Genomic DNA, 57,671 nt, shown 5'->3' with positions numbered 1-57,671 from the left:
AACACCTGACCGACGACCCCATCAGCCCCACCATTGACTACGACGATTTTGCCAAAATCGACTTACGCATTGCTAAAATCGTTAAAGCGGAACACGTCAAAGGCGCGGATAAGCTGGTACAATTGACCCTTGATCTGGGCGGTGAAACCCGCAACGTGTTTGCCGGGATAAAATCCGCTTACGACCCGGCCGATCTGGAAGGTCGTTACACCGTGATGGTCGCCAACCTTGCCCCCCGTAAAATGCGCTTTGGCGTATCCGAAGGCATGGTGTTGGCAGCAGGCCCCGGCGGTAAAGATTTATTCATCCTGACACCTGACAAGGGTGCAGAACCCGGAATGCGCGTAAAGTAACGCCAACAATAAGACGAAGAATAGTATGTTAGGGAAGTTCTTTAAACCAAAATGGCAACACGCTGATGCCAGTGTCCGCGTAAAATCACTGGCGAGCCTTGCCGGTGACAGCATGGAATTGATCAAGATTGCTCAAAGCGATCCTGACAGTGATGTACGCATGGAAGCCATTACCCGTTTGCACCACATTCCGACCTTGGTGCAAATGGGTCACACGGCGGGTTCGATTGGTGAACGCGCCCGTCAACGTGTTATTGGTTTGGCGGCGACTGATCACCGCCACGACCATTTACTGACGGAAGTCTTTGCTTGGCTACAGAATCCCGCGCTCCTCCGCAGCATTGCGCGTGATTCGATGCGGGGCGTTAAATTGCGTCATCAAGCCATCGCCAAGCTGGACGACCAAGAATTATTGTTCTCTATTGCCAGTAACGACACCTCCAAAGAGATTCAATACAGCGCTGCTGCTCAGATTCATGACTTGGCGCAACTTCAAGCCTTGGAAAAGCTGCACGGCAAAAATAATAAACGCCTGCGCCAATTGCTCAAAGAACGCGAAGACATTGTGCAACATCAGCACAAACAACAAGCCGACATCGACGCACTCTGTGCCGAAGCCGAAACCCTCGGCAACACCCAACGCTGGGCGCAAGAAAAAACCCGCGTCAAAGTACTGGAACAACGCTGGCAAAAAATCAGCAAAACCGCTAATGAAGCCCAACAACAACGCTTCCAAGAAGCGTTGACCGATTTTCAACAACGCCTGCAAACCTGGGAAACCGAACACACCCAGCAACAACAATTGCAAGCCCAACAAGCCGCTGAACAAGCGCGTTTAGCTGCCGAAGCCCAACAGCAAGCCGAAGCCGCCGCACAAGCCCAACAAGAGCGTCTCGAACAAGAACAGCAACGCGAAGCCGCCGCCCGCAAGAACCGCCAGCAACAACAAGCTCAACAAGAGCAAACCCTAGCCGACTTACACCACAGCTTGAAAACGCTGGAAGCTTATTTAGAAGCCGAACAATACGGCGAAGCCGTTGAAGTGCATAAAACCCTCAGAGAAAATCTCAAACAGGCCACGCACATCCCCGGCAAAGACCAAGCCTTTTTCCAACGCCGTCTGCAAGCACTCGCCCCCTTTCTGCGGGAAATTCAAGACTGGCGGCGTTGGGGTACGGATCAAGTACGTAAACAATTGATCGAAACAGCAGAACACCTGCGCACCGATGCAGAACTTGACCCCCAAGAACGTGCCAAGAAAATCCATTCCTTACGGGAAGAATGGCGCAAACTGTCCCAGCTCGAACCGGGGCAACAACACACGCTGTGGAAAGCCTTTGACAGCAACGCCACCGCCGCTTACGAACCCAGCAAACAATATTTTGCCGAACAAGCGCAACAACGTGCCACGCACCTCGAACAACGCAACACCATTTGCGCCCAACTCGAAGCCTTACATGCAGAGACCAACTGGGAAAATCCCGATTGGCGGGCGCTACAAATCGCCCTCAACGATTCCCGCAAACATTGGAAAGCCGCTGGAACTGTCAGCCACAAAGACTGGAAAAACGTCAATGACCGCTTCAATGCGGCGATGGATGCGCTAGAAACCCACTTTAAAGCCGAACGCGCCCGCAACTGGCAGGAACGCAGCCAACTGGTCGAACAAGCCAAAGCCCTGCTGGGTTCCCCCAACACCGCACAAGCCATTGAGCAAGCCAAAATGCTGCAAACCCAATGGCAAATTAGCCTCAGTTCGCGCCCTTCCGACGAACAACGTTTGTGGAAACAATTCCGTGAACCGATCGACACCCTGTTTGCGCGTGCGCGTGAAGAACGCCAGCAACAACAGCAAGAACGCGATGCGCAATTAGCAGAAACCACCCGTCAGTCTGAAGAACAGCGTCAACGCGAACTGGCACGTCAGCAGCAGCAACGTGCCGACTTGGAAGCCCTTGCTGCCCAATCCGCGCAACACAAACAAGCGGACACCAGTGCTGATGCGCAAATTGAAAACCGCAACACAGGTGAATTATTGTGCTTGCAACTGGAAATTCTGTTAGCGCTGGAAAGCCCTGCCGAATTTCAAGCCACGCGCCTCAAATATCAAGTCGCGCAACTCTCAGAAACCATGCGTAGCCGCAAAGAAACCGCGCAACCCAGTGCTCATGCGTTACCTGTTTTAAAACAGTGGTATGCTTTGGGGGGAATGCCCGCGACTTCCCTTGCCAGCCAGACAGCGCGGATCGAAAAAATTAAGCAGGCTCTGGTTCAGGTTCTGCCGTAAAACATTGCATTAAATCGGCTAACATCAGCGTCACTTCACCCGTCATCAGGGTGAATTCGATGTCCAGCTTTTCAGCACGTGATTGCGGGTCGGCATCCTTAAGGTTGTCGGCCAGCACATCCAAGAAGCGCACCTGACGCACCCCTAAATCTTCGGTCAAGACGAAACTGATCTTGTCTGCCCAGATTAAAGCGAGTTTAGACACCGTTTTACCCGCTGCCAAATTCGCTTGCACTTCTTCTGCCATCAGTTCGTGGCGCTTAAACGTTGCCACACTTTTAGCCTCGCCCTGCCCTTTTAATTCGCACGCTTCGCCCAAGGTAAATGGTGCGGGCAAGGTGTGATCATCCGCCAACCATTGCGTCATAAGTACCGCTGGACTCATATCGGTTTTCGGGGGAGCAACGGGCAAGCTGCCCAAGGTATTGCGCAACAAATGGGTTAAGCGTTCCGCTGGTGTGTTGGACGAGCTGTTAATAATCATCCAGCTATTGGGTAAATCCAGCCAAGCATCCATTTTTTTGGTGCGGGTGAAGGCTTTGGGCAGCAATTCAAATTCGATCTCATCGCGCAAATCTTGTTTTTCGCGCTTACCGATTTTGCGGGCTTCTTTTTCTTCGATGTCGGCAACCAAGGTATCGAGTTCTTCACGCACCACCGAAGCCGGGAGCAACTTTTCTTGATGCGCCAAGGTCAGTAACATACAACCGTTAGTCGCCAATACCAATTGCTCATTGTTGCGCCCAAACGGTGATACCCAACCGCTGGCTTCGCGCAATTCATTGCCGCAGCCCAGAAAGGGTTTGCTTTCAAGGGCTTCGTGTAGCGCTTCGGGCGTGAGATCGAAATCACTGCTCAAACGCAGCAGGTACAGATTCTTGAACCACATGGCAATGCCTTTCTATGCTAATGAGAAAGGCGCGATTATGCCGGAAAGCGCTTCAGACTTAAACAAACGGCAGCGTACCAAACTTAGCCCAAGGGCTGGCTTGCCCCAACCAACGTTGGGATACCGTGCCATAGACAGCGCGGAAATCGACCGTATGTTGCACATTGCCATCACCATCCAAACGGCTAAGATCGGGTGCGTCGCCGTAAATGCCGCCGCGCACCTTGCCGCCCATGACCAATTGCACCGACGCCGTGCCGTGGTCAGTGCCTTTGCCGTGGTTTTCTTGCACACGCCGCCCGAATTCGGAATACGTCATCAGCATGACATCGTTCCAGCGCCCGCCACGTTGCATGGCTTGCGCAAACGAATCCAGCGCCCCGGCAAGTTGATGCAGTAAATTACTCTGTACCGCCATTTGGTTGCTGTGGGTATCAAAACCGTCCAGCGTGACCATGTATACGGCTGCATCGACGCCGGTCAAAATCATCTTGGCAACCGCTTCCAATTCCCGCCCTAATTTGCCGGTAGAAAAATTGACGCCTAAGGCCATCGGGCGTTGCAATTTAGTGCTTAACTGTTCACCCGCTGCATACAGTTGGTGATGCACATTGGTGATATGTGCCAGTACCGAATTGGTACGCACCGGCTGAATGTCTTCCAGCAGGTTGATTTGACTCAGGAAAGACTGCGGGCTTTGCATCGCAATGGTATTGCAGTTTTTTCCGTTCATCGGCCCGCTGCTGTCACCGATCGCAATGCCGTGCAAACCGGGCTTACAACCGGGTAATAATGAACCTAACCAACCCGTTTCAGCGTATTGACTGGCATCCACCGCTGTTTCCCAAATATCGCTGGAACGAAAATGCGATAAGGTGCTGTGTGGATAACCTACCCCTTGTACCCACGCCATATTGCCTTTATCCCACCAGGGTTTGAGTGCTTTCAGGTAAGGGTTCAAGCTCTGTGCTTCACCAATGTCGATAAGTTGATGCTTAGGTACTGCAATCGTGGGGCGATGTTGATAATACAGCGGGTCATTGTGAGGAATCAGGGTATTCAACCCATCATTGCCCCCAGCCAGTTTGACTAACACCACAACCCGTTGTTGTGGGCGGGCAGGCACTGCCAATACTTCCGCAGGCAAAGCAGTCAACCAAGGCAGCAAGGCAGCCATTCCCATAAATTCGCGACGGTTCATGTAATCAACATCCGCATAAAGAGTATCAGGACACTTGAAACGCTGGATCAAGCAGCAACGCACGCACTAAGCGCAGCGCTCCCGGCGCTTGCGGTAGCGGTTTCAAGGGTTTAACGGGTAATAACCATTCGACCAATTGCTCGGCGGGTACATCGGGGAGTTTTACCCCATTGGCGACTTTTTCGTTTAAATTACCGCGTGACAATTTGGAAAGGTAAGCGTTGCGTACCAGTAAGGTTTGGGTACTGATCCAATGTTCCCCCCCCGCCCAGCCTTTAACGTTGGGCGGGTCGAATAATTCCTGACCCAACAGGCGGCACAGATTCAGCATTTCTTGAGTGGATTCGCGCGGGTAAGGCAACATACGTACCGTGCCAAGCACCAATTCCACGGGGGATTTCACCAAAGTGCCACGGTTTGCGCTTGCCCAAAATGCTTCACTGTTCAATACCGTGCGCATTAAGCCTTTAATGTCGTAATTCGATTGCTGTAATTGTTGCGCCCAAACACGAATCAATGCTGGGTCGGGGCGATTGCTGACAAACGCCAACCAGAATTTTTCCGTCAAGCGTTCCGCTGTGCGGGGGTGTGCCAGCAGTAGCTTAACAATGTCATCGCCTTTGAAATGCCCGGTTTTGCCCAAAAAGGTCACTTGCCCTTCGGTATGTTCATCAGTGCGAATCACAAACTTGCCGGTTTGATGATCAACACGCCAGCCCGTAAACGCTTGCGTTGCCGCTTTCACATCGGTTTCACGGTAATGCCCGCGCCCGATGGTAAATAATTCTAACAATTCGCGGGCAAAATTTTCATTGGGCTGATTTTTGTTATTTTGATGCCCATCCAAATACATCAGCATGGCAGGATCACGCGCAATCGCTTGCAACAATTCCGCAAAACTCCCCAATGCATAACGGCGAAACAATAAATTTTGTTGGTGCAACAGACTGGGCTGCAAGGTTTTTTGAATGGAAGAGGTGAAATGATTGTGCCAAAACAAGGTCATGCGTTCGAGAAATGGCGTTTTTGTGGTTAACATCTGCTCTACCCACCACGCCTGCAAGTTTTTGCCTTCGCGTTGTGAGATAGCCCACGCGGAATTACGACTTTTCATGTCGGTCAAACGCATGGGTTCTAACTTCAGCCATGGCGTCATCGCTGGAGCAGGTTTCAATGCCTCAGGTTTGGGGTGCAATACCCATTCGACTGCATCTTGTGTGGAACGCCCTTCCAAGTGTTTGATAGCATCCCATTCTGCGCCTAAGCCAGTGCGTGATACCAGATGTGCTGCATCTTTAAAAGCAAGTAATCCCATAACCTTACTGCGCTAGAAATAATATTAATAGTAACGTAACTGAGTGCTAAGTTTAGACCAAATTTTAATCTTAACGGCAGATTAATAAGATTATTTTGCAAGCTTTATGCCGCTAAGCGAAACGAAAAAAGCGATAAGCGATACTAGTGATGCAAAAGCACTGATGAATAGTTCAGCCGTTTTACGCAGCACTCGCACTGTACCCAACGCACTTTTCCCCAGAAACTTCATGATACCCTTGGTGTTTGTGCCGTATTTTAGGCTTATTTTTTCCAAACGGATTAAATCTTCACCATTTTCCACGTATTTCAATACATGCACGACATCAGCGGTAGAACTGGCCTTGCGAATCGTATTCACCTGTTCTGCCGTTTGTTGAAGCGCCCGCGTTGCTTGCGGGTTATAAGCTTTTAATGCAGCTTTACTGATGCCATCCATATTTTTTTCGGCACGCGCCGCCAATAGAAACCCTTTATAGTCGAACACGTCTGAACCCTGCCTGAGCAGAAAACGCTGAAAACCCGGTGTCAGCTTGCCTGCGCGTGCCGCCAATTTTGTGGTAGAAATACCACCTTTAGCGGGCGAAGCCGCCCCCGCACTCGCCACCGTCGCAGCGGTCAAGCCAACCCCGACCCCTGCCAAGGTGACAATCAATTCGTTGACTGGTTCGCCCTTGGCATACAATTGATATTGCGCCCATAAATCGCGGGCATCACCCACCACGGTAAAATCGGCAGTGATTGCGCCCGCCACACCAGCACCGCTGCTGGCTTCACCCTCGACAAAACCACTGGCAAAATCATTAACGGTACGGCGGGCGGTATTGAGTGGTGATTCCAAACGCTGCAATTCTGCCTCAAACTCAGCGGGATCAACCGCGTAACCAAAAGTGTGGGCAAGGCTTAAATACATTCGCGCATCGGCGGGATTATTATTGGCAATGGCTTCCTGCACTTGTTGACGCACGTCTTCCGCGCTGACTTGGTGCAACATCAATTGCGCCACGTCTGCCGCCATTTCGTCGTATTGCCAATAATCCAGCAATGCCTTCAAACTGCCGACCAATAGCACTAATGACACCAATAAAACGGTAAAATTCCAAATTTTCATTATCTTAGTCTAGTGCATTTCCAGCGTTTGACGTAAACCTAAGGGGTCATTGGGGTCGACACCTTCCATAAATGGCTTACGGCGGTCGTTATTGGTGATTTGGTAAACCTTGCCGATCCAATTGCTGTAAAACACTTTGGCGGTATCTCGCCAAGTATTGTGCAACATCGGCAGCAACAAGGTTTCGGGGAAATCCGGCAAGGGTTTGCCTTGGCGCTTGGCTATTTCCTGCGCTAAGCGGTATTCGGTTAGAATCGCTTTGGCTTTGGGGCGCAAATAATTTTCGGGGAATGGCGGGTAATCGTCCCGCGCCCCGTCAAACCAACGCAGGGTTTCGCGGCGGTATTCTTTCAGCAAACTCACCTGATCGTATTCGGGGTGCGCTTGCAGAAAAATCATGCGGAACAGATCAGGGCTGACCGCCATGTGTACGCCCGCCTCCTGACTTTCCACCAATATTTGTACGCCCACAGCTTCCAGTTCCGCCCGATCAATCTGATTGAAACGCGAGTGCGGCACGTCAAAGCGCGTATTCAAATCATTCACCAGCGGGTGTTCCGGCATGGTCACGGCATGGCTGTACACGCCCCAACGTTTGAATCCCAGCGGGCGGCGGCGGATTCCCCACAAATGTTGCACCAGCGCATGGCTTGCCAAACACGAACACAAGGTAGAGGTGACATTTTCCTGCGCCCAAGCCACTACCTCGCACAAACCATCCCAAAACGGTTCATCTTCCAGATGTTGCGCGGCAGGGTTTGCGCCGGTAATGATCAGCGCATCCAAGCCTTGTTCACGCAAATCGGCAAACTTTTCGTAGTATTGGTCGAGGTAAGCTTGCGCTTTGGCACTGCGCGGCAAACTTTCCAGCGTGAACGGGTGAATGTGAAATTGCGCAATCAGATTGGATTCGCCCACCAGCCGGAAAAACTGGCGTTCGGTTGCTGCCAACGCCGCATCCGGCATCATGTTCAGAAAACCGATATGCAGCTCGCGAATATCCTGATTGAAAGCGTAATCTTCGCTCAAAACCGTTTGGCCTTCTTGACGCAGGCGTTCAAACGTTGGCAATGCAGTGTGTGCAACTAATGGCATAGGAATCCCTCCCCGTACCTAACAACCTCAAGCATGACGCGCAATCGCCATTTCAATCAAGGCATTGAAATCGGCTTCATCACGCACTTGCGCGGCTTCTTCAGACGTAACCGTGTAGCCGTAGTCGTGTGCAATCGCCTCGTAACGCGGCAAACGCGAATGGAACAAGCGCGGGAATACCCAGCGCGTGAAATCATCCGGGATCATTTCGGCAGCGTATTGCAGCCCTTGTTCTTGCAAGTACACCGCCAAATGTTCACGCAGGAAATTCGGGCGGTAATACAACGGTTTTGGGTCACTACGTGCGCGGTCGATGAGCTTTTGCTCTTCATCTTTCGTGGTGACTTTGATGTACAAAATCAGGGTATTTTCTGCCAACAAATCAAACACCGCAGGTTCTTCCAACTCGCACAAACTGCCGCCAGCGTCATTGACGAAATGCGAATAGCCGTAAATCGTTTGGGCTTTGCGAATGAATTCCGGCACATCACGCATGGCGGCAATTTCGGCTTCGCGGTATTGCGCCTGACGTTGAATGAACGCATCCAGTGGTACGCCACCGAGTTCGGGATTGCCTAATTTGCCAACGAATGACAGCACCGGCCCCAAATCATTCACACGGATATTATTGCGGATGTAGATCCAATCATTGCGCAATAATTCGCGCAGGAACGGCACTTTCATCGCCTGCTCTTTGATCAAATCGAGAATGTCTTCATCCAGATAGCACGTACCAATGCGGTAGTCACCGGAATAATGAAACCAGTCATGCTCACGTAACATACTGGAAATATGGGTTTTACCAACACCAGACATGCCCAACAGCGTGACTTTTTTGTGTTCCCATTGGCGGTATTGTTCTACGGTTAAACGCACACTAAATCTCCGTACAAGTGGTTTCTTATAGGGCGGATACTTTACCACAACATCACTGTCCTGCACGCTAGAGGCTTGCAAGTTTTTAGCCTTCACGGTACTTTGCTGTTTTAAGCCTGTCGTTCTGTGCCAAATGAACAAACAAACCCTTATAGAACAACGCATTTACCGGCTACATCAGCGGGTCATCGAAAAACTGCAAGCCAACCCTGAACAGGTGGTCGGTATTGCCCGCGCCAACTTGCGGCGTTACCGTGCCAACAACGGTAATTGGCAGGCTTACACCGATTGGGAACAAAAGCTCTCCTTGCCCATAACAGACATTATCAACATTCTGGATTCCCACGACGAAAGCGCAGTGCTGGCACGCTCGAATTCTCCATTTGCCGGATGTCTTTCCGCCCATGAACGCTGGGAAATCCTACGCGAATTTAAGAACACTCATGAAACGTTATGAAATCGAACACTTGATCAGAGCTGCGGGGGCGATCACACAATGCAATGAAATCATTGTCATTGGTAGCCAGTCGATCCTTGGCAGCTACCCTGAAGCCCCGGCTGCTCTTTTGCAATCACGCGAAGCAGATTTAATCCCTGTCCAGTACCCTGAACGCGCCGACCTGATTGACGGTGTATTGGGTGAATTATCCCCGTTTGATGAAACGTTTGGGTACTACGCTGATGGTGTGGATAAAACGACAGCGATACTTCCCGAAGGCTGGGAAAGCCGCCTAATCAGGATTGCAAACACGAATACCAATAATGTTGTTGGCTTGTTTTTAGAGCCACATGATCTGATGACCAGCAAATTGTATGCTGGACGGGAAAAAGACATGGACTTTGTGGCAACAGCTATTCGTAGCGGCATTGTGGATGCCAATCTGATCAGGGAACGGATAAACAAAGTATCTGGTCAAGATACTATGCGCGATACTGTGCTGATAAGACTTGAACGGCTTCTTTGACAAGTCTAAACACGATGAAAATTGGCTCTTACACACTTGATAACAACCTGATTGTTGCGCCGATGGCTGGCGTGACGGATCGTCCGTTCCGTACCTTATGCAAACATTTTGGCGCAGGTCATGCCGTCAGCGAAATGATGTCGGTGGATGCGACCTTGTACGCGCAGAAAAAATCCTTGTACCGCGCTGATTTCGAAGGGGAACTTGCACCGATTTCAGCACAAATTGCGGGGTCTGAACCGGAGATGTTGGCGGAAGCGGCGCGTTATCAAGTCGCGAATGGGGCGCAGATTGTGGACATTAACATGGGTTGCCCTGCCCGCAAGGTTTGCCGCAAGCTGGCGGGTTCGGCGCTGTTACAAGATGAGGATTTGGTTAAGCGAATTTTGGATGCGGTGGTGTCTGCGGTGGATGTGCCGGTGACGCTGAAAACCCGTCTGGGATACGTCAATGGTGAGGAAAATATTCTGCGGGTTGCGGATATGGCGCAACAGGCAGGCATTGCGGCATTGGCGATTCATGGGCGCACGCGCGAACAAATGTACACAGGTGAGGCGCGTTATGAGCTGATTCGCGAAGTGAAACGCCACGTCAGAATTCCGATTATTGCTAATGGCGACATTGATAGCCCGCAAAAAGCCAAGGCGGTGCTGGAGGCGACTGGGGCAGATGCCATTATGATCGGGCGAGCGGCGCAGGGGCGACCGTGGATTTTTCGGGAAATCGCGCATTATTTGCAAACGGGCGAGGAATTGCCGCCGCCGAACGTTTCCGAAGTCCACGCGGTATTGCTGGGGCATTTAGATGATCTGTATCAGTTTTACGGGGAATATTCGGGGTGTCGCATCGCCCGTAAACATATTGCTTGGTATACCAATGGGTTGCATGACAGCAATACGTTCCGGCAGGCGATGTATGCGCAGGATAATACAGCGGGGCAGGCGCAGGCTGTGGATGCGTATTTTCAGGCGTTGTTGGTGCGGGATGAACGGCTGAATTATGAATCGAGTTCAGGCCAGAAATCATCAGCCATAAACTGCTCGTAATCCCACGGACACGTTTCGGGGAATATTTCCGGCGCAAGCCCAGTTTCACGTACTGCACCAGACACCGCATAACGGTAAGCAGATTCAATTAAAGCAGACAGCTTGCTTTTTAAACCGGGATTCTCTTTGAGATGCCCGACAATCCGTTGACGCTGTTCAATGATCGTAAATTTCCAGCTTCGCCCCTGATACGCTGGCTGATATTGCCATTTCAACAGGTGCATGAGTAAGGCTTCTAAAAAAGACTGCAAGGCACGTTTTTCCGACTTACTCATGTCCTCAACTTCCTCGATGATGTGTTCCCAGTCCACTTGGTCAAACTTGCGTTCGCGCAGCAGTGCAGCCTGTTGCAAAGACCATGTGTAGAGGTCTTGATCGTAAGCGACATTCGCCATGTTGACGCTTCCTCAATAATTGCTGATAGGCGAAGAATAACATAAATGGGCGAAGAAACCCCATCGGTAAGCGTTCGGCTCTGCCTACTAGCATACCGTGGGGTATTGGCTTTTCGCCGCGATGCAAAACACCACGGACAGGATAACGGTCTGGTCAAGTGTCGCTACTGCTGACATTTGAGCTAGGAGAGGACGAGGCGGAAACCTATGTTGTTGTTCCGATTATCCGGCGTGTTGTTGTTACGGTTAGCGGAACGCACGTTCTGTGCATTGTTGTTCCACGCGCCACCGCGCAACACGCGGTTAGTGCCTTGACCATTACCCAATAGTCATATAGCGGGTGAAGGATATAACTGCAAGTTTTGTTTACGCCATGCCTGACTGTCGGCGTGTAAGGTGATGGCATGAACCGACTGGTAAGCCTGCTGTAACACCAATTCAGTGATTTGCCCATCCAGCCATGCCTGTTCCCATTGGCGGCGTAATTGCTGGTAACGCTGGCGTTTACGGCGACTGAGCAAGATAGCCCCCGGCAAAATACGGTAGCCGCAATAGCTGACACCTGCACTGCTGCGGTTGATTTGGCTGTTGGGTTTGATGTGGAGTTGGCGCTCAACGTGCAGATATTCACGCAGGGCTGCCAGTTTTTCGTTGGCTTCTGCGCGGCTATTGCACCAAAACAGGGTGTCATCCATGTAGCGTACTTGCGCCTGAACCTTGAGGTGTTCGAGCAAGAAACGGTCTGTACCATCCAAATAGTAGTTAGCGAAATGCTGTGAGGTCAAAGAGCCAATCGGCAAACCTTTATCGGGTTTGGCGTGGTATGAATCAATGATACGCCAAAGTAGGAACAGAAAATCAGCGCCTTTAAAACGCCGTTGCAGTAAATCATGCAGAATTCGATGATCAATGCTGGGGAAATAGCCGGAAATATCGGTTTTGACATACCAAGGATAGCGCCGCAGGTTAGCTTGCACTTGGGCAACGGCGCGGTGTACACCTTTGTCCGGGCGGCAAGCGTAGGTGGTTGGGACTAGCGCCCGTTCAAACACAGGTTCAGCGAGATTCATGATGGCATGGTGCAACACGCGGTCTTCAAAACAAGCGGCGTGGATCAGGCGTTCTTTAGGGTCGTGGATGTAAAACTCGCGGTAACGGGCATACGGCACTTTGGCTTGCACTATGTCTTGCGCCAGTTGCTGGAGGTGTTGGTCGAGTTGGGTGGTGAAGCGGATAACATCGGGGCGGTGGCGTTTGCTGCGGGCGGCTTTCCAGACTGCCAGCGTCAAATTGTCGATGGCGGCTATGTCAGCCAGCCGGATGCAGTGGCGTTTCATCGGCTTGGGTTGTAGTGGTGACCGCTTCATCGGTTAGGGTGTTTTGCAGCAATTTGGTGAAATGTTTGCCGTATTTGTCCAGTTTGGCGCTGCCTATGCCGTTTATTTCCCCTAATGCGGTTAGCGAGGTGGCACGGTTTGTTACCATGTCGGCCAGTTGGGCATTGGTGAAAACGGCATAAATCGGCACACCGTCGCTATCGGCTAACGCCTTGCGTAACTCACGCAATTTGGAATATGCGGCAAAATCCTGCTCATTCAGGGTTTCACGGTAATCGACTTGGGCGCGTTTGTTGAGGGCTGCGGTGGGTTTGGCGGGGGATGCTGAAACTTCAAGGTAAACCACGCACACCGACCAGAAACAAAACTCACCATTTTCGACGAAACGTTTATCCACCGACACCAGCCGATGGCTGTTACAAAAACTATCAAGGTTGTCTTGATCGGCTTCTGGGTCTAGCGCATTCACGCTGAAAAACTTTAGCTTCATAACCTCTCCCTTCCTTGGGAAAAATAATTTGATCATCGTCCAAAAAATCCGCAACGCAGGGGGTAAACCCCCTGCACCCCCAAAGAGTGGCGCGTGCTGCTCCACCAAACGCGGGGCTACTCCGGTAACGCCCCCGCATTTGGCTACGCTGCCCACGCCACAAGAGCCGCCCCGGCGGCACTTGGCTCAACTTGACCTAGGAGAGGACGAGGCGGAAACCCATGTTGAGGCTCCGATCATCCGGCGTGTCGTAGTCACGGTTAGCGGAACGCACGTTCCGTGCATCGTTGATCCACGCGCCACCGCGCAACACGCGGTAAGTGCCAGATTCCCAAGCACTACCATCAACAGGCGCACCTTTGTAATCACTATGCCAAGTATCTAGCACCCATTCATACACATTGCCATTCATGTCCTGAAGTCCATAGCCATTCGCGGCAAAACTCCCGACAGGCGCGGTATAAACCCATTGATCCTTACCGCTCGCCAATCCATCACAACATTCATCCTTGCCATAATTGGCAAACTCATGGCTGGCTTTGTTACCCCAAGGATAAGCGCTATCCGTACCACCTCGCGCTGCATATTCCCATTCTGCTTCAGTCGGCAGACGGTAAGGTTTACCCGTCTCCTTGCTTAGCCACTGGGCATAAGTATTGGCGTCATTCCAGCTCACACCGACTATCGGATAATTGAAATCGGACAAGCCCGTACCTAGTTTTTTATAATAATCAGGTGCATTCGGCTCCAGCCATTCAGGAGCAGGGCAAACACCAACATCGACACAAGCCATGTATTGACCTACTGTCGTTTCAGTTTTTGCCATTTGAAAAGCACTAATCGTAACTTCGTGAGCTGGTGTTTCATCACCACCACATGCCGCTACGCCCTCTACGTTGTCGCGCCCATCCACACAACCCATTGTAAAAGTGCCAGCGGGGATCGGGAGCATATGCGGCATATCTTGGCTGTTCCCAGCAACAGGACGCGAAGCAGGCGGCTCAACCACAGCAACAGGTTCTGGGGCAGGGGCAGGGATAGGCTTCGGAGCAGGTGGCTTCGGCTGCGGCATCACACATTTGCCTTTTTTCCAATCACCGCCTTTCTTTTCACACTTTTGCTGTAATTCAGCAACGCGAGCAGCTTCGGCTTTTGCAGCAGCGGCTTTGGCTTTGTCAGCAGCTTCTTTCGCTTCACGCTTTACCCTTTCATCATACTGGCGTTTTTCTTCAGCAGCTTTTTCCTGCTTTATTTTCTCAACATCCTCAACAGCAAGCTTATCGAGGTCTGTTTCAGCACACACAACGCCAACACTCAAAATCAAAGTAGCAAATAAGTAAGCGCCCCAACCATGCAGGCGGGAAGATGATTTAAGGGCATATTTTGGGGTCATCAACTGCCTCCTTTAATTGCTTGTATAGATCGTTAGCTTTAACGTTATCTCGTTCAGCCGAGTCTTTATAAAATTTACAACTGGCTTTTATGTCTTTATCTGCGCCTCGCCCCTTCTGATAAACAATCCCCAACAGATACATCGCCTCACCTTCCCCTTTCTTTGCCAGATCAATCAGACGCTCAACAGCCGAAGGCCATGCACTTTCATCATCTGCTTCCAGCGTGGCCTTGGCTTGGGCCAATTCGTTAGCTTGGGCTTCTTTTGCCTTGCGTTCAGCTTCGGCTTGCACTTGGGCAGGGTCAATGGTAACGGGTGGAGCAGCAACCACTGTAGAAGCCTGCCTTGCAGGCGATTCTTCCTTCACAGGGTCAATTTGCGTGGACTGCCAATAAATACCACTACCGCCCAGCACCGCAGCAGAGATCAAGAGTGTCGGCAACCAAAGGAATTTTTTAGGCGGCTCTGGCTGCTGAGACGGTGGCACAGCCTTACCTGTTTGCACAAACTTGATGCCACGCAGTAAGCGCTGGAAATTCGCGTCATCCGCACTGCCCCGCCACTGACGCAAATCGGCGATCTGAATCGCATTAAACGGGGTCGGTATCTCGGTATCCTTACCCAGCACACTGATGAGATTGCGCTTGTTAAATGCCCACAAACATTCAGCCCGCACATAATCGGATGCCACCGAATTAGGTGTCCACACTGCCACCGTGCAGGTTGCCCCGTGTAACGCCTTTTGAATCACATCCTGATAATGTTGCCCCGGCAGAATTTCGGGATCCCACCACACTTCATAGCCGTGCGCTTCCAACCCTTTGGCAAGCCGTGCAACCCATTCACGATCTTTGGAACTGTAACTGATAAAAATGTCGGTCATTTGCTTAACTGATAGCCCGTTGCTGATAAACGGATAGTAAACGATATTGGAGAAGATTTCTTACTTATCAGTAACGCTCATGCGCTTTGCAGTTCCCCACGCGGCGGGGCAATCCGATAGCCACGCCGCTTCAACAGCACTGCGGCATAACTGCGGCGGAACGTGAGCACATCGGCCTCGCGTTTTAATGCTTGTAACGCTTGTTCGCCATCAGCACGAAGTTGCCCTGTTTTCTTTTGTTCCAATAAAGATTCGTAGTTTTGCCAGTGCTCCGGCGGAAAAATCCGACGGGACTCCTGAAGCAGTTCTTGATCATTCATTGCCAACAACGGAAAAACATCATTTTGATACCCAGCAGGAATGTCCTCAAAAATTGGCGGGAGAGTATGGCGCAGGCTATCAATAATAATAGCTTCCGTCGGCTGCTGGAACAAAGAAGCCGCCTGATACAACTGCTGGTAGAGTGCATCCGATACATTGATGGTAATAGCGTGCGTCATATTTCACCTTTTAGCATTGACAGCCGGTAATTCATCACAAAATACACCATACAATTTATCCGTGACCATGAGAAGAGACTGGCTCATTTAATCCCCATTCAACCCCAACGCTTCGCGCACCAACGCCTGCTGCTGCCGCTGGTGCATATACAATGACCCCACCGCAGGCGCGGCCATCGCCGGGCGGCTCACGCACACCACTTCGGTATAATCATACGCCTCGAAACGGTGTTTAATGCCGTTCCACGCGCCTTGATTGACCGGTTCTTCCTGACACCAAATCACGGTTTTAACGTTCGGGTAATACTCCATCACATCCACCAATTCTTGCGCGGGAAACGGGTAAAGCTGTTCCAAGCGAATGATGGCAGTATCCACCATGGCATGTTTACGGCGCTCTTCCAGCAAGTCGTAAAACACCTTGCCGCTGCACAAAATCACCCGCTTCACGTGCTCTTTCGCCTCCACATCGGTGATGTCTACATCATCCAACACCACTTCAAACTGCCCCAAGGTGAAATCTTCCAACGGGCTAACCGCCAGCGGGTGGCGCAATAAACTTTTCGGGGTAAACACAATCAACGGCTTGCGGTATTTACGCATCATTTGCCGCCGCAGCATGTGGAATACCTGCGCGGGGTTGGACGGAATGCAAATGTGCATGTTTTCCTGTGCCGCCAACTGCACAAAGCGTTCCAGACGCGCCGAGGAATGTTCCGGCCCCTGCCCTTCCAAGCCGTGTGGCAAGAACATCACCAGCCCACACAAACGCTGCCATTTCTGCTCACCGGAACTGATGAATTGGTCAATTACTACCTGCGCCCCGTTCACGAAGTCGCCGAATTGCGCCTCCCAAATCACCAGCGTATCCGGTTCCGCCGTGGCATAACCGTATTCAAATGCCAACACTGCCTCTTCGGAGAGCACCGAGTCGATCACCGTAAATTTGGCTTGGAAATCCGTGGTGTGTTGCACCGGAATCCACTGTTCGCGGCGCTGCTGGTGGTGCAATACCGCGTGCCGGTGTGAAAACGTGCCGCGCCCGCAATCCTGCCCCGACAAACGCACGTCAAAGCCCTCTTCCACCAAGGTCGCATACGCTAAATTTTCGCCAAAACCCCAGTCGGCCAGTTGTTCACCACGCCCCATTGCCGCCCGCGCTTCCAGCACTTTGAACACACGCGGATGCACCACAAAATCAGCCGGAATATTGCTGATCCAGCCCGCACTAATGCTGTGAATGCGTTCTGCGGAACACGTCGTATCAATGTGCTGCCGCCAAGGTTGCCCAACGAAGGCTTTCCAATGCGTTTGCAATTCCGCTGGCAAACCCGTGCGTGTTTGGCTATTGCAGCACGTAACGCCACCATTCGACAGTTTGGTGCGGTAAGCGTCGATCAAGCCTTTCGCCCCGCTTTCACTCACGACTCCGGCTTCTGCAAGGCGCATCGCGTATTTGGCACGGGTCGTCGGTAAGCTGCGAATCGTGCTGTACATCACCGGCTGGGTCATGTTCGGTTCATCCGCTTCGTTATGCCCCAAGCGGCGGTAACACACCAAGTCGATTACCACGTCTTTCTGGAACAACTGGCGGTATTCGAGCGCCACTTGCGTGACATAGACCACGGCTTCGGGGTCATCGCCATTGACGTGGAAAATCGGCGCATTGATCATTTTCGCCACGTCGGTCGGGTAATACGTCGAACGGCTATCCGACACCGTGCTGGTGGTGAAACCAATCTGGTTATTGATCACAATGTGAATCGTGCCGCGAGTACGGTAGCCACGGGTTTGCGCCATGTTAAAGGTTTCCATCACCACGCCCTGCCCTGCGAACGCGGCATCACCGTGGATCGAAATGCCCAATACCTGGTCGCCGTCTTTGTCTTCACGCCGGTCTTGGCGAGCGCGTACCGAACCTTCCATTACCGGGCTGACGATTTCCAGATGCGAAGGGTTGAACGCTAACACCAAGTGCATCGGGCCACCTTCGGTGCTGACATTGCCAGAAAAACCTTTGTGGTATTTGACGTCGCCGGTGTATGTTTCCTCAACCTTGCCCTCAAATTCGCCAAACAAATCGCCCGCAGGCTTGCACAGCACATTAGTGAGCACGTTTAAACGCCCCCGGTGCGCCATGCCGATGACGATTTCCTGCAAACCTTGCTTGCCACCTTCGTGGATCAGGGTTTGCAAGAGTGGAATCAAGCTTTCGCCGCCTTCCAGACCGAAGCGCTTTTGCCCAACGTAACGGCGGTGCAAATATTGTTCAAAACCTTCCGCTGCGGTGAGTTGTTCGAGGATTTTGCGGCGTTCGGGGTGGGTCAGTTTGCCACGCCCCATGTTCGGTTCAATGCGTTGTTGCAGCCAGCGTTTTTCTTGCACATCCAAAATATGCATGTATTCAAAACCGATGGTGCGCAAATACGTTTCGCGTAGTGCGTGCACGATATTGCCGAGCGTCGGTTTGGCGGTGAGATTAAAAGTGCCGGGGTCGAATACCGTATCAGGGTCAACATTTTCCAGCCCGTGGTGTTCCAGCATCAATTGCGGTACGCCCACTTTGTAAGCGTAATCACCCAAGGGGTTGGTGTTGGCTTCCAGATGCCCCAAGTAACGGTAGGCATTAATCATGCGCGATACGTGCAATTGTTCGCTGCGTTGTGCCAAGGCTTTGCCGTTGCCATGGTTCGCATTAGGCGCAAAGCTGCTGGTAACAGGCTCGGCATCCAAGCGCTGAAAATAGGCTTGCCATTGCGGGTCTATGCTGTGGGGGTCTTGCTGATAGCGCTCATACAATTGTTCGAGAAAAAGCGCGTGTTCGCCGTCGAGGAAAGATTCATCCATCATACCCGTACCCTGATTATCGGTTTATTTTAACGGGTGCATTATAGACCAATGCAGGGTAGTTATGTGTAGAATACGCATTTTCGCCCCGAAGGATGCCCACTATGGTTTGGAAACCCCGCGTCACCGTTGCCAGTGTCATTGAACACGATAACCGCTTTCTGATGGTGGAAGAAATGCACTATGGGCAACTGACCATCAACCAACCGGCAGGACACATGGAACACGGCGAAAGCTTGCTGGATGCAGTACGCCGCGAAACGTTGGAAGAAACCGGCTGGCATTTTGAACCAACCGCTCTGCTGGGCATTTTTCACCTGCAACGCGATGACCCTGACCGCGTGTATTTGCGCTTCACCTTCACCGGCACGCTGCTTGAACCTGTCCCCGGCTACCAAATCGACGCGGATATTACCGCCGTGCATTGGTTGACTCGCGAACAAATCCGCAACCAGCAACCGCGTATCTGGCGCAGCGATTTGGTCGGACGCTCGCTCGAACTGTACGAATCCGGGGTACGTCATTCACTGGATAGCCTGCACTATTTCACCGCCAATGACTAACGCCACGCAAAAAGTCATCGTCGGCATGTCCGGCGGGGTCGACTCTTCCGTTGCAGCACTCCTACTGCTCGAACAAGGCTACCAAGTGGAAGGCTTGTTCATGAAAAACTGGGAAGAGGACGACACCGAAGACTATTGCTCCGCTGCGGTTGACCTTGCGGATGCACAAGCCGTTGCCGACCAATTAGGCATCGTATTGCACACACGCAATTTTGCCAGCGAATACTGGGAGCGCGTTTTCACCTACTTTTTGGAAGAATACCGTGCCGGGCGCACCCCCAACCCCGACATCATGTGCAACAAGGAAATCAAGTTCAAAGCCTTCCTAGAGCTTGCACTGGAGTTGGGTGCGGACTACATCGCCACCGGACACTACGCTCGCATTGCGCGTGACCCCGACGGCACGGCGCGAATGCTCAAAGGCGTGGATGCCAATAAAGACCAAACCTATTTTCTCTACACGCTGCAACAGCACCAATTGCAACGCAGCCTGTTTCCGATCGGGGAATTGCAGAAAAGCAAGGTGCGCGAATTGGCAGAAACTGCCGGATTCACCACTGCTCGTAAAAAAGACAGCACTGGCATTTGTTTCATTGGTGAACGTAAATTTCGCGATTTCCTGCAACGCTTTTTGCCCGCACAACCCGGCAATATCGTCACACCCGAAAATGAGATCATCGGCAAACACCATGGCTTAATGTACTACACCCTCGGTCAACGCCAAGGCTTGGGCATCGGTGGGCGCAAAGATGCGGATGAAACCCCGTGGTTTGTGGTCGACAAAGACATGGCAACTAACCGCCTGATCGTCACCCAAGGGCATCAACACGACTTGCTGATGAAACACTTCCTGTTAGCCTCGCAATTGCACTGGGTGGCGGGTCATGCACCGAGCCAGCAGTTTGAATGCAAAGCCAAAATCCGCTACCGCCAGACGGAAGAAACTTGTCAGGTCAGCTTAAAACCGGATGGCAGCAGTGCGGTGTGCTTTCCCCATCCGCAACGCGCGATTACCCCCGGACAATCCATTGTGTTTTATCAGAATGACGTCTGTTTGGGCGGTGGCATTATTGATGCCATGGCAAGCGACTGCCCTAATCCTTAAGGGCTAACTTGAATTATCTGCATAAACCCTTATTCTCACCACACATAGTCAAATCGGATTTAACAAAAACCTGTGGAAGCCAATAACCGTAACCGAACCCTTGCCCTCGCTGCGCTGTTCCAGTGTGTCGAAGGTGTCACGCAAATTGCCGCACGCGGCAATGTCGATAGCGAACTGTTTGAAGCCTGCATCAACAGTATCTTGACAGAAGACGACGCCACCCCCGAAGCGCTCTACGGTGGCATCGACAAGCTTCGCACTGGCTTTCGAGTGCTGATGTATCAACTCGGCGCGAGCAATCTGAATCCTGATGGCAAACCCAAAGACATCGAAGCCACCCGTTACGCGGTTAATTTGCTGTATCTGGAAAAGAAACTCGCCAACGACCCGGATATGTTCCAGTCCTTGCTCAAAAATATCGAAAACGCCCAGCAACAACTGGACTTTTTCGCCATGACTCACCCCAATATGATTGCGCGACTCGCTGAAATCTACAGCACTACGGTCAGCAAACTGGGACCGCGCATTATGATTAAAGGCGACCAAAACCACCTCGCCAACCCCGAAAATGCGGCAAAAATTCGCGCCTTATTACTGGCAGGCATCCGTGCCGCCTTATTGTGGCGGCAGGCGGGTGGGAATCGCTGGAAGCTCATCTTCTCGCGGGGCGCGATGCAAAAAGAGGCGCAGCGGTTTTTGAACTAAGACCCCAGTTCAAGATTAATCGCTGCAATCACCGCCTGTGGATCGGATGCTTGGGTAATCGGTCGCCCCACCACCACGTAACTGACGCCCGCTTCCCGCGCCTGAGCGGGTGTCATGACGCGGGATTGATCACCCTGATCACTCCCCGTCGGGCGAATACCGGGCGTTACCAGCAAGAAATCGTTTCCTAGGCGTTGGCGTAACATTGCCGCTTCCTGTGCCGAACACACCACGCCATCCAAACCACTGTCCGCCGTCAATTGCGCTAAATGTTGCACCTGTTGGGCAGGTTCGACGGTGATACCCGTGCCGGACAATTGCGCCTTATCCATCGACGTTAACACCGTCACGGCAATCAACTTGGGTGGGTTAGCAAACCCCTGCAAGGCTTCACGCGCCGCTTGCATCATCTTAGTACCACCGGATGCATGAACATTAAGCATCCACACCCCCAAACCCGCCGCCGCTTTACACGCCGACGCTACCGTGTTGGGAATGTCGTGAAATTTTAGATCCAGAAACACGTCAAAGCCACGCGCGGTTAATTGACGCACAAACGCAGGGCCTGCGGCGACAAATAACTCAAAACCGACTTTAAGCTTGCATTGTGACGGGGTAAGTGGCGCAACAAACGCCAATGCTTGTTCCGCTGTGGCAAAATCGAGGGCAATAATCAAACGGCTAGACATGCAATCATCCTGACAAATTAAACGTTGCTAACAGTATCCCAATGGTGACACGCGGGACAGCGCCATAAGTAACCGTGCATTTTATACCCACACTGGGCGCACTGGAAATCCGGTTGGCTGGCAGACAAACGCTGCAAAGCCGTTTGTAATTGAGCAATATCGCACACTTTTTCTTCTTGCCACAACGCCGACAACACATCGGTAGCGTGCGCCAAAGTATTGAGGCTGGGTTTGCCTTTGGTTAAATACTCCCCGACTTGCACGCGCATATCGGACAGTTTTCCCAATTTGTGCGCCAATTGCAGCAAATAACCAAACAGCTTCGCATCTTGCGTTTTCGCAAAAGTCTGTTGAATAAATTGATACAGGTTTTCCAATTCGTCTTTCTGATTAAACTTATTGACCAATTGATTGAATAACATCCCAATCAAGCGCGTGTCTTTTTCAATTGCCTGACGGTAAAAATTCAAGGCTTCCTCGCGCTGATTGCGGGCATAAGCCAGATCAGCGTTGAGCACCAGCACTCTGGAGGCAGCGGAATAACTTTTCGCGGCTTTCTTAATGGTTTCTTCCGCACGGAACAAGTTTTGCTTCTGCAATTCCTGTACCGCCAGTTCGCAATAATAATGCGCAATCAAGCGGCTGTGATCAACTTTGCTGCGCTGCTGCGCTAATTGGGCGATCTCAATCGCCTTATTCCACTCGTGCAATTGTTCGTAAATATTGCGCAATGGCTCACACGCATCGGCGTGTTTCGGGTCATCTTTAAGCAATTCACTGAACACGCTTTCGGCACGATCCAGCAAGCCTGCCGCAAAAAAGTCTTCGCCCAAGGCCAACATTGCCGCCGTGCGTTGCGCTTTGCTCAAATCGGAGCGTGCCACTAAATTTTGGTGAATGCGTAATGCGCGATTAATTTCACCGCGATTGCGGAACAAATTTCCCAGCAATAGAAAAGTATTCGCGGTGTGTTCATCCACCTCGGCGTAATTAAGAAACACGTCCAGGGCTTTGTCGGGTTCTTCGCTCAACAGGTAGTTAATGCCCTGCACAAAACGTTGCGGAACATCCTGACGCTGTTGTTCTTGACGTTCTTTGTAACGCTTACGCGCCGCGTGCCAACCGGAATAAAACGCGATGGGCAGGAGTAAAAATAGAATTTCTTGCATAATGCCTTAGATGTAAAAAAGGAGGCTGTGTGCCTCCCCTTTCTATTACCACAATATAGGAATATTAATCCTGAACCGGGTAACTAACACGCGATTCATTCACCCGCTCGCGCAATTCCTTGCCCGGCTTGAAATGCGGCACGTGTTTTGGCGGTAACGCCACCTGATCACCCGTTTTAGGATTACGGCCTTTACGCGCTGCGCGATGGTGCAGGGAAAAACTGCCAAAACCTCGGACTTCAATGCGCCCGCCACTCGACAGTGATTCGCTCATTTTATCGAGCAACAGTTTAACCGAAGATTCCACATCGCGGGTGCTAAGATGGCTTTGCTTGCGTGACAGAATATCAATGATTTCAGATTTGGTCATCCATTCCACTCCTGAACAAACGACGGGTTGTCATAATCGTTGTTGCAGCTTTCCAGTCTTGGAAAACAGTGCAGATAGAACATCTGCACCGCCTGAACTATAGGTCATCCCTGACCTGCGTGCCATCCTGATGGAGAATATTATTCGCCCATCTGTTCCTTGAAGATGTCACCCAGTGACGTACCCGTGCTGGTAGAACGTCCGGTGTATTCACGCATCAAACGTGATTCATCTTCATCATCCTTCGCCTTAATAGACAGGTTGATGGCGCGAGTCTTGCGATCAACACCCATGAATTTCGCTTCAACGGTATCGCCTTCTTTCAGCAGCGTGCGAGCATCTTCAACGCGGTCGCGTGACAGTTCTGAAGCACGCAAAATGCCTTCGATGCCTTCGCCCAAGTCGATTTTCGCGGCTTTAGGCGTGACTTCAACCACAGTACCTTTCACGACGCTGCCTTTAGAATGGGCTGCCACGAAGTTGGAGAACGGGTCTTGTTCCATCTGCTTGATGCCGAGGGAAATGCGTTCACGTTCTGGATCAACAGCCAATACAACCGCTTCCACTTCGTCGCCTTTCTTGTAGCTGCGCACGGCTTCTTCACCGGGAACGTTCCAAGAAATGTCAGACAAGTGCACCAGACCGTCGATGCCACCGTCCAAACCGATAAAGATACCGAAGTCAGTGATCGACTTGATCTTACCGGAAACGCGGTCGCCCTTGTTGCGAGTACCCGCAAATTCATCCCAAGGGTTCGCTTGGCATTGCTTCATGCCCAGTGAAATGCGGCGGCGTTCTGCGTCGATGTCGAGAATCATGACTTCCGTTTCGTCACCCAGTGCTACGACTTTGGCAGGGTTGACGTTTTTGTTAGTCCAATCCATTTCAGAAACGTGTACCAGACCTTCAACACCGTCTTCGATTTCCACGAAGCAGCCGTAGTCGGTCAGGTTGCTGACCTTACCAAAGATGCGCGTGCCAGCCGGGTAACGACGAACCAGATCTTGCCATGGATCTTCACCCAATTGCTTCAGACCCAGTGAAACGCGGTTCTTATCGCGGTCGAACTTGAGGACTTTAACGTCAATTTCGTCACCGATATTAACCACTTCAGAAGGATGCTTGACGCGCTTCCAAGCCATATCGGTAATGTGCAACAGACCGTCGATGCCGCCGAGGTCGAGGAACGCACCGTAATCGGTGAGGTTTTTGACCACGCCTTTGATGACTTGACCTTCTTGCAGGTTTTCCATCAGCGCATCGCGTTCTGCACTGTATTCTTCTTCAACGACTGCACGGCGTGAAACCACGACGTTGTTGCGCTTCTGATCCAGCTTGATGAGCTTGAATTCCAGTTCCTTGTTTTCCAAGTAAGAAGTATCGCGGACTGGACGTACATCAACCAGTGAACCCGGCAAGAATGCACGAATATCACCCAACTCAACCACGAAACCACCCTTAACTTTGCCGGTAATGATACCGGTGATGATTTCTTCGTTGGTGAAAGCTTCTTCCAGAATTTCCCAAGCACGCAGGCGACGGGCTTTTTCACGGGAAAGGCGCGTCTCACCGAAACCGTCTTCGACGGTATCCAGTGCTACTTCAACCAAATCGCCGACTTTAACGTTGATTTCGCCGCGTTCATTTCTGAACTGCTCAGCAGGAATAACACCTTCGGATTTCAAGCCAGCGCTCACGATAATGAAATCGGAGCGGACTTCGAGAACTGTTGCATTCAGCAGAGCGCCAGGTTGCATTTGGGTGTAAGAGAGGCTCTCTTCAAACAGTTCAGCAAAACTTTCAGTCATGAATAAAAATACCTGTTAATAAAATGAGTTATCGTCACTCGCATCCTGCATTGACGGGTTAAAACGCAAAAAGCCCAGACTTCCTGTCAGGGCTCCCTAGAAAATACGGGATTCAATGCAATGCTTAAACGACGTAGTGCAGCACGGTGGCAAACACTTCGGCTTGATCCAACGAACTGGTGTCGATAACCAACGCATCAGCGGCAGGTTTTAAGGGAGCTACCGGGCGGTTGGTATCGCGTTCGTCGCGAGCATTGATCTCTTGAATTAGGTCACAGAGTTTAGCACTAAGTCCTTGTTGGCTCAACTGTTTCAGGCGACGTTCTGCACGAATTTCAGCACTGGCGGTGAGATAAAACTTGTGGGTAGCCCTAGGAAACACCACCGTACCCATATCGCGCCCATCGGCAACCAAACCGGGAAGCTGGCAAAACTGGCGTTGCAACTCCAATAATGCTGCCCGTACCGCAGGCAATACCGCGATTTGCGACGTCGCACTGGCACAGGTTTCGTTGCGAATTTCGCTGGTAATAATGTCACCGTTCAGCCATGCCTCACCATTTTTGAACGCGATATTCAGGGTGGGAATCATCGCCGCCAACGCGGTTTCATCTTGCAGATTCAGGTTGCGACGCAAAGCCGCCACTGCCGCCACCCGGTAAATAGCGCCGCTATCAAGCATGTGCCAGCCGAGTTTATCCGCCAGCATACACGCAATCGTGCCTTTACCAGCTCCAGCCGGGCCATCAATCGTGATCACAGGAATGAGCGTATTCATAGCGTTGTAATCCTCACGCCCGCGTTTGCCGCCAACTCCACAAAGCCGGGAAACGAGGTATTCACATTCGCGCAGTCATTGATCGTAATCGGTTGCGTGGCGCGTAAGGCTGCCATGGCAAACGACATCGCAATGCGATGATCGCCGTGACTGTCAATCGTGCCACCGCTGAAGTTGCCGGGGTTGATGATAATGCCGTCTGGAGTGGGTTGCGCATCCACGCCACACGCAAGCAAGCCATCCGCCATCACCTGAATCCGGTCACTTTCTTTGACGCGCAATTCTTCCGCTCCCGTTAGCACGGTCTGCCCTTCTGCAAACGCTGCCGCAATAAACAAGGATGGGAATTCATCAATTGCCAGCGGCACTAAGGCTTCAGGAATCTGAATACCGTGCAATTGCGCCGAACGTACCCGAATATCCGCGACCGGTTCACCGCCGACTTCGCGCTCATTCAAGATTTCGAGGTTTGCCCCCATCAAGCGCAAAATGTCTATCACGCCGGTACGGGTCGGATTCATGCCGACGTGTTCGATGGTCAGATCAGAACCGAGGGCAATGCTTGCACCTACCATGAAAAAGGCGGCGGAGGAAATGTCAGAAGGCACATCAATATCCGTGGCGGTGAGTTTGCCGCCACCTTGCAGGCTGATGTGATTGCCGTCGGTTTTCACCGCATAACCAAAGCCGCGCAACATGCGTTCAGTATGGTCACGGGTTGGCGCTGGCTCAGTCACCGAGGTTTCGCCTTGCGCATACAAACCCGCCAACAATAGCGAGGATTTCACCTGTGCGCTTGCCATCGGCATGTCGTAATGGATGCCGTGCAACGGGCTGCCGCCATGTACCAATAACGGCGGCGTGCCGGTTGCGGTCGCATCAATGTTCGCGCCCATACTGGCTAACGGCACGGTCACACGCTTCATCGGGCGCTTGGATAGCGAGGCATCACCCGTCATGCGCACATCAAACGCTTGCCCGCTCATCAAACCGGACATTAGGCGCATGGATGTGCCGGAATTGCCCATATCCAAATCGCCCGACGGAGCTTGCAAGCCATGCAGCCCTACCCCGTGGATGGTTACTTTGCCATCATCGGTGGGGCCTTCGATGCTCACGCCCATGCTGCGAAACGCATTCAGGGTACAAAGACAATCTTCACCTTGCAAAAAACCGCTGACGTGGGTTGTGCCTTCTGCCAGTGAACCGAGCATTATGGAACGGTGGGAAATGGATTTGTCACCGGGAACGCGCACCTTGCCTTGCAAGCTGCCACCGGGTTGGACGTTGAATTGTAGGTTGGTGCTGGAATGGCTCACGCGGGTTTTCCTGTATCGTGTGTCGTTATGCGTAAAAAACTAGGTTGGCATTCAAACATACGCCATAAGCTTTGCCAAGTTGCAACAGAAGCTTTGTCCGCAATCTTCATTTTAAGGTATGGCATAATCGCGTTTTTTAACGGCTGGACACCCGGTTAAATGGTAAATTTATTGCTCTCCAGCGGTGCGATACTGCTGTTGATTGTTGTAATCAGCGGGTTGAGTGCCTGCACACCCGCCAGTATTCCGCTCAAAACCACGCAAGCACCGCCCGCACTGGTGCAACAGCCACTGCTACGCACCAGCGATGGCACGGAGTTAGTAATGACCCACTGGCAAGCACATAGCACACCCAAAGCGACGTTATTGCTGATCCACGGCCTCAACGAATACGCCGGAGCGTTTGACGAAATGTGTGAAACGCTCGCTCAACACGGCGTTGAGGTATGGGCATACGATCAGCGCGGCTTTGGGCGTTCACCGTATCGCGGCTTATGGTCGAGTGCGGAACGCATGGCGCACGATGCCCGCGAAGCTGCCAGCCAGTTGCGTCAAACGTACCCAGACCGACCACTTTACGTACTGGGTTTTTCAATGGGCGGAGCAGTGACATTGTTAGCCGCCGCACAGGGGAAATTGGATGCTGACGGTATTATCCTTGCCGCCCCTGCGGTATGGACACGCGCTACTCAACCGTTTTACCAACGTTGGGCGCACCAAGCCGCGTTGCGCCTGACGCCGGGCTGGAAACCAACGGGTGAAAGCCTCGCAATTCGCCCCACTGACAACACAGTCATGTTGCGCCGTATCTGGAAAAGCCCGTGGATGATCAAAGGCACACGCATCGACACGCTCAATGGCGTCGTGGATTTAATGGACAAAGCGTATAGCGCAGCAGACAGCCTTAGCTTGCCGGTGTTGCTACTGTATGGCGATAAAGACCAGATTATCCCGAAAAAGCCGATTGAACGCTTGTGGCAACGCCTACCAAAATCTGGCAAAACGCGGTTTATCCGTTATCCGCAAGGCTGGCACATGCTGGGACGGGATTTAAACGGTGACGAAGTGATCGCCGACATGGTGGAGTGGATGCACTGATAACCTTGAATGGATTCCTAACTTCAAAGTGAAGCAACATAATTGTCGCGGGCTTGTTTGGCATTTGCCATGCGATTGTGCAGCGATTCGCCATCTTGCGCCTCAATCAGCGCGGCAAATTCGCCCAGATTGTGTTGGAAAGCCGCAATCACCGCCAGAATCGCCGCCTTGTTGGTCAGGCAAATATCCCGCCACATCACCGGATCGCTCGATGCAATCCGCGTAAAATCGCGAAATCCACCCGCCGCATAGCGCAAAATATCTTCCCGCTGCGGCATATTCAGCAGCGTATCCACCAGCGAAAACGCCAGCACATGCGGCAAATGGCTGGTCGCTGCCAACACCTGATCGTGCAATTCTACCGGCATTTGTTCCAGCAATGCGCCCGTCACGCGCCACATCGCTTCCACTTTGGCAATCGCATCCGCATCCGTGTGCGCCTGCGGGGTCAAAATCACGCGGCGGTTGACGTACAAATCAGGAATTGCCGCTTCCACCCCGCTCTTTTCACGCCCTGCAATCGGATGCCCTGGCACAAAACGGGTGAAATCCGCGCCAAACACCTGCGCCACTTCCGCCACGATACTGCCTTTGGTGCTGCCTGCATCGGTAAGAATCGCATCCGCCGACAATGCCGGTTTGATTTGCTGCAATAAGTGCCGCATTGCGCCCATCGGCACCGCCAGCAATACCATATCGGCATCGCGTACCGCCTCTGCTGGGTCAAGGCTGAAGCTGTCGATCACCCCCAAATCCACCGCTTTTTGCAAGTGCGCCGCATTGCGACTGCACCCCACCACCGTTTCGCAGAAATGTGCGTCACGCAACGCCAACGCCAGCGACCCACCGATCAACCCGACACCAAAGATAACCAATTTCTTAATCACGCGGTAAGAACCTTCTGCAACGCCTTGATACAGCGCGTATTCTGCGCCGCCGTACCAACCGTAATCCGCAAATGTTGCGGCAAACCATACCCACCAATCGGGCGCACAATCACGCCTTCGCGCAACAACGCATCATATAACGGTGCCGCCGGACGCTGCATATTAATGGTGATAAAATTGCCCGCTGTCGGCATGTATTCCCAACCATTCTCAGCACACGCCGCAAACCATTGCTGCAAACCTGCCGCATTCGTCGCCACACTACGTTCAAGGAAATCATCATCCCCCAACGCCGCTTGCGCCGCCGCCAAAGCCAGTGAATTCACGTTAAACGGCTGACGCACCCGATTCAGCATATCCGCAATCGCAGAGCTAGAGGCGGCATAACCGACCCGCACCCCCGCCAAACCGTAAATCTTGGAAAACGTGCGCGTCACAATCAGATTCGGGAATTCCGCGAGCCACGCCAACGCATTCGGGAAGGTCGGGTCGGTCACGTATTCGGTATAGGCTTCGTCGATGACGACGATGACATCATTCGGCACGCGGCTTAGAAAACGGTGCAGCTCCTCCTTACCCAACCACGTCCCTGTCGGATTATTTGGGTTCGCAATGAACACTAATCGGGTTTTGTCGGTGATTTTCGCGGCAAGGTTTGCCAGATTATGCCCGTAAGGCATGGTGTCATGGCTGGGCGGATTCGCTTTGGCAGGTTGCAATTCTGCGCCCACGGCTTGAATTACAATCGGGTAAACCGCAAAGGCGTATTCTGAGAAGACGGCGGCACGGCTATTATCTAAAAACACACGGGCAATGATGTCCAGCACGTCGTTAGAGCCGTTACCTAAAGTGATTTGTGAGCTTTGCAGACCAAACTTGTCCGCAGTCGCCGCCTTTAACTGGTAGCCACTGCCATCGGGATAGAGTTCCAGCGATTTAAGTACCGCCGCCATCGCCGCTTGCGCTTTGGGGCTTGCGCCGAGGGGATTTTCGTTGGAAGCCAGTTTGAGGATATTGGTAATCCCCAGTTCGCGCTCCAGCTCTTCGATGGGTTTGCCCGGTTGGTAAGGATGCAAGGCTTGCACGCCCGTTACCGCCAGTGTTTTGAAATCAACAGTCGTTTGCATTCGTTTTACTCACTCTACCCAATCTAACCCTAATTCTTCCACAAACGTCTTCTCAAGACCTAAAAATAATGCTTTCCGAGCCAGAAGCATATCATTTATAGTGATATTGGCATCAGAGGTATTCACCATACCAAGTCTGTATAAAATATCATTATCTTCTGCATTGGCACTACCTTGTTCTTTTCGACGCAATACATCACGTACTTTAACCAATTCCGTTGGTACAATAGCTAAATCCCACCAATTAGAACGTTTGCCATCTTTTGATAATGGTTGCATAGCCGTTCGTCCTGTCGCAAAAGCCTTATGAGCTTCGCCATCAAGATGACCGTCATCATATTGACGTGCCATTAATAATGCACAGGCTTTAGAACGCACGGCTCGGAAATCAAATTTTTGGACAGGACGCACTTTTTTCGTAATATCTCTGTCCATCTTTTCATAGCCATTACCTGACAACATCTCTTTAAGTGCTTCACTACTTCTTTTGTAAATAGCTGAATTTACACCTGCAAACACCTCACCATACGTTGTTAACCAAAACCATTTTTCTACGGCCTTTTTAGTGTTTTCGCTTTCTGTATTAATGCCCTCTTTTTCTAACACAATAGCTAACGTTATTAATTGCCAAGAATAAGGCAAGGCTTCCGGCCCATGCACACCGCATAATGTTAGTAATTGACTTGCTTTAGCTGCTCCACCAATAGCCTTGTCAATCAATTTTTGATCTAATTTCTTAGCTAAATTTTCAACCTTGATGTTCGCTGGTTTATCATCTAAAATACCAGCACATATTCTAAGAAGGTCTAAATCAGGTGTGTCTTGCCACTTACCAAAATCCGCTAATAGTTTTATTTTAGCAGATTCAAAAACATCTCTTAAATCAAAATTATTTTGGAATGCCAGCGCAGCAACCATATTAAAATCATCCATCGGAGTACCACTAGAGTTTATTCGTTTAAAACTCACCGTAGCTTCATCTAAGGAATCAGCAACCAACACAGCCACAGGTATCTGATATTCACGCAATCTATCACGCAAACTATCCACATCCTTGATTTGTTCATCTGTTAAATCACGATGATCCCGAATCCATTTGTTTAGCTTAAATCTGTTTAACAATATATCTATCGGTAATTGCGCATCATCGGGGTTCACGTTTGGCTTTAATAGAATAAAACGCTCACGACTTTGCTGATCATTACCGTTTAAATCAAAAAACCATCTTTCATTATTATCTACTTCATCTTTCTTACCAGAGCGTTCAATATCGGCTTCCAATCCAGCACCAAGGATTTGCACTAACGTTGACAAGCGTTGATGCCCATCTAATAACAAGCGCAATGTTGTGCCATCCTCTCTGCGAGGAATTTTATAACCACCAACTTCATCAATTGTTGTAATAGTATCATTTGTAGACCACAACAAAATTGTTCCTACCGGATAACCTCGATACAAGCTATCCAGTAGATCACCACGTTGATCTGGACTCCACGTATCTTGAGTTCCAGCACGTTGAAAACGTGGTACTCGAACATCGCCTCGCATCACCTCGCTCACTAATTGATAGAGTGGCTGGATAAAAGGTTGTTTTTCATAAAAAGCCATAAAGATTCCCTAAAAATTAGTTACATAGATGATACAATTGATTCAGCCAATTTTCTCATTTCAGGCCAAGAACCATCTTTTTCAAACCACTCATCTTTCCAAATTTCTTCATAAGCATCTTCTCCGAAAACGCTCTTAAACAGTTTTTCATTAGATGATAATTTCACAACATCTTCAAAGAATCGCTTATCACCACTTTTTTCATACGATCCTATATTTCTCTGTGTTTCTTCTTTTTGAGAATTATTAATTTTTTTCTTAAAATTGACAATTTCTTTCAAAGCATCGACAGGAATATAATTCTCCTGTGACTTACGCATCAACCGATGACTTCTATGAAGCATGTCATTATCTTCACATATTAAATATGTTTTCTTAGAATCATAACTTGGAGAATCACTTGTCTTTCCATCATGATCATAAATAATAAAATGAAGTAATTTCCATACATCAGCAGGCAAACCAAATACTAAACGCGAGTTATCATCCTTAATGTGAAACTTAATAAGTTTTAGAATCTCTGTAAGTCCCCCACCTTGAATATAACGTATTTGCCCCCGTCTCTCCAATTTTTCTAATTCTTCTCTACAATCCGGTGGCATCACATGGCGCAAAAATGCAGCATCATTAATCTGATTTTCTACCAGTATGTGTAGTGGTAATGAAACGGCACGAACCGCTTCATCAAGACGGACAAAACAAACGTTACTAATAGAAAATTCCCGATTTGTAATAAGCAAACGCTTAGAAAATCCGCGATCAGCTATATTTGATGGAATTACTTTTAGTTTATCCAGTATATTATCGACTTCATGTTTAATTTTTTCCGATAAAGAGCGCTTCCATTCATCAAAGTTAGGTGAACCTCGTCTTGCGGAAGGATCATTTGAAATAGTTAATGAATGACCACGAATAGCCGCATTATGCAATACACTCAAGCAATCAATATAACGACTCCCTGAAAATAGTGCATCATCCATCCATATCATCATGAGTCTGTACCTTTTTTCCAGCGCAAGTCCATGATTTCGTAAGAAAGCTCTTGCTCTGTTTCAAATGTTCCTAGTGGCCAACCGCTTAGCCTTGCATCGTTTTCAATCGTTATTTTTTCGACAAATGAAGCTGAAGCTGAGTTCTCATCTTTTTGACCAACCCAATAAAGTCCAACATCATCAGTTGACAATTTACCTTCTAAAATAGCAAGTTGCATAGCTCTCAGCAAATAAACGGAATGCGTCTCTAAAACGACAGGAATGCCACATTTGATTGTTTCAACCAAACGATCAAAGAATTTCACTTGAAGAGTCGGATGCAAATGCGATTCAGGTTCTTCAATAGCAAGAAATGAAGGCGTTCTTTCTTGCTTCATCTCTGCCCATGCCATACATAATAAAATGGGCAATAGAGAGCGAACACCTTCACCAGCAAGAGAAGCAGGCAACTCTTTTACTCCTCGTCTCGATTTAATGGCAAATATAGGCGGATTATTAATAGACTCCTGAATAACAATGCTTTCCCCTAAACCTTGCTGTCTCAACCAAGTAGAAACTGACTCTAAAATTGGCTTTTCTAAATCGCCCTTAATAAGAGAAATTAAATCAGAACCATCAGACAGACAACAGCGAGCTGCCCCTCTACCATCACCATTTCCATCAATAATTCGATTAATACCCAACCATTGTATGTATTCCAACCTGCTGAAATCATCTTGAATAGACGCAACAATCTGATTGATACCGTCAGGAAGTCCCTTAGGTATTAAATTTTCAAATTTTAGCGTGCCACTCCACTCTTGATCTCCATATTCACCTTCATACAAACCTTGGAAATGTTCATTAGTTCGATGAACCTGCCCTGCTAACCATGCATCAAATAAATTATGCTCTTTTTTGCAAGTAATACGATCAACAAGAACTCCGCCTTCATCGCCAAACTTGAGTGTCAATGATGCACCATTATGCCCACTCAAGCTAAAACTGGGTTTACTTGACTCATTGCCCGCCCCTAACCAACCTAAGTCTCTAAAGACTACGTTTTTCGGAATAACCGAGCTATGCAAATTTAAAAGACCACGACCAGAATAAAGTGAGTCAGCTAACAAAACCAATAAGCGCAGCAAGGTGCTTTTGCCTGCTTGGTTCTCACCATAAAGAAGTGTTAACGGATGTATATCAATTTTAGCCTTGTCACGGAAGGCTCGATAACCTTCAACTTCTACACTAAAAAGAGGCATAGCATAACTCCTTCTGAACACATCACGGAAACATCATCGGCTTATTATAGACACTTAATGTCGGGCTGTGACTACAGTATCCGACATTACATTAATAAGTAAGCTATTTACGCGACCGCTTTCGGCTTGTTAGGGCGACGGCGACGCGGCTTGCTCGCTGCGGCACCTTCGGCTTTCTTCACCGGCGGCAAACCAGCGGCTTTGCGGACATCACTCTTCTGCGAGCTGCTACGACGGTTAGCGGGGCGATGTTGCGCAGGGCGCGGACGATCCGCTTCCGCATCTTTGGCAATCTCGGCGGCCGTCAACGCACGGGTCGGGGCAACGCTGATCGTGGGCAACGGTTCACGGGGCAATTGCTGCTTAATGAGCTTTTCGATGCCTTTGAGAAAACCGTATTCTTCCGGTTCGACCAAGGAAATCGCTTCACCCGTTGCGCCCGCACGCCCAGTACGCCCGATACGGTGCACATAATCTTCCGACACGTTCGGCAACTCGAAGTTGATGACGTGTGGCAATTGCTCAATATCCAAGCCACGCGCCGCGATGTCAGTCGCTACCAGTACGCGGATATTGCCTTGTTTGAAATCCGCCAGTGCTTTGGTACGTGCGCCTTGGCTTTTGTTGCCGTGGATCGCAGCAGCGGTTACGCCATCGCGTTCGAGCTTTTCAGCCAAACGGTTGGCACCGTGTTTGGTGCGCGAGAACACCAACACCTGTTCCCACTGATTTTCACGGATTAAGTGGCTCAACAACGCAGTTTTACGCGCTTTATCCACCAAGAAAACCGATTGCGTCACGGTATTCGCCGCCGCATTGCGTGGGCTAACTGAGATTTGCACAGGGTTATTCAATAAACCCTTGGTCAGCGCCACGATGTCGTCGGAGAACGTCGCGGAAAACATCAACGTTTGGCGACGTTTCGGCAACAACGCCAGAATTTTGCGGATGTCGCGGATGAACCCCATGTCCAACATGCGATCTGCTTCGTCCAACACCAGCATTTCCACTTGGGAAAATTTCACCGCGTTCTGGTCGTATAAATCCAGCAAACGCCCCGGTGTTGCCACCAGAATATCCAAACCACGGCGTAACGCCATCATTTGCGGGTTGGCACTCACACCACCAAATACGACGGTAGAAGTCAGCGGCAGGTTTTTGCCGTAATCGCGCACGCTTTCACCGACTTGAGCAGCCAGTTCGCGGGTCGGCGTCAGCACTAAGGCTCGGATATGATTGGATTTGGGCGCATTGCCGTTAGCCGAGAGCAAATGCAGCATCGGTAAGGTGAAACCAGCGGTTTTACCCGTGCCGGTTTGCGCCGCCGCCATAATGTCGCGACCGGACAGAACAGCAGGAATGCCTTGTGCTTGGATAGGAGTGGGGGTGTCGTAACCCTGTTCGCTGATGGCACGCAACAGCGGCTCGGACAAGCCGAGTTCAGAAAATAGCATTGTGTAATTAACCTCGTTCCTCAGCCGACCATTGGCTGTAGGGATATTGCGTAAGACGGACGTTGTAATAGCGTTCCAAATGTGAAACGTCTGCACCTGCCCAGTCGGGCATGGGGATTACTTCATCCGGTGCATCGAGTTCGACTTCCGCGACAATTAAGCCTGCGTTGTCACCGTGGAATTCATCTATTTCCCACAGTTTGCCGCCAAACTCGATGAAATGGCGGGTCTTTTCAATCAGTGGGCGTTCGCACAACTGATCTAACAATTCCGTCGCGTCAGGCAACGGGATTTCGTATTCGTATTCAGGGCGTTGGACGCCCAAGGTCATGCCTTTTATATTGAGCGTCGCGGTGTCATCAGCAATGCGCACCCGCACGGAGGCTCGCTTGCTGCTGCTCAAATAGCCTTGGCGGAAAGATTCCGAGCGGCTGATTAAGGCTCGCCACGCATCCGATACCAGTAAAAATTTACGTTCGATTTCGGTCGCCATTAGAACTTCACTAGCGCCGAACCCCACGTAAAGCCGCCACCGAAGGCTTCCAGCAAAATGATTTCGCCGCGTTTGATACGTCCGTCACGCACGGCAGTATCCAATGCCAATGGCACCGAGGCGGAGGACGTATTGCCGTGTGACTCGACTGTGACCACGACGTGATCCATCGACATATCCAATTTTTTCGCGGTGGCTTGAATAATGCGGATATTGGCTTGATGCGGCACTAACCAATTCACGTCAGCTTTGGTCATGCCGTTAGCTTCAAGCGTTTCATCCACAATGCGCCCTAAGGTATTGACGGCAACCTTAAAGACTTCGTTGCCGCGCATTTGCATCTGTGGGCCATCGCTGCGCAATGCGTCTTGATTGCGTGAAATACCGCCATTCACATTTAAGAGCTGGTCGTAAGCACCATCCGCATGAACGTGTGTGGAAAGGATGCCTGCCTCTTCGCTGGCTTCGATCACCACCGCACCTGCGCCATCGCCGAACAAAATGCACGTCCCGCGATCTTCCCAGTTCAGGATCTTTGACATGGCTTCTGCGCCCACGACCAAGGCGCATTTGCTGGTGCCGGTGCGCACAAACTTGTCAGCAATACTCAAGGCAAACACAAAACCAGCACACGCGGCATTCACATCAAACGCCGCTGCGCCATTGCGAATACCGAGCTTGTTTTGCAGCAAACAAGCGGTGCTCGGAAACACCAAGTCGGGGGTGGATGTGCCGACAATAATCAGGTCAACATCTTCGGGGCGCTTCCCCGCCATTTCCAAGGCACGGCGGGCAGCGTGTTCCGCCAGATCAGAGGCGCTTTCCGTTTCGACGACATGACGTTCACGGATACCAGTACGTTCAAAAATCCACTCATCGGTGGTATCGACCATTTTTTCGAGGTCTTTATTGGTCAGAATCTTTTCTGGCAAGTAACTGCCAGTACCGGTAATACGAGAATAGATCATGCTGTCTGCCTCTGTGCGAGCAAATTTTCTAACTGCTTATGAATACGCTGGGGGACTTTTTCGATAATTTCGGTGCGGGCAATGCTGATCGCATTCGCATACGCCACACTATCCGCACCGCCGTGGCTTTTAACTACAATACCCTGTAGCCCCAGCAAACTTGCACCATTATAGCTTCTAGGGTCAAATTTGTTGCGGAATGATTTCAACACGGGTAAAGAAATTAATGCAGCTATTTTAGTAAACAGGTTGGCTTTAAAACCTTGCTTGAGGTGCGCGGAAATCATCTTCGCCAAACCTTCGCTGGTTTTGAGCGCAACATTGCCCACAAAACCATCGCACACCACCACATCGACATTGCCCAAATAGATGTCGTCGCCTTCCACATAACCGATGTAATTCAACGGGCTACCTTGCAATAAGGCATTAGCAGCTTTGACTTGCTCATTACCTTTGATGGCTTCTTGCCCGATATTCAGCAAGCCGACACGGGGATTAGGGTTATTGTCGATGGCTTTGGTGAGTTCTGAACCCATGAGAGCGAACTGGTAAAGGTGTTCCGCTTCGGAATCGACGTTCGCGCCCAAGTCGAGCATGTGGGTATGCCCTTTCATCGACGGCAAAATACTGCAAATCGCGGGGCGGTCAATACCGGGTAAGGTTTTCAACACGAAACGTCCGGTTGCCATGAGTGCGCCGGTATTGCCTGCGCTCACCGCTGCGTCGGCTTCACCCGCTTTTACCAAATTAATGGCGACGCGCATGGAGGAATCTTTTTTGTTTTTCAGGGCAGTGGCTGGCGCTTCATCCATCTGCACCACTTGCGAGGCGTGGCGTATGCTGAGATTGTCTGTCAGTGTGGCTTTGTGTTGCGTCAATTCGGCAGTGATCTGAGCTTCATCGCCCACCAAGATCAAGGCAATATCCTTGTGTTGTTTCAAAGCTTCCAAAGCGGCAGGTACTACCACTGACAGCCCATGATCCCCACCCATCGCATCCAGCGCGATGCGATACCGTTCAGCCATACTATCCCCTTTCCTGAAAAAAAATCGCGGGTCAAGCCCGCGATTCTAGTCGATTGTGTCAAGAAAAAGCGCGTGGTGTTACCACTTACGCTTCGTCATCCGCAGCAACCGCCGTTTTGATGATTTGACGACCACGGTAGAAACCGTCTTTAGTCATGTGATGACGCAAGTGTGTTTCACCGGTGGTTGCATCCACTGACAAAGTAGGGTTAGAAAGTGCATCGTGTGAACGGCGCATACCGCGTTTTGAACGAGTCATTCGAGCTTGACCGACTGCCATAGTCTGTTACTCCGGTTTTTTCCAATTTTTTAACACTGCAAAGGGATTTTTCTTGGCGCTAGCCGCAACATCCTCTTGCTCATTTTCTGTAACAGGCTCATCCGACGGCAAGGCTTCAATCAACTTGCGCAACGGTTCACACTGCTCATGCTTTGCCACTAAAGGCAGAGCCAGAAGAATTTCATCTTCAACGAAATCCTGTATAAACAGCCGTTCGTCCTCGATCAACCAAGCCTCTAAGCCTTCTTGTTCGGGGCGTTCATCCGACTCAAACGTTGTCAGTGCTACTTGTACGGGCGCATCAAGGTTAATCGTCACGGGCTGCATACAACGTTGGCATTCCAACAGTAATTTGCCACGGATATGTCCCTTGATCATTGGACGACCACCAGCACTGCGGGTGAAATCCAAGGTTACGGCCATATCCTCCGTTCCATCTAAAGCAAGCGCCGCTAAACGCGGTAATTGCTGCAACGGCACAACACCGACTAAGCATCTTCCTTGCTCAATCAGTTTAAAGGGATTAACGTCTACGGGTAGTCTGTTCAACATAAGCGCGGGATTATATGAATCCAGCCTATAATGTGTAAAGAAATTTCTGTTTTTTTATTGGGATACTTTAAACGATGACGCGAACTTTGATCCTTGGCTCGACCTCCCCCTACCGCCGCGAACTGATGCAACGCCTGCATTGCCCCTTCGAGACTGCTGCACCGGATATTGATGAAATCCGTCTAGCGGGCGAAAGTGCGCGTGACATGGTGTTACGCTTATCCTTGCAAAAAGCGCAAGCGGTCGCAGCGCAATACCCTGATGCGTTGATTATTGGTTCGGATCAGTGTGCAGTTTTACACGAGCAAGTGATCGGCAAACCGGGCAATCATGAAAATGCCGTCAAGCAATTGCAAAACGCCTCTGGGCAAACGGTCGCGTTCCTGACGGGCTTGTGCTTGTATGACAGCCGTGATGGTTCGTATCAGTTGGATGTTGTGCCATTTGCGGTGGATTTCCGTGAATTGAGCGATGCGGAAATAGATGCATACTTACACAAAGACCAGCCCTATAATTGCGCAGGCAGTTTCCGTTCGGAAAGCCTAGGAATCACTTTATTTAAGCGTATGCATGGCGACGACCCCAGCGCCTTGATGGGGTTGCCGCTGATTCGTTTAAGTGAGATGTTGCGAACAGTCGGCATCAGCTTATTGAATTGATGCACCACTCTGATAATTTTGCAAGGTTTTTGCCACTTTATCCAAAATAGTGCTGCACGGTGATCCTGCCGTGCTGCCAGTTTCACGGTCGCGCATTGCCGTTAAGCGTGCCAGAAAATGCAATTGCTCAATCACCGACCCCAATTCACGCGCCGTTTTGGAAACTTTGTGCATGGCTTCCTGATACGCGCCGACTAAGCGCCCAACATTCTCATCGTTATAATCGGCTTGCAATAAGTACAACGCCACCTCTGCATCAGCCACCATGACCGCATCAAAGAAATCATACGAATTCTGGAAACATTGCCGCGCATGAGCCTGTGCCTGACGCGCCAACGCCATGTGTTTTTCACGCGCCTCTGCGTCTTGTTGCGGTGCTAATACCCCCTGCAATTGCAAGCGATTGAGCAAGGGATAAGCGTTAAACTCGCCATTAAAGGTCATGTTTTCGCCTTTTTTATACGCCTTACTGCTGCACGCCAAGGAATGCGCAACCTTCGACCAATCAGACAGTGTTGTTAGCTTTTTCTGTAACTTACTCTCACATTCGAGCAGATCAACCAATAAGTGTTTATCCGAACCAGATTTTGGCGACAATAACTGTAAAAACTGTAAAATTTCATCAATATTAGCCTGCACTTGTGCCTTACGCTTCCAAGCGCTGCCAATCAAACTGTAACGTTCTGCCTGCGACGGTGGGATTTTCGCCTCGTCATCCAACGGCTGCAAGGCGAACAGATTTTCCAAACGCTCTACTGCTTTATCAATGCGCTTTAACCAGTCGGGGTATTGACGCAAATCCTGACGCAGTGCTTTACAGCGAACCGCGTCTTGCATCTGGCTGGCATCCAGCGTCATCAATTGCGCACACAGTTTTTGGGACAAACTAGCCACATGACGCACTTCGATATTTGATAATTGCTCAAAAGCAGCGAGTGGCACTTGCCCGTTGCGGCTATCGGCCTGAATCGCTTTGCGGTAAGCCTCCAACGCTGCTTCATAACCATCACAGCCCCATTCCGCGTACACATGCCCCAACTTGTATTGCACATCAGGCTTATCCAGCCACTCACTCGGTACTGCTTTCAACAGGCAGCTAATGCGCTCTTGCAACGCTGCAAAAGACAACTTTTGACTCGTATTGGTGCAATGCTGATGACTGATGCGCAAATCTTCCAATTTGATCAGCAATTCCTGCGGGGCAACCGGCGTCCAGACTTCGCGGTGTTTGGGCGCTATTTCACTATTATCCAAAACATAAACAGGATCGCCGTAAGCTTGATACGCGCCCCACGTATTGGAATTCGGGTAATTCTGGTGAACGTGTTTGCGGGCGCGAAACACCGCAGCACCAAACGGTTGATTGCTTTCCACAAACTGGCGGAAGAATTCCGTCGAAAAACTTTTGGCGGCCTGATCATCGACTGCCCAGCCCGCCGCAATCACGCACCGCACCCCCATTTCGATCAATTCGCGCGAAACCCCGTAAGCCAAGCGATTATAACTGCTGTATGGCATCTGGCTGATTTCACCCAAATGGCAGCAATTGAGGAACACCAAATCCGGCACCACTTCCATTTGCCCCACTTCAGCCGCCGTGATCATCACCCCATCAGAGAGCACCACCCCACTGCGCTCGACCCCATCTTTCCCGACGATTCCCACCACCCCGTGCGCGGCAATCATCAAAATGCGATACGGGCGCTTGAATAGCGTGTTGAATACTTGAATCGCGGTGTGTTCCGGCGCGGCATTAGACGACGCGGGATAAAGCGTTTCCACCGCGTAATTAGCGGTACGCAATGCCTGCGCCACAGCGTGCGCCTCCTCCGTTGCCCCGCGCAAAGAAGCCAAGCTACCATCACCCGTTGGGCTACGCGGTTGATTATCCACGGGGTAATGCCGGAAAAACCCCGTCGTTGCCGGATTCCCGATCACACACGCGGTATTTTTCAGGCTGCCACGCACTGTTTTGCGGTAACGCAACGCCACCAATTGCCGCACCATCGCCATTTTCAATGCCAATGGCTCATCATCCGCTTGCAGCATTTCCCACGGCAAGTTGGCGGTGTACGCATCCAATACCAACAGCAATTGCTCGGTTTGCCGCGCTGCCGTTTTGAAATCCAAGGGAATCATTAATTGAAACAAGGTGCGACACACATCGGCATCATACGACGGCTTGGTCACTTGTTCACGGATCAATGCCTCAATCAAACCGGGCTGGCGCATGTGCTCAATCGCCTCGGCACGGGCGCGTTCGGAGAGAAACACGTATTTCAGCTTTTTCGCAATGGCGTTCGTTTCCGCTGTATCATCATCATTGGTGATCATAAGCCGCGCCCAGTAGCCGCCAGCCGAACGTTCACTCAGACGTTGCCGGGGCGCTTCTTTGTAGAACTTCAACTCACTGGCGGGAATCACCCGCGCTTCCAAACGCTCCAGATCCTTTTCTACCCGTAACGGCAATTCACGCACCGCATGAGCCGCCGTAATCGCGGTATCGAGGAAAAATTCCACAAAACGCAATTCGCCCACACACAAGCCCGGCTTGAGTTTGGTATTGCGGAATTGCTGATTCGCGGCACACACCCCGCGCACAATCGCATCAATGGATGACACAATACTAATGTGGGCGGTGGAGTTGTAACCGACCAGCAAACTGTTGAGTATCAGCGGCTTAATGGTGGCATTGCTATCCAATGCGACATCATGTTCCGCGCTGTACAACAAATATTCCAACACTCCATCCCGCACCGTTTCGGCAATCGTTTGTGCCGTGATCGTATTCCACTCACCCAAGCCTACAATAATCGCCCCATGGCGCGTCCCCCGCTTGCGGTCTTCGGGGCTACGGGCTTTCAGCACAATCGTGTTAGTGCCGCTATCGCCTGCATAAATGCCCAAACGCGAACGCTGGGTTAAAGCGCCATCCAACAAGTGTTGATCAATTTGCGCCTCCGTACCCGCAATGCCATCGGCAAGGTAATGCCCACAAATGATCGGGTGTTGGGTAAAGCGTAAATCCATCGCATACACACTCACCTGCAACGCCTGCGCAAGGTCTTGATTCAACTCACGTTGCGGTGTGGTGCGGAAAAACGCCATTTCCAGCTCTTCATTACTGGGGCGCAATACCGGACGCGGCTCGTAAGGGTAGACACTACGCATCCCGCGTGAAGTACTGGGCAATTGCTGCGTCAACGCATCCGTTTTGCCCGTCAACAGCAAGGCGGTAATGGCGTTGAAATAGCGTTTATCACACGTCAAACGCGCATGATCGACCGGCATAAACCACGTATTCGCCAAACCCGGCAATTTACCTGACGCCCACGTCACCGTCCCATCGCCTTGTTGCGTCCCCAACATTTGCCAACGCTCGGCTTCATGCAGGGTCAAACCGCACGGGGTATGCTTATCCGCCCCAAAAACATACGCAATCTGTTGCGCGTGTTTAATACCGTTATCGGTTTGATCTTGCAACGCTGCCCAAAATTTGCTGGCAAGCTGCAATGCCGCATCGGATGGCTCGGCGCATAATGCATCGCCAAACCAACGGTCTTGATTACGACCTTTGGCATCACGCCATTCGCTGGACTGAAAATAATCCAGCGGCGCATTAGCGCTATCCATCCCGACATCTTGAAAGCCGGGGCGGGGTAACAACTGCAACAACCCTGTAAAACCACCAATGATTCCCAACAACTCATTCATATCATGCCGGAAATCAAAACGCGCCAAATTACGCACCGAATCCGCTTTCCCCAGCAATGCCTCAACCACCATGTGCGAACCGTGATTAGGCGTACCCAACATCACAAAACGGCAACCCGGGCGCTTCACCATCTCGTCCCACAAGTCTGGGTTCAACGCAATCATTAAACGTGCCACCAACCCGCCCATGCTATGGGCTAACAGGCTGATTGGGCGCTGCGGCTGTTTAGCCAGTTCCTGCCGAATCTTATTGGCAAGATCAGCCGCTGCCTTGTGCAAATCATCCCGCCAGTCGTAAGCAAACGGAATTACCTGAAACGTGCTCGTCAAATGATTCGCCAAATCGCCGTAATAACGACTGAAAATCCCCTCAGGGCGCACATTCGAGTGTTTCTCATCAAGGGTAAGCAGGCTCAGCCCCCCGACAAATAAATCGGTCGGATCAAACCAAATGCGATTGCCTTCACCGGGTTTATTGTCACCGCTGGCATACACCTCCAAATGCGACCCCATCAGCCCCGGCAAATAGAACAAGACTGGGCGCGTATCCACACCCGCATCCCGTGAAAGTGGCGGTGCTTCCCAAGCCACTTCTTTGAGGAAGGCGCTATCCATCGGCAATAAATTAAAGCCCGGCAAGGTTTCCGGTTGTGGGTGCGTTAACCACAGATACAGCGCCGCACGGGTTCTATCCCGCATAAAGTAATGCACATGGCTAACATCGCCACCGCGCACAAAGCACTCATACGTCATGCCCCGCCGCGCCAAACCGCCACGCATGGATTGCGAATCCACTACCAAATCATGATCGAAATTGTCAAAAATAACCCAATCCGCGAACAAGGTAATAATGCGTTTGAGCAAAGCACCGCCTTCCGCATCCCCAGAAATCACCGCCATTTTGATATTATCGCGCCGCGACGCTTGCGCCAGTAACGCTGCCAGCGGTGAATCCGGCAACATCGCCTCCAGCCCCGGAATCAAATGCGGATCGATGCGCTTTTGCACGATTTCCAGCACCAAACGCCGCACCACCGACAAAATATTACTGCCAATAACCCCGCCGACCACCGGCACCATGCTGGCTGCCATATTGAACAGCGACAACAGGCTGGAACAAAACACATCGAGGTTTTCTGACAAAATCGACGTACCCGCCGCTGGGCAAGCGACCCGCACATAGCGCTGAATCGTGAATTGCTTTTCACCCAGCAATTGCCGTAAACGGCACAACTGCGCTTGTTCTTCTTTAGCAAGGCGTTCGCGTAATTGGCTCTCAACGGCGGTTTCGGTTTGGCGGCGGCCCTGACGATCCAGCGGCGCTTTGTGATAGTAACGCTTGATTTCAGCGTCTTTCAGATTGCCCAAACACAATAAATCCCCGACCAAGCCGCCGCGTGAATGTGTCACTACCGACAAGGTGGTATTTTTGGGTAGCAGTTCCACCAATTCCAACACGTTTTCAATCGGGCTTTGGGAAAACGTGCGGTGTTCAAAGCCGTAAACATGCTCACCGAAACACCGCGTCAGTTGCTCCCACGCCCCATCTTTCCCAGAACGCAAATCGCCAAAACTGCCAAACGTATGCGAAGCCGTCCCGTGGATAAACACCAAAATCGGCTTGCCCTGTTGCGCCGCCTCCACCAGCCCTTGGTAGGGCGAATGGCTAACACTGGGATCAACCCGATCACTGTGGCGCAAACGCTCCGTTTTCCACTGGTATAAACCCGGCTCACCCGCCAATTTGGATTCGACCACGTGCATCAAGGCTTTCGCCCCCAGCCAGGATGCTTGTGGAACCGCTAAATCACCGAGTTTCTCGCGCAGCTCTTCCCCCAAACGTTCTTCCAAGTATTCCAGTGCTTTGTCTTTTGCCGCAGCCACCAAACTATCCGGGACTAATTCCAAGACCGATAATTTTGACCAAATCCAATCCCCTAACCCCCGTGAAGCAGCAGTCGTATCACGGAGCTTGCTTAGATCCAGCAACTCAAATCCACTCGCAGGCAGCGTAGATAAGCGTTCGCGCAATTGTTCGGGTGATAAAAACAGGGTCGTGCCATCTTCGGCTTCGAGCGCTAACACCTGCTGGTTGTTGCCCAAGAAGTGTTGCTCTTTTTGGCTGGGATCGGTGGAACGTGAATGTTTGGCTGATAAATCATAGACTTTGGTGACGTGCACCACCCGATGATTGATTAATTCATCGTAGGCGCTACCGTCACCACTGCGGGATATTCCGCCTAATGCAGCGGGAAACGCTTGCGAGTGACTCAGCGGCGTATCCGTGACGGGTATAAGAATGGCTGACACTGGCGGTGATGCAGGTGTCGCTTGCACTGAATCTGGTTGGTCAGACATAAAACCCTCGCTGCTTTTTTTCGTATCTACGTCATAGGATTGTAGCCCCTAAGCGACTGAAATTCTTCCCTCAAATGGGTTAAAACCGGTGCAGTATCCGGTCTAACCCCGCGCCAGATGAAAAATGCTTCCGCTGCTTGTTCGACCAGCATCCCTAAACCGTCAAGTGCTTGTGCTGCACCTTGCGCCTTGCCCCATTCCACAAAAGCGGTGGGCTTGGCGCTGTACATCATGTCGTAGGTACAACCGCCGCTTGCCAAACACCCATCGGGTAATGGCGGCAATTCGCCCTGTAAGCTGGCAGCCGTGCCATTAATAATCAGGTCAAACTGCCCGCTGATGTCCGCAAAGCCATCGCCGGATATTTGCCCGAATTCCGCGAAATCGCACGCCAATTCCAGTGCTTTCGCGGCGGTACGGTTGGCAATAAACAAGCTGGCAGGTTGTGCTTCCAGCAACGGTTGCAAGACGCCACGCACTGCCCCGCCTGCGCCTAGCAGCAAAATACGTTTACCCTGCAAGGCAATGCCGTGGTTTTGCTGCAAGTCACGCACGATACCGATACCGTCAGTGTTATGCCCGACCATCGTGCCATCATCGCGGAATGCCAGCGTATTCACCGCTTTGGCACGGGCAGCGTAATCGCTGAGTTCGTCCGCCAATTCCCACGCTTCTTGCTTGAAAGGCACGGTGATATTGCAACCTTTGCCGCCAGCGATGAGGAATAGCATCACGTCTTGCGCGAATTCTTCCGGTTCGGCACAGATTGCGCCGTATTCGACGGCGTCGCCGGTTTGTGCGCCGAATAGGGTGTGGATGCGCGGGGATTTGCTGTGGGCGATGGGGTTGCCGAAAACGGCGTAGTTGTCAGTCATGCTTCAACCACTCCGCCACCTGCTTGGCATAATACGTCAAAATACCATCCGCCCCCGCACGCTTCATCCCCAGCAAGGCTTCCATCACGCACGCCTTTTCGTTGATCCAACCATTCATCCCCGCTGCTTTGAACATCGCGTATTCGCCGCTGACTTGGTAGACGTAGGTAGGCGCTTTGAACTCTTCTTTGATACGGCGCACGATGTCGAGGTAGGGCATTCCCGGCTTGATCATCACCATATCCGCGCCTTCTTGCAGGTCGAGCGCGACTTCCCACAAGGCTTCGTCGGAATTAGCAGGATCCATCTGGTAGCTGTATTTATTGCCGCCCTTCAAATTCGCAGCCGAACCAACCGCATCACGGAATGGGCCATAAAAGCTTGAAGCGTATTTCGCGGAGTACGCCAGAATGCGCGTGTTCAAATGCCCATGCTGTTCCAATACGTCACGAATTTCACCGATACGCCCGTCCATCATATCCGACGGTGCGACCACATCCGCGCCCGCTTCGGCGTGGGAAAGCGCCTGCTTGGTCAAAGCTGCCACGGTTTCATCGTTGAGGATATAGCCGTTTTCATCCATCAAGCCGTCCTGCCCGTGCGAGGTGAACGGGTCAAGCGCCACATCGGTAATCACACCCAATTCCGGCACAGCGGCTTTAATCGCCCGCACAGCGCGTTGCGCTAAACCATCGGGATTCCACGCCTCTTCCGCCTTATCGGTTTTCGCGGATTGCGGGGTCACAGGGAAAATCGCCATTGCCGGAATGCCCAGTTTGAACGCTGCTTCCGCTTCTTTCACCAACAGATCAATGCTAATCCGCTCCACACCGGGCATGGAGGCAATGGCTTCGCGCTGATTCTCGCCATCCATCACAAACACTGGCCAAATCAAATCATTGGCAGTCAGCACGTTTTCGCGCATTAAACGGCGGGAAAAATCATCACGGCGCATCCTGCGCATACGGGTGTAAGGGTACATTCCGGGGTAAATAGCCATTGCAAGCCCTGTCAGTGAATAAAAGATCGCTTATTTTGCCCGTTTGTCGGGGGAATGCCAACTATTGGCGGTATGCCGCCGTATCCAGCACGACACAGTTTTTTCATCCGGCATGATCACTGGAACATCCACAACCATATACGTGACTGCACATTTCAGTTTTGAACTTCCAAAAAAGTCAACATATTTTCAAGCTTATTGTTGTTGGTATTTGCTCAGTATAACCTTGCCACGAGGATCTGGGCTATTTTTAATCATATTGATTATTAGTTGCTCTTCTCCTTCAGAAAGATCACCATTTACAAGCTGACTTTCGACAAAATCCAACGTCTTACCTTCAGCATGTTGAGTAGCCCACTCACCGGCAAGTTTGAAAGTTTCACTTAATTGATATGAATCAATACCTTGTTTTCGGTAAAGAGCAAGCAATGCATCTGGCATTTGAACACCGGATGTATCTCGAAAAGATTCAGCAACCATTTGGAAAGACAAAATATCTCCCTGCTCAACAGCAGTCAGCCCAATTTGAACTAAAGACTCTGGATGTCCAATAGCAAGTATCCGCTCACGTTGCTGCATATCGGTACTATCGAAGAATTTTTGTGCCAGATCTATACCTACTTGGTGGCTATCTGTTGTTCCTAAAACTATTTTACGCAAAGTTTTGCCAACAACAGTATCAACAGCCCCCTCCCCTGCTAAACTTGATTTCACCAAATAATCTGCAAAAACACTGGCGGATTGAGGCGAATCAAAGTTAGCAAGAACAGACAAAATCACATCACTTCGCTCACTATAACCTTCTTGAACTATAATTTGGTGTAAAGTATTAACTAACATCTCCGCAATTTCTGGGTGATTCCCTTTAGATAGAGCTGTAGCAAATTTTATAATTTCATCGCTGGATAGTTGACTAGATAAAAAAACTCCTGAGAGCTTATCCAAACATATCGAACACTTACTAATAACGTTACTATCCAACATGCTCAAATCTAAATAAGATTTACTTAACAATTCATCTATTTCAACAAATAATTGCTTATTACTGGTATTTTCTTTGAGCATTTCATTAACAACAGTGTTGCCTTCACTATTAACTTCAATGATAGCGCTTTTATTTGGTTCTATTTTAAAGATTTCCACCAATGATTTTTGGTACGAAAAAATTTGCTTTCTTTCCAAAAAATCATCATAAAATAAGTAATAGGTTCCACCGATTAATCCTATAGAAAATAATACTATATTAAATAAAAATTTTTTGTTCATGAGCTTGCCCCCCTCATCACCTCTAAGTCATAATATTAGACTTAGAGGCGGAAAAATAATTAATAAAACCTAAGGAAGTTAAATAAGCCTCTGTTTAAATTACTCCTTTGACCAGGAGCATTGTAACTTCCCCAATTATATTCAGAGATATTTATCGTACCATTTGAATTAATAGATTCAACATAAGCCACATGACCAGAATCTCCAGAGTTATATACCGCTATATCTCCTGCCTGAGGATTGGAAATAATAGCGACCTTACCATTTGTTTGTGCAACATTATCATCCCATGTTTTTGCATCACTAAAATGCACACCCTCATACCAATTAGTAAAAGGAACTCCTCGCATATTTAATCGCCATGCGACATAAGATGTGCATTGACACTTATAAAAACTATAATCATCCACTGCTCCAAGCACATTTACCCCCTGAATTGTTCTGCAATAATCAGCATAACGATATTGGGAAATATCAACACCTCCACTTGTAGTAAAACTACTCACACTACTCCAGCCGCTTGCGCCACCCGTTCCATTCGCCCTAACACGCCAATAATAAGTATGTCCTGACAAAGTAAGCGATGGCTTTACATACTGATTAGTAGTAATTGGTGAGTCATTAGTAAAACAAGTTCCATCACACTGCATCGTACTTTCGTTAAAACCACTAAAACTATTATTCTGGCTAATAACAATACGATAGTTAGTTGCGTTAGATGGAGCACTCCACCTAAAAGTTATGCCTCCAGAAGTTGGCACATTATTAGTCCCGTCCGATGGTTCTTGCAGAGTAGGAGCATCAGATGGTAACGAGAAATTCACCTGTAACTGATAACCACCAACTTGAGAACTAGAGTAATGACGAACAGCAATATAATAAGTTCCAGATTCTTGTATCCATTGATTAATATGGAAATTATTTCCATAAGTACCATTTCCATCATCATTGGAAGCAATCTGGCTACCAGAAATATTATATAGAATACCAAAAGTATCTGTATTACCAGTGCTATAAATGTCAATCATTCCTGAGCGGGGTACTGAAATACGGAAGTAATCAATGTCACCACCGGACTCAATTACTCCGTTGGCACTGCTGTTCAGGCTAATACTGCTCGCGCTGCCCGTGTTGTTGCCGTGGTCGTCACCTGAACCGCTAGGTGGCTGCACAACAGGGGGCTGTACAATGCTGTCACCCACAAAGTCCACCCGCAGGGAGTAGCTTCCTGTCTGGCTGCTGCTGTAATGCCTGACCGCCACATAGTACGTTCCTGCCGCTGGAATGTTGTACTGGATACGGAAGTTGGTGCTGCCATTCGCATCATCATTACTCGCCAATGAATTGCCACTATACAAAGTTCCGTAAGTATCGGTAGAACCCGTGGTATAAGCCGTCAGTGTCCCTGCCCCACTCGTTGTCACACGGAAGTAATCAATGTCACCACCGGACTCAATTACTCCGTTGGCACTGCTGTTCAGGCTAATACTGCTCGCGCTGCCCGTGTTGTTGCCGTGGTCGTCACCTGAACCGCTAGGTGGCTGCACAACAGGGGGCTGTACAATGCTGTCACCCACAAAGTCCACCCGCAGGGAGTAGCTTCCTGTCTGGCTGCTGCTGTAATGCCTGACCGCCACATAGTACGTTCCTGCCGCTGGAATGTTGTACTGGATACGGAAGTTGGTGCTGCCATTCGCATCATCATTACTCGCCAATGAATTGCCACTATACAAAGTTCCGTAAGTATCGGTAGAACCCGTGGTATAAGCCGTCAGTGTCCCTGCCCCACTCGTTGTCACACGGAAGTAATCAATGTCACCACCGGACTCAATTACTCCGTTGGCACTGCTGTTCAGGCTAATACTGCTCGCGCTGCCCGTGTTGTTGCCGTGGTCGTCACCTGAACCGCTAGGTGGCTGCACAACAGGGGGCTGTACAATGCTGTCACCCACAAAGTCCACCCGCAGGGAGTAGCTTCCTGTCTGGCTGCTGCTGTAATGCCTGACCGCCACATAGTACGTTCCTGCCGCTGGAATGTTGTACTGGATACGGAAGTTGGTGCTGCCATTCGCATCATCATTACTCGCCAATGAATTGCCACTATACAAAGTTCCGTAAGTATCGGTAGAACCCGTGGTATAAGCCGTCAGTGTCCCTGCCCCACTCGTTGTCACACGGAAGTAATCAATGTCACCACCGGACTCAATTACTCCGTTGGCACTGCTGTTCAGGCTAATACTGCTTGCGCTGCCCGTGTTGTTGCCGTGGTCATCTGCTGCTGCTTGGGACGGCACACCAATTCCCAAGAAAAGTATAAAAATAAAAAAGAAGAACCGAACAGATAGTATTTCACCATCTTTTGCCTGCCATCTCATAACCAACCTCCAAAGATAAACGGTATCTATTAGCACATTGACAAATTCATATTAATCAAATTTCGATCAAATAGACAGCGCTTATTGGTTATATGTGTAGTACAATACACACGTTCACTCGTAAAACTTTAGAGGTTAACAACCATGGACACCGAATTTGGTTCATTTTTACGAAAAAAAACACTAAAAAATCAACTCAACATGGATAACTTATCAAAGAAAGCGGGTATCAGTCGCAAGACTTTGTACAATCTTCTTAATGGTGATGTAGGCGAGGCAAAATTCAAAACTCTAATCAAAATTGCTGAAGCACTCGGCGTTCATCCGATGGAATTATTCAGTGTCTACTTCCAATACAACGGCTCTACCTACCACGGCGGCATGGAAGGTCGCACAATAAGCTTTGCAGAAGGGGACGATATTGGCTTTATAGGTGACATCACTTACCCAGATGGTGAAATAATCGCCGTTAACACCACCTTTGAAAAAATTTGGCGCATCCAAAATACCGGAACACTCCATTGGAAAGAACGCAGTATTATATGCCTCGATAACCTGCTAAAGGTTCGTCAACAAGACGGTAACATCGTGACGCATGGCCTACGACCAGCCAACAACAGATACCTACTGCCCGACATGCCACCGCACGCTCAAATTGACATTGCCATCGACTTCACCGCGCCCAGCTACCCCTGCACAGTGATTTCCTGCTGGAAAATGGTTGACGTGGCAGGTAACTACTGCTTTCCTAACAATTCTCCACTTTCTTGCATGGTTAAGGTGATCTCGCTATGACCCCTGTTAAATAATTTTCGCTATACTTGAATCCTATTTTCTGACTGCAAGCACCTTGTATGAAAAAACTCCCCATCGGCATCAGCACCCTCAGCAGCATTCTCAACGACGGCTGCGTCTACGTGGACAAAACAGCCCTGATCCACCAACTGGTGACAACCAGTCGCTATCACTTCCTCTCCCGCCCCCGCCGCTTCGGTAAATCCCTGCTGGTTGACACCCTCAAAGAACTCTTCGAGGGCAACGAACTACTGTTCCAAGGCTTAGCCATTCACCCGTTATGGGACTGGACAAAAAAACACCCCGTCATCCACATCACCTTCAACGACGGCGTACATACCGACCGCACACAACTGGATAGCCGCATCCGCACACAGTTGCACAACAATGCCAAACGCCTACAAATCGAACTACCCGAAACGGATGACATTCCACAGCAATTTTCCCTCCTGCTTGAACGAGCCGTGGAACACCACGGGCAACCTGCGGTAGTGCTGATCGACGAATACGACAAGCCCATCCTCGACCAAATTCTGGACAGCCAACGCGCCGCCGAATTGCGTGACGGTCTAAAAAACCTCTATTCGGTACTGAAAGGACGTGACACCCTGCTGCGCTTTGTACTACTGACCGGCGTATCCAAATTTTCCCAAGTCTCACTCTTCAGCGGGTTAAACAACCTCAACGACATCACGCTGGATGCCCGTTACAGCGCCCTGTGCGGCTACACCCAAAGCGAACTGGAACACCATTTCCATGACCATCTAAAAGGCGCGGATATGGCACGAGTGAGGGCATGGTACAATGGTTACAATTGGTTAGGGGAGTCCGTTTATAACCCGTTTGACATCTTGTTATTTGTCGATAAAGGGCAACAATTTCGCAGCTACTGGTTTGAAACCGCCACCCCCAGCTTTCTGCTGACCTTGCTCAAAACCGGACATTACTACCTGCCGCAACTGGAATATCTCGAAGTCCAAGAGTCCAGCCTTGGCAGCATCGACATCGACAATATCCCCGCCGAAGTGCTGCTATTCCAGACAGGTTACCTCACCATCCACGAAACCCTGCAAATGGGCAACCAATTGGGTTTCGTCTTAGGCTACCCCAACCTTGAAGTCAAACTCAGCCTAACCACCCATTTACTGAGCTACCTCACCCCAACCAACAGTCGCGCCCCGCAAACCAGCATACAAATCTACCGCCTACTGGCAAAAGCAGACATGGACGGGCTACGGGATACGTTCAAACGCTTCTTCGCCAGCATCCCACACGATTGGTATCGCAATAACAGTATTGACCAGTACGAAGGCTATTACGCCAGCCTGTTCTACGCCCACATGGTCGCTTGTGGTGCGACCACCATTGCGGAAGATGTCACCGCCACCGGACAAATCGATCTAACCGCCATCGTGGACAACAAGTTATTCATTTTCGAGTTCAAAGCCATCGACACCGAACAAAGCAGCGGCACAGCATTGGCACAAATCAAAACCAAATACTACGCCGACAAATACCGCGACGGGCGGGAGTTATATCTGGTCGGCATCGAGTTCAGCAAACAAATCCGCAATATCGTCGGGTTTGAGTGGGAGAAAGGCTAACGCGCCCCACTATTGACCGTAAGCAGAAGCATCCACCAACAAACAAGCATCCTCCCGCACCGCCAACGCAATCGGCAAACGCACCCCGCTACGCCATTGCGCCAACGCTTCGACCTTACCCGCCCCCGTCACCAGCACCAATTGCTGCCGACACGCCTGTAACGCCGCCACACTCAAACTCACCCGCTCCGGCGGCGGCTTCGGCGCATCAAACACCGCCACCGTTAGAGAGAGAAGAGGAAGAGGGCGACCGCCGGTCGCCCCTACAGGGGATGATTTCGTAGGGGCGACCGGCGGTCGCCCTCTTCCTTTTTCTCCATCCTGCGGAAACAAACTCGCCGTATGCCCATCTTCCCCCATCCCCAACATCACCACATCAAACGGCAATTTCTCACGGATAGTCTGCGCATAAGCCACCGCCGCCGCTTCCGCCCCCAATTCCGCCGGAATCGGAAAGCGCCGCACCGTCGGCAAGCTCATCCGCGAATTACGCTCCCCATGCTCAACCGGCAAACACCGCTCATCCCCCCAAAAAATCTCCCACCTATCCCAATCCTGCAACGTATCCGCCAGCAAATCATACGCCCGCTGCGGCGTACCGCCCCCCGCTAACACCAAGCGAAACACCCCACGCTCCCGAATCGCCACCGCTGCCGCCGCTGCAATCCACTCACACGCCCGCTGCGCCACCGCCTCCGCATCTACCAACACTTGCGTATCACTCGGCAACATCACTCGCCCCCGTTACACGACAAGGTATGCCGCCAGGCTCTATCCGAATCACCAAAAATCTTTTCTGCCGCCTTCGGCCCCCAACCGCCCGCTGGGTATTGCAACGGCAACTGCTCATCATCAGCCCAACGTCGCATCACGGGGTCAACCACTGTCCACGCCGCTTTCACCTCGTCATACCGCAAAAATAGCGAACGGTCGCCCTTAATCACATCCAACAACAATTCCTCATAGGCTTCGGCCTTGCGCTCACCCGGCGTACTCACCGACGCATCCATCACAATCTGGCGGGTGCGCATTTCCAACCCCGGCACTTTCGCAGAAATTTCCATGCGCACTGCATCTTCCGGCTGAATCCCAATCAGCAACCAATTCGGATGCGGCTGATACACCCCGCTGCCCTTAAACAACTGCATCGGCGGCTGTTTAAAACGCACTGCCACCAACGAACGCCGCTCTTTCAACCGCTTGCCGGTACGCAAATAAAACGGCACATCCTTCCAACGCCAATTGTCGATGTAGAGTTTCATTGCCGCGTAAGATTCGGTATGGCTACCCGCTGCCACCCCCGTTTCCTGCAAATAGCCGGGGACAGCTTCACCCTTCACCTCGCCCGCCGCGTATTGCCCGCGAATCGCATGGGTCGCAAGCTGCTCTAAATTTACCGGGCGAATGGATTGCAACACCTTGACCTTTTCATTGCGCAAGGCTTCCGCTTCCAACGACACGGGGGGTTCCATTGCCAACAGCGCCATCACTTGCAGCAAATGGCTTTGAATCATGTCGCGCACCGCCCCGCCGCTCTTATCGTAATAGCTGGCACGCCCATCCACTCCCACCGTTTCCGCGTGGGTAATCTGAATGTGGTCAATGTGATAACGATTCCACAATGGCTCTAAAATCAGATTAGCGAAACGCAACACCAGCAAATTCTGCACCGCCTCTTTGCCCACATAATGGTCAATCCGGTAAATCTGCTCTTCCTTAAGGTGTTCACTGAGGCTGTGCTGCAAAGTACGCGCCGATTCCAAATCGTGACCAAACGGCTTTTCGATCACCATGCGTCGGAAACCTTGCGCCTCATCCAACAATTGCGCTGCCGCCAGCCCTTCCGTGACAGTGACGTACAAATCCGGGCTGACCGAGAGGTAGAAAATCACATTATTGGCGCATTCGCCATCGCTCTGAATCCACGCACCCAAGGTTTGGTAAAACGTCGCCTCGGTCAAACTCCCCGCCAAATAGTCCAAGCGCTGGATGAAGCTATCCAACACCGCATCTTCCGCCACACCTTGCTTCAGCAATTGCTGGCGCACGGCTGCCCGCCACGAATCCCGCGTGAATGGAGTACGTCCGCAACCGAGGATTTCCACATCATCCGCCAAATGCCCCATGCCATGCAGTTGGTAAAGCGCTGGCAATAACTTATGCACCGCCAGATTGCCCGTCGCGCCAAAAATAACGTAAGCGTGTGAAATCCCCGCGCAACCGCAACTCATAACTGCTCCTCCGCACCCTGTGCGCTGAGCGCAGTCGAAGCGCCCCAATGCGTATGAAAATGCAGCGCCGGATCACGGTCCACCCGCTGATAGCCATGCGCACCAAAGAAATCCCGTTGTGCCTGCAAAATATTCGCCGAACCGTCCGCACAGCGGTAGCCATCAAAAAATGCCAACGCCGACGACAACGCCGGAGCAGGCACACCCTGCATCACCGCCAACGCCACCGCTTTACGCCAACCACTGGCGGCTTGCTTGAGTTCCAGCGCGAAAAACGGATCTTGCAAGAGGTTTTGCGGCACAGGCTCACGTTCAAAACTGGCTTTAATATCACCAAGGAAACGGCTGCGAATAATGCAACCCGCCCGCCACAGCAAGGCAATATCGCCATACGGCAACTGCCAGCCGTATTGCTTCGCGGCAGTTTGCATCAGCATGAAACCTTGCGCATACGACACCAACTTCGCCGCATACAACGCGTCGTGGATGGCATCGAGATAGGCTTGCCGCTGTTCTGCCGCCACAGGTGCTGATAAGCCGCCCAAGATTTGGGAGGCAGCGACACGCTCATCCTTACGCGCCGACAACATCCGCGCATGAACCGCTTCGCCAATCAACGTCAGTGGCACGGCATGTTCGAGCGCATCTTGCGCCGTCCATAACCCCGTGCCTTTTTGCCCCGCACGGTCGAGAATTTTGGTGACGAGCGGGCTACCGCCTGCATCTTTCTGGCGCAAAATCTGGCTGGTAATGTCGATCAAATACGATTCGAGCTTGCCTTGATTCCACGCGGCGAAGGTATCCGCCATTGCGTCGCAATCCATTCCCAGCGCGTGTTGCATCAAATGGCAGGCTTCGGCAATCAGTTGCATATCGCCGTATTCGATGCCGTTGTGCACCATTTTGACGTAATGCCCCGAACCGCCTTCCCCTAGCCATTGACAGCAAGGGACACCCTCCACTTTGGCAGCAACGGCTTGAAACATATCGCGAATCGCAGGCCATGCCTCGACCGCGCCACCGGGCATGAGGGAAGGGCCATGCCGCGCCCCCTCTTCCCCGCCTGATACGCCCATGCCGACAAAACGAATGTTTTTCGCAGTCAACTCCTGCCAACGGCGCGTGGTGTCTTTGTAGTTGGAATTACCGCCGTCGATAATAATGTCGTTGGGGTTGAGCAGCGGTAGCAGTTGCTCGATCACCGCATCGACTGCAAGACCGGCTGTGACCATCAGCATAATAATGCGTGGCTGCGCCAGTTGGTTGACGAATTCGGGTAAGGTTTGCGCGGCTTGAATCGTGCGCCCCTGTGCCTGTTGCGCCATGAAGTGTTCGGTGAGGGTGTAAGTGCGGTTGTATACGCTAAGCGCATAGCCGTGATCATTCAGGTTTAGCGCAAGGTTTGACCCCATTACGCCGAGACCGATTAAACCGATGTTGCTGGGAGTGGTGTCCATACTATCCTCATTTTAATTGTATTAGGGGGAACGCTAATGGCGTGATTTCAACGCCAGACTCAGTAATTTCGCAGTAATGTCAACAACAGGAATCACCCGTTCATACGGGATGCGTTTGGGGCCA

The 57,671-nt window shown here is 50.8% G+C and carries 52 protein-coding genes (2 of these 52 running past the window's edge); 12 read left to right on the top strand and 40 right to left on the bottom strand.

The features are described from left to right. Together metG and HMY34_RS19145 are read left to right on the top strand one after the other, a co-directional pair. A protein-coding gene (gene metG / locus HMY34_RS19150) for a methionine--tRNA ligase (RefSeq protein WP_202717006.1) crosses the window boundary here: on the top strand, nt 1-353 show its 3' end. Its footprint begins 1,705 nt before the window's first position; only the last 353 of its 2,058 coding nucleotides appear in the window; its start codon lies beyond the left edge, outside the window; it ends in the stop codon at nt 351-353. Nucleotides 354-378: 25 nt separating this feature from the next. Continuing rightward, nucleotides 379-2,640 carry a DUF349 domain-containing protein gene (locus HMY34_RS19145; RefSeq protein ID WP_202717005.1) on the top strand — a complete coding sequence of 754 codons (2,262 nt, stop codon included), beginning with the start codon at nt 379-381 and terminating at the stop codon, nt 2,638-2,640. On the opposite strand, the gene HMY34_RS19140 is transcribed toward HMY34_RS19145, so the two are convergent. The 6 genes from HMY34_RS19140 to HMY34_RS19115 form a co-directional block, all read right to left on the bottom strand. Next, on the bottom strand, nt 2,609-3,529 hold the full coding sequence (locus HMY34_RS19140; protein WP_202717004.1) for a recombination-associated protein RdgC: 921 nt from the start codon (nt 3,527-3,529) through the stop codon (nt 2,609-2,611). The genes HMY34_RS19145 and HMY34_RS19140 overlap by 32 nt on opposite strands. A 58-nt stretch (nt 3,530-3,587) precedes the next feature. Further along, entirely contained in the window at nt 3,588-4,730 is a 1,143-nt protein-coding gene (locus HMY34_RS19135) for a DUF1501 domain-containing protein (protein WP_228287925.1), read from the bottom strand. 25 nt (nt 4,731-4,755) lie between these two features. Further along, nucleotides 4,756-6,045 carry a DUF1800 domain-containing protein gene (locus tag HMY34_RS19130; RefSeq protein ID WP_202717003.1) on the bottom strand — a complete coding sequence of 430 codons (1,290 nt, stop codon included), beginning with the start codon at nt 6,043-6,045 and terminating at the stop codon, nt 4,756-4,758. Nucleotides 6,046-6,135: 90 nt separating this feature from the next. Further along, the gene (locus HMY34_RS19125; protein WP_202717002.1) at nt 6,136-7,155 is read right to left on the bottom strand and encodes a hypothetical protein; all 1,020 of its coding nucleotides are present in this window, start codon (nt 7,153-7,155) and stop codon (nt 6,136-6,138) included. A gap of 9 nt (nt 7,156-7,164) precedes the next feature. Next, nucleotides 7,165-8,250 (bottom strand): homoserine O-succinyltransferase MetA, encoded by a 1,086-nt coding sequence (gene metA / locus HMY34_RS19120; RefSeq protein ID WP_202717001.1) that lies wholly within the window; start codon nt 8,248-8,250, stop codon nt 7,165-7,167. 27 nt (nt 8,251-8,277) lie between these two features. Then, a complete protein-coding gene (locus tag HMY34_RS19115) occupies nt 8,278-9,126 on the bottom strand; it encodes an ATPase (protein ID WP_202717000.1) in 849 nt (282 codons plus the stop codon). A gap of 133 nt (nt 9,127-9,259) precedes the next feature. On the opposite strand from HMY34_RS19115, the gene HMY34_RS19110 reads away from it, so the two are divergent. The 3 genes from HMY34_RS19110 to dusB are packed head-to-tail and all read left to right on the top strand — an operon-like array spanning nt 9,260 to nt 11,137. After that, nucleotides 9,260-9,583, top strand: a complete 324-nt coding sequence (locus tag HMY34_RS19110; RefSeq protein WP_202716999.1) for a hypothetical protein — start codon at nt 9,260-9,262, stop codon at nt 9,581-9,583. Beyond that, entirely contained in the window at nt 9,570-10,091 is a 522-nt protein-coding gene (locus HMY34_RS19105; protein WP_202716998.1) for a DUF6036 family nucleotidyltransferase, read from the top strand. The genes HMY34_RS19110 and HMY34_RS19105 overlap by 14 nt, the downstream gene beginning before the upstream one ends. Nucleotides 10,092-10,105: 14 nt before the next feature. Further along, nucleotides 10,106-11,137, top strand: a complete 1,032-nt coding sequence (dusB, locus tag HMY34_RS19100) for a tRNA dihydrouridine synthase DusB (protein ID WP_202716997.1) — start codon at nt 10,106-10,108, stop codon at nt 11,135-11,137. Here the strand turns inward: dusB and HMY34_RS19095 are convergent. The 8 genes from HMY34_RS19095 to HMY34_RS19060 all read right to left on the bottom strand — a co-directional run bounded on the left by HMY34_RS19095 (nt 11,089) and on the right by HMY34_RS19060 (nt 18,985). Then, on the bottom strand, nt 11,089-11,532 hold the full coding sequence (locus tag HMY34_RS19095) for a DUF29 domain-containing protein (protein WP_202716996.1): 444 nt from the start codon (nt 11,530-11,532) through the stop codon (nt 11,089-11,091). The genes dusB and HMY34_RS19095 overlap by 49 nt on opposite strands. A 182-nt stretch (nt 11,533-11,714) precedes the next feature. After that, nucleotides 11,715-11,792 carry a hypothetical protein gene (locus HMY34_RS20425; protein ID WP_266096960.1) on the bottom strand — a complete coding sequence of 26 codons (78 nt, stop codon included), beginning with the start codon at nt 11,790-11,792 and terminating at the stop codon, nt 11,715-11,717. Between the two features lie 69 nt (nt 11,793-11,861). Next, the gene (locus HMY34_RS19085) at nt 11,862-12,899 is read right to left on the bottom strand and encodes a reverse transcriptase/maturase family protein (protein WP_202716994.1); all 1,038 of its coding nucleotides are present in this window, start codon (nt 12,897-12,899) and stop codon (nt 11,862-11,864) included. Next, nucleotides 12,841-13,359: an HRDC domain-containing protein gene (locus HMY34_RS19080; RefSeq protein ID WP_202716993.1), complete on the bottom strand. Its 519-nt coding sequence runs from the start codon at nt 13,357-13,359 to the stop codon at nt 12,841-12,843. The genes HMY34_RS19085 and HMY34_RS19080 overlap by 59 nt, the downstream gene beginning before the upstream one ends. Nucleotides 13,360-13,555: 196 nt before the next feature. Then, nucleotides 13,556-14,752 (bottom strand): formylglycine-generating enzyme family protein, encoded by a 1,197-nt coding sequence (locus HMY34_RS19075; protein ID WP_202716992.1) that lies wholly within the window; start codon nt 14,750-14,752, stop codon nt 13,556-13,558. Next, nucleotides 14,730-15,635 carry a toll/interleukin-1 receptor domain-containing protein gene (locus HMY34_RS19070; RefSeq protein WP_202716991.1) on the bottom strand — a complete coding sequence of 302 codons (906 nt, stop codon included), beginning with the start codon at nt 15,633-15,635 and terminating at the stop codon, nt 14,730-14,732. Before HMY34_RS19070 ends, HMY34_RS19075 begins: the two co-directional genes overlap by 23 nt. Nucleotides 15,636-15,712: 77 nt before the next feature. Further along, nucleotides 15,713-16,135, bottom strand: coding sequence for a hypothetical protein (locus tag HMY34_RS19065; protein ID WP_202716990.1), 423 nt, complete (start codon nt 16,133-16,135; stop codon nt 15,713-15,715). Nucleotides 16,136-16,222: 87 nt separating this feature from the next. Then, on the bottom strand, nt 16,223-18,985 hold the full coding sequence (locus HMY34_RS19060; RefSeq protein ID WP_202716989.1) for a 2-oxoglutarate dehydrogenase E1 component: 2,763 nt from the start codon (nt 18,983-18,985) through the stop codon (nt 16,223-16,225). Nucleotides 18,986-19,086: 101 nt separating this feature from the next. Between HMY34_RS19060 and HMY34_RS19055 the strand changes: the two genes are divergently transcribed. From HMY34_RS19055 to hflD, 3 genes are all read left to right on the top strand, one after another. Further along, nucleotides 19,087-19,545, top strand: coding sequence for an NUDIX hydrolase (locus tag HMY34_RS19055; protein ID WP_202716988.1), 459 nt, complete (start codon nt 19,087-19,089; stop codon nt 19,543-19,545). Continuing rightward, nucleotides 19,538-20,650, top strand: coding sequence for a tRNA 2-thiouridine(34) synthase MnmA (gene mnmA / locus HMY34_RS19050; protein ID WP_202716987.1), 1,113 nt, complete (start codon nt 19,538-19,540; stop codon nt 20,648-20,650). The genes HMY34_RS19055 and mnmA overlap by 8 nt, the downstream gene beginning before the upstream one ends. A gap of 72 nt (nt 20,651-20,722) precedes the next feature. Then, entirely contained in the window at nt 20,723-21,355 is a 633-nt protein-coding gene (gene hflD / locus HMY34_RS19045; RefSeq protein WP_202716986.1) for a high frequency lysogenization protein HflD, read from the top strand. Here hflD and pyrF read toward each other — a convergent pair. The 6 genes from pyrF to aroA all read right to left on the bottom strand — a co-directional run bounded on the left by pyrF (nt 21,352) and on the right by aroA (nt 27,488). Then, the gene (gene pyrF, locus HMY34_RS19040; protein WP_202716985.1) at nt 21,352-22,044 is read right to left on the bottom strand and encodes an orotidine-5'-phosphate decarboxylase; all 693 of its coding nucleotides are present in this window, start codon (nt 22,042-22,044) and stop codon (nt 21,352-21,354) included. The two genes, hflD and pyrF, sit on opposite strands and share 4 nt — an antisense overlap. 17 nt (nt 22,045-22,061) lie before the next feature. Beyond that, nucleotides 22,062-23,213 (bottom strand): hypothetical protein, encoded by a 1,152-nt coding sequence (locus HMY34_RS19035; protein WP_202716984.1) that lies wholly within the window; start codon nt 23,211-23,213, stop codon nt 22,062-22,064. Nucleotides 23,214-23,277: 64 nt separating this feature from the next. Next, entirely contained in the window at nt 23,278-23,583 is a 306-nt protein-coding gene (locus tag HMY34_RS19030) for an integration host factor subunit beta (protein ID WP_202716983.1), read from the bottom strand. A gap of 140 nt (nt 23,584-23,723) precedes the next feature. Continuing rightward, entirely contained in the window at nt 23,724-25,391 is a 1,668-nt protein-coding gene (rpsA, locus tag HMY34_RS19025) for a 30S ribosomal protein S1 (RefSeq protein ID WP_202716982.1), read from the bottom strand. 124 nt (nt 25,392-25,515) lie between these two features. Continuing rightward, nucleotides 25,516-26,169 carry a (d)CMP kinase gene (gene cmk, locus HMY34_RS19020; RefSeq protein ID WP_202716981.1) on the bottom strand — a complete coding sequence of 218 codons (654 nt, stop codon included), beginning with the start codon at nt 26,167-26,169 and terminating at the stop codon, nt 25,516-25,518. Then, complete coding sequence (aroA, locus tag HMY34_RS19015; protein ID WP_202716980.1) at nt 26,166-27,488, bottom strand: 3-phosphoshikimate 1-carboxyvinyltransferase; 1,323 nt, start codon at nt 27,486-27,488, stop codon at nt 26,166-26,168. The genes cmk and aroA overlap by 4 nt, the downstream gene beginning before the upstream one ends. A gap of 159 nt (nt 27,489-27,647) precedes the next feature. Between aroA and HMY34_RS19010 the strand changes: the two genes are divergently transcribed. Continuing rightward, nucleotides 27,648-28,586, top strand: a complete 939-nt coding sequence (locus HMY34_RS19010) for an alpha/beta hydrolase (protein ID WP_202716979.1) — start codon at nt 27,648-27,650, stop codon at nt 28,584-28,586. A gap of 23 nt (nt 28,587-28,609) precedes the next feature. Here the strand turns inward: HMY34_RS19010 and HMY34_RS19005 are convergent, their stop codons facing one another. From HMY34_RS19005 to HMY34_RS18955, 11 genes are all read right to left on the bottom strand, one after another. Then, a complete protein-coding gene (locus tag HMY34_RS19005; RefSeq protein WP_202716978.1) occupies nt 28,610-29,473 on the bottom strand; it encodes a prephenate dehydrogenase in 864 nt (287 codons plus the stop codon). Continuing rightward, complete coding sequence (gene hisC / locus HMY34_RS19000) at nt 29,470-30,600, bottom strand: histidinol-phosphate transaminase (protein WP_202716977.1); 1,131 nt, start codon at nt 30,598-30,600, stop codon at nt 29,470-29,472. The genes HMY34_RS19005 and hisC overlap by 4 nt, the downstream gene beginning before the upstream one ends. A 9-nt stretch (nt 30,601-30,609) precedes the next feature. Next, nucleotides 30,610-32,208 carry a DUF262 domain-containing protein gene (locus HMY34_RS18995; RefSeq protein ID WP_202716976.1) on the bottom strand — a complete coding sequence of 533 codons (1,599 nt, stop codon included), beginning with the start codon at nt 32,206-32,208 and terminating at the stop codon, nt 30,610-30,612. 20 nt (nt 32,209-32,228) lie between these two features. Beyond that, a complete protein-coding gene (locus HMY34_RS18990) occupies nt 32,229-33,200 on the bottom strand; it encodes a hypothetical protein (RefSeq protein WP_202716975.1) in 972 nt (323 codons plus the stop codon). Next, on the bottom strand, nt 33,197-34,441 hold the full coding sequence (locus tag HMY34_RS18985) for an AAA family ATPase (RefSeq protein ID WP_202716974.1): 1,245 nt from the start codon (nt 34,439-34,441) through the stop codon (nt 33,197-33,199). The genes HMY34_RS18990 and HMY34_RS18985 overlap by 4 nt, the downstream gene beginning before the upstream one ends. A 107-nt stretch (nt 34,442-34,548) precedes the next feature. Further along, a complete protein-coding gene (locus HMY34_RS18980) occupies nt 34,549-35,895 on the bottom strand; it encodes a DEAD/DEAH box helicase (protein ID WP_202716973.1) in 1,347 nt (448 codons plus the stop codon). Nucleotides 35,896-35,902: 7 nt separating this feature from the next. Then, nucleotides 35,903-36,388, bottom strand: coding sequence for a CYTH domain-containing protein (locus HMY34_RS18975; RefSeq protein WP_202716972.1), 486 nt, complete (start codon nt 36,386-36,388; stop codon nt 35,903-35,905). Beyond that, complete coding sequence (locus tag HMY34_RS18970) at nt 36,388-37,356, bottom strand: beta-ketoacyl-ACP synthase III (RefSeq protein WP_323127451.1); 969 nt, start codon at nt 37,354-37,356, stop codon at nt 36,388-36,390. The genes HMY34_RS18975 and HMY34_RS18970 overlap by 1 nt, the downstream gene beginning before the upstream one ends. Continuing rightward, the gene (gene plsX, locus HMY34_RS18965) at nt 37,353-38,381 is read right to left on the bottom strand and encodes a phosphate acyltransferase PlsX (RefSeq protein WP_202716971.1); all 1,029 of its coding nucleotides are present in this window, start codon (nt 38,379-38,381) and stop codon (nt 37,353-37,355) included. The genes HMY34_RS18970 and plsX overlap by 4 nt, the downstream gene beginning before the upstream one ends. Nucleotides 38,382-38,466: 85 nt before the next feature. Continuing rightward, nucleotides 38,467-38,661, bottom strand: coding sequence for a 50S ribosomal protein L32 (gene rpmF / locus HMY34_RS18960; RefSeq protein WP_202716970.1), 195 nt, complete (start codon nt 38,659-38,661; stop codon nt 38,467-38,469). 6 nt (nt 38,662-38,667) lie between these two features. Further along, entirely contained in the window at nt 38,668-39,213 is a 546-nt protein-coding gene (locus HMY34_RS18955; protein ID WP_202716969.1) for a YceD family protein, read from the bottom strand. Nucleotides 39,214-39,287: 74 nt separating this feature from the next. Here HMY34_RS18955 and HMY34_RS18950 point away from each other — a divergent pair, with 74 nt between their 5' ends. Beyond that, complete coding sequence (locus HMY34_RS18950; RefSeq protein WP_202716968.1) at nt 39,288-39,872, top strand: Maf family protein; 585 nt, start codon at nt 39,288-39,290, stop codon at nt 39,870-39,872. On the opposite strand, the gene HMY34_RS18945 is transcribed toward HMY34_RS18950, so the two are convergent. From HMY34_RS18945 to HMY34_RS18925, 5 genes are all read right to left on the bottom strand, one after another. Beyond that, nucleotides 39,861-45,944 carry a CHAT domain-containing protein gene (locus HMY34_RS18945; protein ID WP_202716967.1) on the bottom strand — a complete coding sequence of 2,028 codons (6,084 nt, stop codon included), beginning with the start codon at nt 45,942-45,944 and terminating at the stop codon, nt 39,861-39,863. The two genes, HMY34_RS18950 and HMY34_RS18945, sit on opposite strands and share 12 nt — an antisense overlap. A gap of 26 nt (nt 45,945-45,970) precedes the next feature. Beyond that, a complete protein-coding gene (aroE, locus tag HMY34_RS18940) occupies nt 45,971-46,819 on the bottom strand; it encodes a shikimate dehydrogenase (protein WP_202716966.1) in 849 nt (282 codons plus the stop codon). Continuing rightward, nucleotides 46,812-47,819, bottom strand: a complete 1,008-nt coding sequence (gene hemB, locus HMY34_RS18935) for a porphobilinogen synthase (protein ID WP_202716965.1) — start codon at nt 47,817-47,819, stop codon at nt 46,812-46,814. The genes aroE and hemB overlap by 8 nt, the downstream gene beginning before the upstream one ends. A 195-nt stretch (nt 47,820-48,014) precedes the next feature. After that, on the bottom strand, nt 48,015-49,085 hold the full coding sequence (locus HMY34_RS18930; RefSeq protein ID WP_202716964.1) for a hypothetical protein: 1,071 nt from the start codon (nt 49,083-49,085) through the stop codon (nt 48,015-48,017). A 59-nt stretch (nt 49,086-49,144) separates the two neighbouring features. Continuing rightward, nucleotides 49,145-51,460, bottom strand: coding sequence for a CHAP domain-containing protein (locus tag HMY34_RS18925; RefSeq protein ID WP_202716963.1), 2,316 nt, complete (start codon nt 51,458-51,460; stop codon nt 49,145-49,147). A 144-nt stretch (nt 51,461-51,604) separates the two neighbouring features. Between HMY34_RS18925 and HMY34_RS18920 the strand changes: the two genes are divergently transcribed. Continuing rightward, nucleotides 51,605-52,255: an NBR1-Ig-like domain-containing protein gene (locus HMY34_RS18920; protein WP_202716962.1), complete on the top strand. Its 651-nt coding sequence runs from the start codon at nt 51,605-51,607 to the stop codon at nt 52,253-52,255. A gap of 59 nt (nt 52,256-52,314) precedes the next feature. Next, nucleotides 52,315-53,859 carry a PD-(D/E)XK nuclease domain-containing ATP-binding protein gene (locus HMY34_RS18915; protein WP_202716961.1) on the top strand — a complete coding sequence of 515 codons (1,545 nt, stop codon included), beginning with the start codon at nt 52,315-52,317 and terminating at the stop codon, nt 53,857-53,859. Nucleotides 53,860-53,868: 9 nt separating this feature from the next. Here the strand turns inward: HMY34_RS18915 and pgl are convergent, their stop codons facing one another. The 4 genes in view from pgl to hrcA are tightly spaced (at most 33 nt apart) and all read right to left on the bottom strand, a layout consistent with a single transcriptional unit that may run on beyond the window. Next, nucleotides 53,869-54,591, bottom strand: coding sequence for a 6-phosphogluconolactonase (gene pgl, locus HMY34_RS18910; RefSeq protein WP_228287924.1), 723 nt, complete (start codon nt 54,589-54,591; stop codon nt 53,869-53,871). After that, the gene (gene zwf / locus HMY34_RS18905) at nt 54,591-56,090 is read right to left on the bottom strand and encodes a glucose-6-phosphate dehydrogenase (RefSeq protein ID WP_202716959.1); all 1,500 of its coding nucleotides are present in this window, start codon (nt 56,088-56,090) and stop codon (nt 54,591-54,593) included. The genes pgl and zwf overlap by 1 nt, the downstream gene beginning before the upstream one ends. Then, nucleotides 56,087-57,547 carry a decarboxylating NADP(+)-dependent phosphogluconate dehydrogenase gene (gene gnd / locus HMY34_RS18900; RefSeq protein ID WP_202716958.1) on the bottom strand — a complete coding sequence of 487 codons (1,461 nt, stop codon included), beginning with the start codon at nt 57,545-57,547 and terminating at the stop codon, nt 56,087-56,089. Before gnd ends, zwf begins: the two co-directional genes overlap by 4 nt. 33 nt (nt 57,548-57,580) lie before the next feature. After that, nucleotides 57,581-57,671, bottom strand: partial view of a heat-inducible transcriptional repressor HrcA gene (gene hrcA / locus HMY34_RS18895; protein ID WP_202716957.1) — the final stretch only. It continues 968 nt past the right edge of the window; only the last 91 of its 1,059 coding nucleotides appear in the window; its start codon lies off the right edge, out of view; the stop codon is at nt 57,581-57,583.

It is taken from the genome of Thiothrix subterranea (assembly GCF_016772315.1).
Lineage (GTDB): Bacteria > Pseudomonadota > Gammaproteobacteria > Thiotrichales > Thiotrichaceae > Thiothrix > Thiothrix subterranea.
Note: the sequence above shows the minus strand (reverse complement) of the source record. Positions and strands in the feature narration are given on the sequence as shown.

Excerpts from the sequence above, each read along its gene's own strand:
- HMY34_RS19145 (WP_202717005.1), top strand. The coding sequence starts at position 379 with ATGTTAGGGAAGTTCTTTAAACCAAAATGGCAACACGCTGATGCCAGT.
- HMY34_RS19140 (WP_202717004.1), bottom strand. The coding sequence starts at position 3,529 with ATGTGGTTCAAGAATCTGTACCTGCTGCGTTTGAGCAGTGATTTCGAT.
- HMY34_RS19135 (WP_228287925.1), bottom strand. The coding sequence starts at position 4,730 with ATGAACCGTCGCGAATTTATGGGAATGGCTGCCTTGCTGCCTTGGTTG.
- HMY34_RS19130 (WP_202717003.1), bottom strand. The coding sequence starts at position 6,045 with ATGGGATTACTTGCTTTTAAAGATGCAGCACATCTGGTATCACGCACT.
- HMY34_RS19125 (WP_202717002.1), bottom strand. The coding sequence starts at position 7,155 with ATGAAAATTTGGAATTTTACCGTTTTATTGGTGTCATTAGTGCTATTG.
- metA (WP_202717001.1), bottom strand. The coding sequence starts at position 8,250 with ATGCCATTAGTTGCACACACTGCATTGCCAACGTTTGAACGCCTGCGT.
- HMY34_RS19110 (WP_202716999.1), top strand. The coding sequence starts at position 9,260 with ATGAACAAACAAACCCTTATAGAACAACGCATTTACCGGCTACATCAG.
- HMY34_RS19105 (WP_202716998.1), top strand. The coding sequence starts at position 9,570 with ATGAAACGTTATGAAATCGAACACTTGATCAGAGCTGCGGGGGCGATC.
- dusB (WP_202716997.1), top strand. The coding sequence starts at position 10,106 with ATGAAAATTGGCTCTTACACACTTGATAACAACCTGATTGTTGCGCCG.
- HMY34_RS19095 (WP_202716996.1), bottom strand. The coding sequence starts at position 11,532 with ATGGCGAATGTCGCTTACGATCAAGACCTCTACACATGGTCTTTGCAA.
- HMY34_RS19085 (WP_202716994.1), bottom strand. The coding sequence starts at position 12,899 with ATGAAGCGGTCACCACTACAACCCAAGCCGATGAAACGCCACTGCATC.
- HMY34_RS19080 (WP_202716993.1), bottom strand. The coding sequence starts at position 13,359 with ATGAAGCTAAAGTTTTTCAGCGTGAATGCGCTAGACCCAGAAGCCGAT.
- HMY34_RS19075 (WP_202716992.1), bottom strand. The coding sequence starts at position 14,752 with ATGACCCCAAAATATGCCCTTAAATCATCTTCCCGCCTGCATGGTTGG.
- HMY34_RS19070 (WP_202716991.1), bottom strand. The coding sequence starts at position 15,635 with ATGACCGACATTTTTATCAGTTACAGTTCCAAAGATCGTGAATGGGTT.
- HMY34_RS19065 (WP_202716990.1), bottom strand. The coding sequence starts at position 16,135 with ATGACGCACGCTATTACCATCAATGTATCGGATGCACTCTACCAGCAG.
- HMY34_RS19060 (WP_202716989.1), bottom strand. The coding sequence starts at position 18,985 with ATGATGGATGAATCTTTCCTCGACGGCGAACACGCGCTTTTTCTCGAA.
- HMY34_RS19055 (WP_202716988.1), top strand. The coding sequence starts at position 19,087 with ATGGTTTGGAAACCCCGCGTCACCGTTGCCAGTGTCATTGAACACGAT.
- mnmA (WP_202716987.1), top strand. The coding sequence starts at position 19,538 with ATGACTAACGCCACGCAAAAAGTCATCGTCGGCATGTCCGGCGGGGTC.
- pyrF (WP_202716985.1), bottom strand. The coding sequence starts at position 22,044 with ATGTCTAGCCGTTTGATTATTGCCCTCGATTTTGCCACAGCGGAACAA.
- HMY34_RS19035 (WP_202716984.1), bottom strand. The coding sequence starts at position 23,213 with ATGCAAGAAATTCTATTTTTACTCCTGCCCATCGCGTTTTATTCCGGT.
- HMY34_RS19030 (WP_202716983.1), bottom strand. The coding sequence starts at position 23,583 with ATGACCAAATCTGAAATCATTGATATTCTGTCACGCAAGCAAAGCCAT.
- rpsA (WP_202716982.1), bottom strand. The coding sequence starts at position 25,391 with ATGACTGAAAGTTTTGCTGAACTGTTTGAAGAGAGCCTCTCTTACACC.
- cmk (WP_202716981.1), bottom strand. The coding sequence starts at position 26,169 with ATGAATACGCTCATTCCTGTGATCACGATTGATGGCCCGGCTGGAGCT.
- HMY34_RS19010 (WP_202716979.1), top strand. The coding sequence starts at position 27,648 with ATGGTAAATTTATTGCTCTCCAGCGGTGCGATACTGCTGTTGATTGTT.
- hisC (WP_202716977.1), bottom strand. The coding sequence starts at position 30,600 with ATGCAAACGACTGTTGATTTCAAAACACTGGCGGTAACGGGCGTGCAA.
- HMY34_RS18995 (WP_202716976.1), bottom strand. The coding sequence starts at position 32,208 with ATGGCTTTTTATGAAAAACAACCTTTTATCCAGCCACTCTATCAATTA.
- HMY34_RS18990 (WP_202716975.1), bottom strand. The coding sequence starts at position 33,200 with ATGATGATATGGATGGATGATGCACTATTTTCAGGGAGTCGTTATATT.
- HMY34_RS18985 (WP_202716974.1), bottom strand. The coding sequence starts at position 34,441 with ATGCCTCTTTTTAGTGTAGAAGTTGAAGGTTATCGAGCCTTCCGTGAC.
- HMY34_RS18980 (WP_202716973.1), bottom strand. The coding sequence starts at position 35,895 with ATGCTATTTTCTGAACTCGGCTTGTCCGAGCCGCTGTTGCGTGCCATC.
- HMY34_RS18975 (WP_202716972.1), bottom strand. The coding sequence starts at position 36,388 with ATGGCGACCGAAATCGAACGTAAATTTTTACTGGTATCGGATGCGTGG.
- HMY34_RS18970 (WP_323127451.1), bottom strand. The coding sequence starts at position 37,356 with ATGATCTATTCTCGTATTACCGGTACTGGCAGTTACTTGCCAGAAAAG.
- plsX (WP_202716971.1), bottom strand. The coding sequence starts at position 38,381 with ATGGCTGAACGGTATCGCATCGCGCTGGATGCGATGGGTGGGGATCAT.
- rpmF (WP_202716970.1), bottom strand. The coding sequence starts at position 38,661 with ATGGCAGTCGGTCAAGCTCGAATGACTCGTTCAAAACGCGGTATGCGC.
- HMY34_RS18955 (WP_202716969.1), bottom strand. The coding sequence starts at position 39,213 with ATGTTGAACAGACTACCCGTAGACGTTAATCCCTTTAAACTGATTGAG.
- HMY34_RS18950 (WP_202716968.1), top strand. The coding sequence starts at position 39,288 with ATGACGCGAACTTTGATCCTTGGCTCGACCTCCCCCTACCGCCGCGAA.
- HMY34_RS18945 (WP_202716967.1), bottom strand. The coding sequence starts at position 45,944 with ATGTCTGACCAACCAGATTCAGTGCAAGCGACACCTGCATCACCGCCA.
- aroE (WP_202716966.1), bottom strand. The coding sequence starts at position 46,819 with ATGACTGACAACTACGCCGTTTTCGGCAACCCCATCGCCCACAGCAAA.
- hemB (WP_202716965.1), bottom strand. The coding sequence starts at position 47,819 with ATGGCTATTTACCCCGGAATGTACCCTTACACCCGTATGCGCAGGATG.
- HMY34_RS18930 (WP_202716964.1), bottom strand. The coding sequence starts at position 49,085 with ATGAACAAAAAATTTTTATTTAATATAGTATTATTTTCTATAGGATTA.
- HMY34_RS18925 (WP_202716963.1), bottom strand. The coding sequence starts at position 51,460 with ATGAGATGGCAGGCAAAAGATGGTGAAATACTATCTGTTCGGTTCTTC.
- HMY34_RS18920 (WP_202716962.1), top strand. The coding sequence starts at position 51,605 with ATGGACACCGAATTTGGTTCATTTTTACGAAAAAAAACACTAAAAAAT.
- HMY34_RS18915 (WP_202716961.1), top strand. The coding sequence starts at position 52,315 with ATGAAAAAACTCCCCATCGGCATCAGCACCCTCAGCAGCATTCTCAAC.
- pgl (WP_228287924.1), bottom strand. The coding sequence starts at position 54,591 with ATGTTGCCGAGTGATACGCAAGTGTTGGTAGATGCGGAGGCGGTGGCG.
- zwf (WP_202716959.1), bottom strand. The coding sequence starts at position 56,090 with ATGAGTTGCGGTTGCGCGGGGATTTCACACGCTTACGTTATTTTTGGC.
- gnd (WP_202716958.1), bottom strand. The coding sequence starts at position 57,547 with ATGGACACCACTCCCAGCAACATCGGTTTAATCGGTCTCGGCGTAATG.